At 61.5% G+C, this 57,671-nt stretch carries 41 protein-coding genes (1 of these 41 only partly in view); 22 read left to right on the forward strand and 19 right to left on the reverse strand.

Annotated elements, in window-relative coordinates; all coding sequences use genetic code 11:
- Window positions 1-436: the 3' portion of an NAD(P)H-binding protein gene (locus FTE24_RS08685; RefSeq protein ID WP_150232890.1), read on the forward strand. 479 nt of this gene lie to the left of the window's left edge; the window shows 436 of its 915 coding nt (coding positions 480-915); its start codon lies off the left edge, out of view; it ends in the stop codon at window positions 434-436.
- Between the two features lie 307 nt (window positions 437-743).
- Here FTE24_RS08685 and FTE24_RS08690 read toward each other — a convergent pair whose 3' ends face one another.
- Window positions 744-1,364 (reverse strand): TetR family transcriptional regulator C-terminal domain-containing protein, encoded by a 621-nt coding sequence (locus tag FTE24_RS08690; protein ID WP_150232892.1) that lies wholly within the window; start codon window positions 1,362-1,364, stop codon window positions 744-746.
- 252 nt (window positions 1,365-1,616) lie between these two features.
- On the opposite strand from FTE24_RS08690, the gene FTE24_RS08695 reads away from it, so the two are divergent.
- Complete coding sequence (locus FTE24_RS08695; protein WP_237401699.1) at window positions 1,617-3,575, forward strand: amidase family protein; 1,959 nt, start codon at window positions 1,617-1,619, stop codon at window positions 3,573-3,575.
- A 141-nt stretch (window positions 3,576-3,716) separates the two neighbouring features.
- A complete protein-coding gene (locus FTE24_RS08700; protein WP_150232894.1) occupies window positions 3,717-5,780 on the forward strand; it encodes a GNAT family N-acetyltransferase in 2,064 nt (687 codons plus the stop codon).
- A gap of 284 nt (window positions 5,781-6,064) precedes the next feature.
- Here FTE24_RS08700 and FTE24_RS08705 read toward each other — a convergent pair whose 3' ends face one another.
- Window positions 6,065-6,487, reverse strand: a complete 423-nt coding sequence (locus FTE24_RS08705) for an Rrf2 family transcriptional regulator (protein ID WP_141446950.1) — start codon at window positions 6,485-6,487, stop codon at window positions 6,065-6,067.
- Window positions 6,488-6,699: 212 nt separating this feature from the next.
- On the opposite strand from FTE24_RS08705, the gene FTE24_RS08710 reads away from it, so the two are divergent.
- Window positions 6,700-7,116, forward strand: coding sequence for a GNAT family N-acetyltransferase (locus FTE24_RS08710; protein ID WP_150232895.1), 417 nt, complete (start codon window positions 6,700-6,702; stop codon window positions 7,114-7,116).
- A 217-nt stretch (window positions 7,117-7,333) separates the two neighbouring features.
- On the opposite strand, the gene FTE24_RS08715 is transcribed toward FTE24_RS08710, so the two are convergent.
- The 4 genes from FTE24_RS08715 to FTE24_RS23465 all read right to left on the reverse strand — a co-directional run bounded on the left by FTE24_RS08715 (window position 7,334) and on the right by FTE24_RS23465 (window position 10,821).
- Complete coding sequence (locus tag FTE24_RS08715; RefSeq protein WP_150232896.1) at window positions 7,334-8,551, reverse strand: CynX/NimT family MFS transporter; 1,218 nt, start codon at window positions 8,549-8,551, stop codon at window positions 7,334-7,336.
- 82 nt (window positions 8,552-8,633) lie between these two features.
- Complete coding sequence (locus tag FTE24_RS08720; protein WP_150232897.1) at window positions 8,634-9,326, reverse strand: FadR/GntR family transcriptional regulator; 693 nt, start codon at window positions 9,324-9,326, stop codon at window positions 8,634-8,636.
- Window positions 9,327-9,600: 274 nt separating this feature from the next.
- Window positions 9,601-10,209 (reverse strand): lipoprotein BA_5634 family protein, encoded by a 609-nt coding sequence (locus FTE24_RS08725; protein WP_150232898.1) that lies wholly within the window; start codon window positions 10,207-10,209, stop codon window positions 9,601-9,603.
- A 486-nt stretch (window positions 10,210-10,695) separates the two neighbouring features.
- Window positions 10,696-10,821: a hypothetical protein gene (locus FTE24_RS23465; protein ID WP_272915068.1), complete on the reverse strand. Its 126-nt coding sequence runs from the start codon at window positions 10,819-10,821 to the stop codon at window positions 10,696-10,698.
- 318 nt (window positions 10,822-11,139) lie between these two features.
- Here FTE24_RS23465 and FTE24_RS08730 point away from each other — a divergent pair, with 318 nt between their 5' ends.
- Window positions 11,140-12,099, forward strand: a complete 960-nt coding sequence (locus tag FTE24_RS08730; protein WP_150232899.1) for a cation diffusion facilitator family transporter — start codon at window positions 11,140-11,142, stop codon at window positions 12,097-12,099.
- A 98-nt stretch (window positions 12,100-12,197) separates the two neighbouring features.
- On the opposite strand, the gene FTE24_RS08735 is transcribed toward FTE24_RS08730, so the two are convergent.
- Window positions 12,198-13,103, reverse strand: coding sequence for a DMT family transporter (locus tag FTE24_RS08735; protein ID WP_150232901.1), 906 nt, complete (start codon window positions 13,101-13,103; stop codon window positions 12,198-12,200).
- Between the two features lie 183 nt (window positions 13,104-13,286).
- Between FTE24_RS08735 and FTE24_RS08740 the strand changes: the two genes are divergently transcribed.
- A complete protein-coding gene (locus FTE24_RS08740) occupies window positions 13,287-14,651 on the forward strand; it encodes an aminotransferase-like domain-containing protein (RefSeq protein ID WP_150232903.1) in 1,365 nt (454 codons plus the stop codon).
- A 26-nt stretch (window positions 14,652-14,677) separates the two neighbouring features.
- Window positions 14,678-16,720, forward strand: coding sequence for a Na+/H+ antiporter (locus FTE24_RS08745; RefSeq protein ID WP_150232905.1), 2,043 nt, complete (start codon window positions 14,678-14,680; stop codon window positions 16,718-16,720).
- 206 nt (window positions 16,721-16,926) lie between these two features.
- Here the strand turns inward: FTE24_RS08745 and cydC are convergent, their stop codons facing one another.
- From cydC to FTE24_RS08770, 5 genes are all read right to left on the reverse strand, one after another.
- Window positions 16,927-18,717: a thiol reductant ABC exporter subunit CydC gene (gene cydC, locus FTE24_RS08750; protein WP_150232908.1), complete on the reverse strand. Its 1,791-nt coding sequence runs from the start codon at window positions 18,715-18,717 to the stop codon at window positions 16,927-16,929.
- Window positions 18,714-20,576 (reverse strand): thiol reductant ABC exporter subunit CydD, encoded by a 1,863-nt coding sequence (gene cydD / locus FTE24_RS08755; RefSeq protein WP_150232910.1) that lies wholly within the window; start codon window positions 20,574-20,576, stop codon window positions 18,714-18,716. The genes cydC and cydD overlap by 4 nt, the downstream gene beginning before the upstream one ends.
- Window positions 20,577-20,590: 14 nt before the next feature.
- The gene (locus tag FTE24_RS08760; RefSeq protein WP_202111808.1) at window positions 20,591-21,604 is read right to left on the reverse strand and encodes a cytochrome d ubiquinol oxidase subunit II; all 1,014 of its coding nucleotides are present in this window, start codon (window positions 21,602-21,604) and stop codon (window positions 20,591-20,593) included.
- On the reverse strand, window positions 21,601-22,983 hold the full coding sequence (locus FTE24_RS08765) for a cytochrome ubiquinol oxidase subunit I (RefSeq protein ID WP_150232914.1): 1,383 nt from the start codon (window positions 22,981-22,983) through the stop codon (window positions 21,601-21,603). Before FTE24_RS08765 ends, FTE24_RS08760 begins: the two co-directional genes overlap by 4 nt.
- A 379-nt stretch (window positions 22,984-23,362) precedes the next feature.
- The gene (locus FTE24_RS08770; protein WP_150232916.1) at window positions 23,363-25,495 is read right to left on the reverse strand and encodes a S9 family peptidase; all 2,133 of its coding nucleotides are present in this window, start codon (window positions 25,493-25,495) and stop codon (window positions 23,363-23,365) included.
- A 326-nt stretch (window positions 25,496-25,821) separates the two neighbouring features.
- On the opposite strand from FTE24_RS08770, the gene FTE24_RS08775 reads away from it, so the two are divergent.
- A complete protein-coding gene (locus tag FTE24_RS08775; protein WP_150232918.1) occupies window positions 25,822-26,562 on the forward strand; it encodes a hypothetical protein in 741 nt (246 codons plus the stop codon).
- 600 nt (window positions 26,563-27,162) lie between these two features.
- Here the strand turns inward: FTE24_RS08775 and FTE24_RS08780 are convergent.
- From FTE24_RS08780 to FTE24_RS08795, 4 genes are all read right to left on the reverse strand, one after another.
- Window positions 27,163-27,729: a GNAT family N-acetyltransferase gene (locus FTE24_RS08780; RefSeq protein WP_150232920.1), complete on the reverse strand. Its 567-nt coding sequence runs from the start codon at window positions 27,727-27,729 to the stop codon at window positions 27,163-27,165.
- Between the two features lie 96 nt (window positions 27,730-27,825).
- The gene (locus tag FTE24_RS08785) at window positions 27,826-28,578 is read right to left on the reverse strand and encodes a GNAT family N-acetyltransferase (protein WP_150232921.1); all 753 of its coding nucleotides are present in this window, start codon (window positions 28,576-28,578) and stop codon (window positions 27,826-27,828) included.
- A gap of 62 nt (window positions 28,579-28,640) precedes the next feature.
- Window positions 28,641-29,519 (reverse strand): phosphotransferase, encoded by an 879-nt coding sequence (locus FTE24_RS08790; protein ID WP_150232923.1) that lies wholly within the window; start codon window positions 29,517-29,519, stop codon window positions 28,641-28,643.
- 30 nt (window positions 29,520-29,549) lie between these two features.
- Window positions 29,550-30,533 carry a GNAT family N-acetyltransferase gene (locus FTE24_RS08795; RefSeq protein ID WP_160441701.1) on the reverse strand — a complete coding sequence of 328 codons (984 nt, stop codon included), beginning with the start codon at window positions 30,531-30,533 and terminating at the stop codon, window positions 29,550-29,552.
- A 267-nt stretch (window positions 30,534-30,800) separates the two neighbouring features.
- Here FTE24_RS08795 and FTE24_RS08800 point away from each other — a divergent pair, with 267 nt between their 5' ends.
- The 7 genes from FTE24_RS08800 to FTE24_RS08830 all read left to right on the forward strand — a co-directional run bounded on the left by FTE24_RS08800 (window position 30,801) and on the right by FTE24_RS08830 (window position 40,034).
- On the forward strand, window positions 30,801-31,958 hold the full coding sequence (locus FTE24_RS08800; RefSeq protein WP_150232927.1) for an AraC family transcriptional regulator: 1,158 nt from the start codon (window positions 30,801-30,803) through the stop codon (window positions 31,956-31,958).
- Between the two features lie 222 nt (window positions 31,959-32,180).
- Entirely contained in the window at window positions 32,181-32,624 is a 444-nt protein-coding gene (locus FTE24_RS08805; RefSeq protein ID WP_150232929.1) for a DUF6376 family protein, read from the forward strand.
- 355 nt (window positions 32,625-32,979) lie between these two features.
- The gene (locus FTE24_RS08810) at window positions 32,980-34,248 is read left to right on the forward strand and encodes an MFS transporter (RefSeq protein ID WP_150232931.1); all 1,269 of its coding nucleotides are present in this window, start codon (window positions 32,980-32,982) and stop codon (window positions 34,246-34,248) included.
- A 174-nt stretch (window positions 34,249-34,422) separates the two neighbouring features.
- Window positions 34,423-35,220 (forward strand): formate/nitrite transporter family protein, encoded by a 798-nt coding sequence (locus tag FTE24_RS08815; protein ID WP_150232933.1) that lies wholly within the window; start codon window positions 34,423-34,425, stop codon window positions 35,218-35,220.
- 122 nt (window positions 35,221-35,342) lie between these two features.
- Entirely contained in the window at window positions 35,343-36,824 is a 1,482-nt protein-coding gene (locus FTE24_RS08820; protein WP_150232935.1) for a sensor histidine kinase, read from the forward strand.
- A complete protein-coding gene (locus FTE24_RS08825) occupies window positions 36,802-37,494 on the forward strand; it encodes a response regulator transcription factor (protein WP_141446917.1) in 693 nt (230 codons plus the stop codon). The genes FTE24_RS08820 and FTE24_RS08825 overlap by 23 nt, the downstream gene beginning before the upstream one ends.
- A gap of 119 nt (window positions 37,495-37,613) precedes the next feature.
- Window positions 37,614-40,034 (forward strand): ABC transporter ATP-binding protein/permease, encoded by a 2,421-nt coding sequence (locus tag FTE24_RS08830; protein WP_150232938.1) that lies wholly within the window; start codon window positions 37,614-37,616, stop codon window positions 40,032-40,034.
- A 171-nt stretch (window positions 40,035-40,205) separates the two neighbouring features.
- Here FTE24_RS08830 and FTE24_RS08835 read toward each other — a convergent pair whose 3' ends face one another.
- Window positions 40,206-42,503, reverse strand: coding sequence for a S8 family serine peptidase (locus FTE24_RS08835; RefSeq protein WP_150232940.1), 2,298 nt, complete (start codon window positions 42,501-42,503; stop codon window positions 40,206-40,208).
- Window positions 42,504-42,795: 292 nt separating this feature from the next.
- Here FTE24_RS08835 and iolE point away from each other — a divergent pair, with 292 nt between their 5' ends.
- Window positions 42,796-43,716, forward strand: coding sequence for a myo-inosose-2 dehydratase (gene iolE / locus FTE24_RS08840; RefSeq protein WP_150232942.1), 921 nt, complete (start codon window positions 42,796-42,798; stop codon window positions 43,714-43,716).
- Window positions 43,713-44,744 (forward strand): Gfo/Idh/MocA family protein, encoded by a 1,032-nt coding sequence (locus FTE24_RS08845; protein WP_150232944.1) that lies wholly within the window; start codon window positions 43,713-43,715, stop codon window positions 44,742-44,744. The genes iolE and FTE24_RS08845 overlap by 4 nt, the downstream gene beginning before the upstream one ends.
- Before the next feature lie 73 nt (window positions 44,745-44,817).
- Here FTE24_RS08845 and FTE24_RS08850 read toward each other — a convergent pair whose 3' ends face one another.
- A complete protein-coding gene (locus FTE24_RS08850; RefSeq protein WP_150232946.1) occupies window positions 44,818-46,938 on the reverse strand; it encodes a bacterio-opsin activator in 2,121 nt (706 codons plus the stop codon).
- A gap of 165 nt (window positions 46,939-47,103) precedes the next feature.
- Here FTE24_RS08850 and FTE24_RS08855 point away from each other — a divergent pair, with 165 nt between their 5' ends.
- The gene (locus tag FTE24_RS08855; protein ID WP_160441702.1) at window positions 47,104-50,640 is read left to right on the forward strand and encodes an S-layer homology domain-containing protein; all 3,537 of its coding nucleotides are present in this window, start codon (window positions 47,104-47,106) and stop codon (window positions 50,638-50,640) included.
- 130 nt (window positions 50,641-50,770) lie between these two features.
- Here FTE24_RS08855 and FTE24_RS08860 read toward each other — a convergent pair whose 3' ends face one another.
- Window positions 50,771-51,520, reverse strand: coding sequence for a DeoR/GlpR family DNA-binding transcription regulator (locus tag FTE24_RS08860; RefSeq protein WP_150232951.1), 750 nt, complete (start codon window positions 51,518-51,520; stop codon window positions 50,771-50,773).
- 345 nt (window positions 51,521-51,865) lie between these two features.
- Here FTE24_RS08860 and iolA point away from each other — a divergent pair, with 345 nt between their 5' ends.
- From iolA to iolD, 4 genes are all read left to right on the forward strand, one after another.
- Complete coding sequence (gene iolA / locus FTE24_RS08865; protein WP_150232953.1) at window positions 51,866-53,341, forward strand: methylmalonate-semialdehyde dehydrogenase; 1,476 nt, start codon at window positions 51,866-51,868, stop codon at window positions 53,339-53,341.
- 55 nt (window positions 53,342-53,396) lie between these two features.
- Window positions 53,397-54,215 carry a 5-deoxy-glucuronate isomerase gene (iolB, locus tag FTE24_RS08870; protein WP_150232954.1) on the forward strand — a complete coding sequence of 273 codons (819 nt, stop codon included), beginning with the start codon at window positions 53,397-53,399 and terminating at the stop codon, window positions 54,213-54,215.
- A gap of 64 nt (window positions 54,216-54,279) precedes the next feature.
- A complete protein-coding gene (gene iolC, locus FTE24_RS08875) occupies window positions 54,280-55,266 on the forward strand; it encodes a 5-dehydro-2-deoxygluconokinase (RefSeq protein WP_150232956.1) in 987 nt (328 codons plus the stop codon).
- A gap of 218 nt (window positions 55,267-55,484) precedes the next feature.
- Complete coding sequence (gene iolD, locus FTE24_RS08880) at window positions 55,485-57,398, forward strand: 3D-(3,5/4)-trihydroxycyclohexane-1,2-dione acylhydrolase (decyclizing) (protein ID WP_150232958.1); 1,914 nt, start codon at window positions 55,485-55,487, stop codon at window positions 57,396-57,398.
- Window positions 57,399-57,671 lie beyond the last annotated feature (273 nt).

Raw genomic sequence — 57,671 nt, forward strand, 5'->3', positions numbered from 1 at the left:
TACCGCGGCCGGCTCCGGCAAAGTCGGGTTCGTCGACGCCGAAGACATTGCGGCGGTCGCTGCCGAAGCGCTGACGCGCCCGGAGCCGTTCAACGACGAACTCGTGATCACGGGCCCGGAAGCGTTGAGCTACGGCGAAGCGGCCGAGCGGATCGGCGAACTGACCGGCCTGCCGGTGCAGCATATCGCGATCACGGAAGACGAACTGAGACAGAACCTGATCGGGGTCGGCCTTCCGCGCGAATACGCGGCCTTTCTGGCCGGTCTGGACACGCGAATCCGCGTAGAGGGCAGCGAAGACCGCGTCACCGATACGGTGCGCCGCGTGACCGGACGCGAACCGCGTTCGCTGACGGATCATATACGGGCGAATCCGGCTTCGCTGCGTTTGGAGCCGGAGCCTGCGCGGGATCAAGCGGGGCGTGCCAAGCTGTAAAATCGGGCCGTAAAATAAAATCAGACCTCTAAAAAAGGAAGGCGCCGCGTTCGACGATCGGCCAAGCATCGCCGACGTGCTTCTTCACGAACTTTCGCTATACGAAAAGCCGCCTTTCAAATCGGGAATCCCGATTTGAAAGGCGGCTTTTCGGCGAACCGAATCGATCTGAACCTAACTGAATTGAACCGATCTGAACCGAATCGAATCGATCCGTTCCCCAAGGCGTGCGCCAAGCGGAAGCGCGACCCGTTCAACGCCGGCCCGGCCGGCCTTTTGCGCCTGCAACGAGCCGCCGTCCGCCGGCTTACTCCGCCCGATCCGCGCCCGATCCGGCCGCCCTGTGCCAGCGCAGCACGGACAAAGCCGTCTCCGCGACCGCTTCAAGCTTAGGCCGGTCGGCGCCCATTTTGCCGGTCAGCACCAGCGCGTTGCGCTCGTGGGCCAGAAAAAGGGACAGCCGTTCAAGATCGGCGTCGGCACGCAGTTCGCCGGCTGCTCGGCCCCGTTCGAGCAGATCGTAGAAAGCTTTTTCCACGTCAAGCTGGTTGGCCTGCATGTAGGCGTTCAGTTCTTCGTCATGCGGCATGTATTCGATCGCGCTGCTGATAATAAAGCAGTCCTGCCGCTGCTGCGGGTCCGACAAGGCCGATACGATCTCGCCGAAAGCCTGCCGGATCCGTTCTTCCGCGCCGCCCGGCTCCCGGAACAGCTCGACGATGTCGGCCTGTTTGCGGTTCATGTAGAATTGAACGGCAGCCAAAAAAAGTTCCCGTTTGGTGCCGTACGTATCGTACAGGCTTTGACGGGCGATACCCAACCCTTTTAACAGATCCGGCAGCGAAGTGCCTTCGTACCCCTGCGTTCCGAATATGCCAAGCGCCCGGCCCAACACTTCCTCGGGATCGAATGCTTTGGTTCTTGCCACGGTGCACCGCCTCCTTCCTGCTGTTAATCATAGGGGAACGGAAGGCGCGGTTCAATATGCGAACGGCATTCCGGCGAACCGAACCTGTTTTTCACACAGGATCGGGAAGGCTTTCATGTATAATGGAGGAAAAGCGCACACCGATCATCGGTCCCGTCCGCGGGTACAAAAGGAATAGGGAGCGATTCGCTTTGCCGCGGATCGGCTCGGTGCAATAGAGGAATCGACATTTTGACAAAAAGGATGAGGCTGATGCCCGAACACGAAAAGATCAACGAGTCCGGCCGGCGTGAAGCCGGGCTTCCGGTCGAACGCAAACAGCCCGATCCGCGGGGCATTCCCGTGGAGAACGAAATTGCCGTGCCGCCGGCCGAAGCCGGTCCCGCCAAAGGACTGGAAATCGCGGAGATTCTGGAAGCTTCGGTGTCGGCTTTTGTCACGTCGCAGGGAGAAGTCCGCAAAAAATCGAAAACGGATAAAGGGGCGGCGCCCGATTCGGGTTCCGATTCGGACGGGGTGGACGTTCGGCAGGGCGGCGTGTCCGGCCGCGCTTCCGATTCCGCGCAGCCGGATGCCGGTTCGGACCGCGGCGTCTCTGTCGATCGGGGATTCGTGCCTGCCGTGAATACGGGCGGCGATCGCTCCGCGATGAGCGGCCGCGCCGGTTCCACGGCCGCGCAAATCGAGCTGCGGCTGCCGATCTGGGAAAGCGAGGAAGTGCCGGCCGTGTCGCCGAACGCCGATCTCGACAAGCTCAGCTCGAACGCCGCGCACGATCGCGAAGAGATTACGGACGAAGACCTGATCGAGCTGACGATCGAACGCTTCAAGGAGAAGCTGCAAAGCGGCCGTTGGACGTGCCTGCAGCTGACGGAAGCTTATCTGGAGCGGATTGCCCGGCTCGACGGCAAGCTGAATGCGGTGCTGGAAGTGAACCCGGACGCCGCCGCGCTGGCCAAGCAGCTCGACGACAACTTCGACGAGCTGGGTTCGCTGCCGCTGTACGGCGTGCCGCTGCTGCTCAAAGACAATATCGATACGGCGGACCGGATGACGACGTCCGCGGGTTCGCTGGCGCTGGAAGGGCGCCGGGCGAAACGGGATGCTTTTGCCGTCGACAAACTGCGCGACGCGGGCGCGATCCTGCTCGGCAAAGTCAATATGACGGAATGGGCGAACTATATGTCCGACGACATGCCGTCCGGCTACAGTTCGCGCGGCGGACAGACGAACAATCCGTACGGAGCCTATCCGGTCGGCGGGTCCAGTACCGGCAGCGCGGCGGCCGTCTCGGCCAACTTCGCGCTCGGCACCGTCGGTTCGGAGACGTCCGGCTCGATCGTGAGCCCGGCGGCTGCGCATTCGGTCGTCGGGATCAAGCCGACGGTCGGCCTGATCAGCCGCAGCGGCGTCGTTCCGCTGTCGCTGACGCAGGACACGCTCGGTCCGATCGCCCGGACGGTGCTTGATGCGGCGCTGATTCTGGAAGCGATGGCGTTCGGCGACGAAGCGGACGCCTGCACGCTGCTGCCGCAGCGCCCGGTGTCGTTCCTGCCGGGCCGGATGGATTTGACCGGCCGGTTGAAGGTCGGCGTCGTCGAAGGATTCGCGCGGCGCCTCGACGCGGAGACGTCGGCCGTGTTCGAGCAGGCGCTCGACGGCCTGCAGGCTGCAGGCATCGAAGTGAAACGCGGCCTCGACCTGCCGGTTCCCGAAGAGGAAGGGGACGGCACGGTGCTGCGCCGCGAGTTCAAATCGGCGATCGACGCGTTCTTCGCCGCGCAGCCGCCCGGTCAGGGCCCGGCGGATCTGGCGGAGCTGATCGAAGCCAACCGCGCGAACCCGCAAAAGCGTCTGCGGTACGGGCAGAACCTGCTGGAAGAAGCGCAGCAGGCGGGCGGCAGCCTCGAAGACGACGTCTACCGCTCCAGCAAGGCAGGCGGCGTTCGAAGCGCCGGCGAAGAAGGGATCGACCGCGCGCTGGAGCAATACGGCGTGCACGCGCTGCTGTTCACCGATTACGAAGGCTCCGATCTTGCGGCGCGCGCCGGGTATCCGCTCGTGTCCGTGCCGGCCGGCTATACCGAATCGGGACGCCCGGTCGGTCTGCTGCTGTCGGGAACGGCCATGTCCGATCCGCTGCTGATCGAGATCGCCTACCGGTTCGAGCGGGCGACCCAAAAACGCAAAGCGCCCAAAGCTTTTCGTTAGGAACCGGCAGCCCGGGGCGTTCTTTCCGTAAGCGGTGCGCCTGCCGGGCAGGAAAACGCCGCCGGACGGCGAAGGTAGCGGGTATGGTCGGGCGTACAGCGGCACAAGCCCGGAATCCGGATTTACAGGGAGGGGAAGCGGATGGAGAAAGAAAAAGAAAAGGCTCCGGCAGAGACGGAGGACGTGCTGATTCGCACGCCGAACCTGCTCATTCGCAGATTCGGACAGGAAGAATGGCCCGAACTGCTCACTTATTTGCAGGACGACGGCGTGGCGGACGGATTCCCGGAAGGCATCTATACGGAAGAGAGGCTGCGCGACATGACGGCCGATCCGTATCTGTACGCGCTCGTGTCCCTGCAGGACGACCAGGTGATCGGCCACGTGTTTTCCCGTCCCGGCGTTCAGCCGATGACGGGGCTGCTCGGCTTCGGCGTGCGTTCGGATTACCGAAGGTGCGGATACGGCACCGAAGCGGCGCAGGCGCTGTTCCGCCACGCGTTCGAAGAGCTGGGGCTGCATCGGGTGACGGTATCGTGCCCGCCCGAAAATCTGGCGCTGCGCGCTCTGCTCGAAAAGTGCGGCATGCGCATGGAAGCTTTTTTTCGCCGGAATCTGCCGACGATCGACGGGGAATGGCGCGACGAATGCGTCTATGCGCTGCTGAGGGACGAATGGCTCGTCAACGCGAGCCTGCTGCATCTGCGGCAGGGCGGGGAATCGATCCGCCTGGAAGACTTTATCGCTTTGTCGTTGTCGGCGGAGCGCGAACAATCCGGGGCAGGCGAGCTTGTCGAAGCCGTGCCGGTGCTCGATACGGCGCTGGCGATCGAAGCCGAGCAACGGGCGGATCTGGAAGCGGAGCTGGAAGTCGAGCGTCAGGTCGATCTTGAGCGGGAACTGGAAGCCGCGTACCCGACCGAGCCGGAGCGGGAAGCGGAGTACCAAGCCGAACTTGAGCTGGAAGCCGCAGCCGGCTTCGAACGCGAAGAGGTCGCTTCCTACGAAGCGCCGGCGCAAACGTCGGCTCTGCCGGAAGCCGCGTCCGACGCCGCTGTCGAAGCGGCGCCGGTTCTGCCGGTTCAAGAGCCGGCGGCAGATGCGGCTGAAGAATCGGCCGCCGAGTCTGCCGCCGAACATCCGGCGGCGCCCGAGATTTACGGGCAGTTCGCCGCACCCGGCGAGCCGGAGATTCCGCAGGTGACGCTGCCGATGAGCGCCGGGGACAGCTCCGGCGCGGGGCCGTCCGCTCCGGTGCTGCCGGCGGCCGTGGCGGCCACCGTGATCGAACCGGCGGCCGTCGAGGGCACGGTCGTCGGCGTGCAGCGCGCGCCGGCTGCGCCGGACCCGATGTACGGGCTGATCGAACAGCGGGTCGACGGCGTGCCGGTCGTGCTGCGGCGGCTGCACGACTTCAACTGGCTGGCGCCGTTCGGACGCGTATTCCGCGTATGGGACCGCCAGGATTCCGGCAACCTGTCGTTCGGGCTGGAGATCGAAGACCAGCGCGTCTTTATCAAATACGCCGGCGCGGAGACGGCGGAATATGCCGGCCATCCGGCGGACGCCGTGCAGCGGCTGCGCGAAGCGGCGAACGCCTACGAAGCGCTGGACCATCCGGCGCTGGTGCGGATGCTGGACCATTTCGAGACGCCGGACGGATACGCGATCCTGTTCGAATGGGCGAAAGGGCAGTCGCTGCACCGAGGCGACGATAGCGGCGCAGACCCGCATCCTGTCCGATCCCGCTTCCGCGCCCTGCCGATCGAGCGGCGGCTCGAAGCGATGGAGACGATTCTCGACTTCCACGCCCACGTGGAAGAGAAAGGCTACGTCGCGATCGATTTTTACGACGGCAGTATGCTGTACGATTTCGAAGCCGGCCGGATGACGCTTTGCGATATCGACCTGTACCGGCCTGCTCCTTATATCAATGAAATGGGCCGCATGTGGGGCTCTTCGCGCTTCATGTCGGCGGAAGAATACGAGCTGGGCGCGGCGATCGATTCCCGGACGAACGTCTACACGATGGGCGCGACGGCGTTCTATATGCTCGGCGGCACGCGGGACCGTTCGCCCGGACTGTGGGAAGCCGGGGAAGAACTGTACCGCCTGGCGCTGCGCGCCGTGTCGCCCGAACGCTCCCATCGCCAGGCGTCGGTGCGCGAGCTGCTGGACGCCTGGACAAGCCTCGTCAGAGGCTGATCCGCCGGGAGAGTCGGCACCTGCCGGCCTCCTTGCGTCATCGCAAGTCTTCAAGCCCGATCCTTCCGTTCGCAGCTCCATTCGAAGCTCTATTCGAAGCACCATTCGCAAGCCCATAATCGGCAAAAATCCGGTTCTCCGCGCTTTTCGAACAGATGCCGCGCAGCGATAAGGGCTGCGGCCATCCGTCGGCAAGCGATCGGGGAACCGGATTTTGTGACAAACGTTCGGAACCGCTTTTTTGGCAAACTCTTATCCTGTGCGCGGCCGTCGGCGGCACCTCGTCAGTGGGCGTGCCCGACCGCATGTCCGGCTGCCGCCATCTCGTCCGCCACGCGGCCGATCGTCGTCGTACGCAGATGCTCGTCCATTTTGCGTTCGGATTCGCGCATGACCGCATCGATCAGGCAGCCGGGACCGTTGGAATCGCAGCCTTTGAACAGGGGCGTGCTGCCTTCGATCGCCTGAATGATATCGAGAAACGAAATATCGTGCTTGTCGCGCCGCAGGCAGTAGCCGCCTTGGGCGCCGGAATAGGAATCGACCAGACCGGCTTTGGCCAGCTTGGTAAGGATTTTGGACAGGTAGGTCGGGGATACGCCCTGCTTCGCGGCCAGGTCCTGCACGCCTACTTTGAGTCCGGGCGTACGTACTGCCAAATCGAGCATCGTATGCAGCGCGTAGTTCGTGCCTTTGGAATAATTCATCGTTTATCATCCTTAGTCATGGAATGGAAAGGCAAACGGAAAGTCCGGCTGGGGTCGCGCTTGGGATCTTCAAGGCTCTTGTCCATTGTCGCAAGCCTGGGATAGCGCGTCAATGTTCTTCTGCCGTGCGAACGCGCTCGAAGTTTGGGGACTATGTCATTGCGACCCGGAGTGGTATAATCTGGGGAAACCACGAATCAGGAGGCGTCTTTATGACTATTCAGTATCTCGACAGTCTGGAATCGATCAAGGAAGATTCGTTTGCCGACGGCTTTTTCGACGGTTGGCCCAACCGTCCCACCCCGGCCACGTTCGTTCGGATGCTGCAAGGATCGGCTTACGTGATGCTTGCGCAGGACGAAGAGACGGGCAAGATCGTAGGATTCGTGAATGCGCTCTCCGACGGTGTCCTCAGCGCGTACATTCCGCTGCTGGAAGTCGTGCCCGCTTATCAGGGCCAGGGCATCGGGCGCGAATTGGCGCGGCAGCTGCTGAAGCGGTTGGACGCTTATTACATGGTGGACCTGATGTGCGACCCGGAACTCGAAAGTTTCTATGCCCGCCAGGGCATGCGTCCGGCGAACGGTATGACGCGGCGCAATTACAAAAATCAAAAAGGCATCTCGTAACGCGGGCGAACCGCCTGCACGAATCGGCCCGAATAGAAGCTTGGCGTCGGATAGAAAGAAGTCCGATACACGACAAAGAAGCGGTTCTTCGCGCGTCCCCGGACGCAGCGGAGAACCGCTTCTTTTGCCGATCTGGCCGTTTTTTCAAAATCGTTCCGTTCGTCCGATGCCGTACGTTCCATCCGCGAAAATCGCCTGATTGTCGCGATTCATACGATCATTCGTGCACATACCGTCCGCCGCGTCCCGCGCCGAGGCCGGTCACCAGGTAGACGGCGACGATGCCGAACATGACGTAATACGGAATCTGCCAGCCGCCGGTCGCGTCGTGCAGCGTGCCGTACAGCAGCGGGCCGCAGCCGGCCAGCAGATAGCCGACGGACTGGGCCATACCCGACAGGTCGGCCGCTTCGGAAGCGTTTTTGGTCCGCAGCGAGAAGAACATCATGATCAGGCTGAACGAGAAGCCGCCCGACAGGCTGAAGAAGACGATCGCGGCGATGATGATCGGCAGCGAACCGTTGGCATACAGGAAGCCGAAGATGCCGACCACGTAGAACGCCGAGGTCATGACGATCAGCGGCCGCTGGTCTTTGACTTTGGACGCGATGATCGGAGCGATGAAGTTGATCGGAATCATCAGCATCTGGAACAGCGACAGCATGTAGCCTCCGATGACCGGGTCCAGATGCTGGGCGTGCATCATGTTCGGCATCCAGGCGACCATGATGTAATAGACGGAAGACTGCATGCCCATATTGACCGTGACCATCCAGGCCAGCGGCGACCGCCAGATGCTGCGCTTGGGCACGTCGGGCGCGCCGGTATTGGCGGCGCGCGTATTGCGGCGCAGCTGCGGCAGCCAGACGATCAGGCCGATCGCGGACAGGATCGTCCAGATCAGCAGCGAGCCGCGCCAGCCGATGCCGGTATTCGAGATCGGCACGCTGATCGCGGCCGCCGCCGAAGCGAAGATGCCCATCATGATCGAATACAAGCCGGTCATGACGCCGACTTTGAGCGGGAATTCCCGCTTGATAATGCTCGGCAGCAGCACGTTGAACACGGCGACCGCGAGGCCGATCAGGAACGTGCCCGCCATCAGCGGCACGATGCCGCCGAACGGGCGGAACAGGCTGCCGATCACGATGAGCACGAGCGAGACGAAGATCAGCCGTTCGGCGCCGTAGCGGCGCGCCCATTTCGCCACGAACGGCGACAGCAGTGCGAACGCCAGCAGCGGAAGCGTGGTCAGGAAGCCGGCCATCGTGTTCGACAGCGACAGCGCCCCGCGGATCGTGTCGATGATCGGGCTGAGGGAAGTGATATGCGTGCGCAGATTCGCCGCGACCAGCAGGATGCCGGCGAGCAGCAGATAATAGACGCTGCTCGGCGCGTCCTGGGTGCGCGGTATTTCGGTTTTTTTCGTCGTCATGGGTTCTAACTCCGTTCCGGCCGCCTTCTTCGGGCGGCATCCAGTGAATTCGTTGCGGGCGCAGCGGACCGCCCCCGCCCGGCTACGCCCCGCTGTGCTCCTGCTCGTGCGGCGCCTTGAAGCGGGCAATATAGTCGTCGACTGCCCGCGCCGCCCGCGCCGCGTCGCGTTCGCGAATCGCGGCGATCAGCTCGGGATGGCCGACCTCGTAGCGGCTGCCCGCGATGCCGCGGTTGACGGTGATCGAGATTTGCAGCTTCTCGAACAGGCTTTCGTACAGGTCGGCGAGCAGGACGTTGCCCGAAGCGGCGACGACGGCGCGGTGCAGATTCCAATCGGCCCGCTTGAACGCGTCGGGGTCTTCCGCTTCGCCGTTCATCGCTTCCCGGCACTGCGCGGCGAAGAGGTCCAGCCGTTCCAGGTCTTCGTCCGTGCGCCGCCGACAGGCGAGCGCGGCGGCTTCGCGGTCCAGCGCATGCTGGACTTCCAGCGCTTCCAGTACGGAGGAGCGTCTCATCCGCTTGTGCAGGATCGCGCTCAGCTCGCTGTTGGCCGTGACGAACGTTCCGTCGCCCTGACGCGTCTCCAGCAGTCCGACCTGCACAAGGCCGCGGATCGCTTCGCGCAGCGTGTTCCGGCTGACCCCGAGGCTCTCCATCAGATCGGCTTCGCGCGGAATACGGCTGCCGATATCCCATTCGCCGCCCGTAATGAGCGCTTCAAGCTGTGCGTAGACGCGCCCGGACAGCGTTTGTTTTTCCAATTTCTCGAACATGTGCGCCTCCTCACCAAAGGTAGGATGATTGGTTGTTTCGCTCGAATCAGTATAAAAGGTTTGCCGGAAGTTGTAAAGGAAAAGGAAGCGGAGACAGAAAAGGAAACGGAAAAGGAAACGGGAAAAGTAGAGGGTAAGCAAAAAGCCTTTGTCCGCATTCGGAAAAAGGCTTTGATCGAAGGCGTCCGTCTGTGTGCCGGAAGTCTCCGCCGTTATGAAGGTTGGTTTTTCGTTCGGTCCGGATACGGTCGGCACTTCGCCCTATCCCGGTGTATCAATGAATCTTGATCAGCCGGGCGCCCTGCTCGAAAGCGGCCATTTTTTCGCTGACATCGTCGAACGTGCCGTATTTGAGCAGGCTGAGCTGCGATTCGGACAGCGGGAGCGCCACATACGCTTTTTCCGGCAGAGCCACGATCGCGGATTCGGTCACGCGCAGATTGCCCAGGAAATAATCGCCGCCGTAACCGAGCCGCGTCGGAGTGCCGCCCAGCGGATAGGCGGAAGCTTGGGCTTCGTCCGGCTTGGCCGCAAACAGCAGTCCTTCCGAATCGGCAGGCCGGATCGGAAGCTCCCCGAGCGGCTGGCGCTTGTCCGAATTGTCGGGGTCTTTGCGCAGGATCAGCCCGCGTGCGGTCCAATCCCGGGCGGTGGCTTCGCTGACGATCAGCGTCTTGGCGTCCCATTTGACGGGATAATCCCATCTTTCTTCGGGAAGGGCGCGCGCTGCTTGAATTTCGGCCCGGATCTGCTGGGCACTTCCGGTCAGCAGGATCGCGTTGGCCCGGTCGTTGAGCAGCGGAAGCGCGACGAACACGAACGCCGCGGCGGCCGCCGCGCACACCAACAGACCCGCCAATGTTACAGCCCTACTTTTTTTCATAAAAACTCCCTCCTCGGTACGGGGCTTGCGCCGCCGTTAATAAGATTAGTGTAGGACGAGGAGAGAGGAGGCTCCATGGATCTGTCTTAACCGCACCTTACATTTGTGTTAAGCTTGGCTTGCCAACGAATCGTAGACACGCTATTAGGCGTTTCGGCGCGGCTTTACGATTGTTAACGAATCGTACGCACGCTATGGAGGCCAAAGTGCCGCAAAACGGCCTTATTCCGGCGAATAAGAATAGCAGGATTCGTTAGTTTGCCAAAAAATGCGGAATATCGGCAAATAGCGATCGGAGGGTTCGTTAGACGGTAGACAGTAGACGGCAGACGGCAGAGAGGGCACGAGCCGGATGCGACACGGCTCTGCGCAGCGGCCCTCCGCAGCAGCTCCACGCAAAAAAAGCCTCCCGAAGGAGGCTTTCCTGCGTTCGGCCGCCGCTTGGGTGCGGACCGTACGGCGGCCGGGCAGGTCGCGCTGCGAAGATTACTTCGCGCCGCGTTTGCCCATCGATTGCAGCTGCGACATCAATTTTGTGCGGGAGTCCTTGTTCCTGAGCAGATAAGCAGCTCCGAGTCCCATGGCAGCGGTCATCAAAGAAGATCTTTTCATGGTTAATTCCTCCTCTAAAGGTGTGTGTAACAGATGTTGATATTGTGCCTTGTTCAAAAATTACCCGCTCCTCCGGCGCTGAAACGTTTTTGTTTTCAAAAAACGAAAGGTGGGCTATAATAGAACGTCTTGACGGATTTCGCAGAGATTCACAATCCAAACGGTTCGGAGACGATCCCCATGAGCAGGCACGAACGAAAGATCTTTGTCGCACACGGAATCGCATACGGCGTTTTTTTGAAAAAGTTCACGGGTTCCCGGACCGGTCGGACTTTTTTTGTTTCCTTGGGGCAAGAAAAGTGACGGAGGGAAGAAGACATGGAAGAGGTCAAAAAGCAATCGATCTTCGCGGCGTGGATCAGTCTGATCAGCAACGTGCTGCTCACTATTTTGAAAGTCGCGGTCGGCCTGCTGTTCAACAGCCCGGTGCTGATCGCGGACGGCGTGCATAATGCGGGCGACGTGATCGCGTCCGCGGCGGCGCTCGGCTCGATGCGAATCTCCAGCCGGCCGCCGGACGAGGATCATCCGTACGGACACGGCAAAGCCGAAGTGATCGGTGCGAGCGTCGTAGCGACCATCCTGCTGCTCGCGGCGTTCTACGTCGGCTATCATTCGATCGTCGCGCTGTTCGAGCCGATGCCGGAAGCGCACGTGATCGCCCTGATCGCGGCCGTGCTGTCGCTGATCTGGAAGCTGGTGCTGTACGTGTACACGATCCGCATCGGGCGCCGCGCGAACAGCAAGGGTCTGATCGCGACGGCGCAGGATCATCTGGCGGACGTGTACGCGTCGGGCGCGGCGGTGATCGGGATCGGGCTCGGCTTGATCGGCCAAATGGCGAACATGCCGATTCTCGCCTACGGCGATCCGATCGCGGGGATCATCGTCGCGGTGCTCGTGCTGAAGCTGGCCGCCGATATGGCGCGCGAATCGATCGACATTTTGATGGAAAAAGCGATCGGGTCGCACGAGCTGGCCGCGCTGGAACAAATCGTCCGCGGCATCGAAGAGGTCAAGCGGATCGACCGTATCCGCGCGCGCGAGCACGGGCAGTACATCATTATCGACCTGCGCGTCGGCGTCGACGGGCAGATGACGATCCAGCAGGGACACGACGTCATCCGCAAGATCAAAAAAGCGATCCTGTCTTCCCACCCGAACGTCAGCGAAGTCATGATCCATCTCAATCCGTGGTATCCCGGCGCGCCCGAAGCGAGCGAAGCCGAGCCTTCCGTCAGTATCGGCGGCTCGGGCGGGGTGCGTGTGGAGGAATAAGCCGCGCAAGCGCCAGACGCCCAAAAAAAGCCTTACGTTCCCGCTGCCGCGGAAAACCGTAAGGCTTTTTTGGTAAGCGTATCCGGTTTGTTGGAGATTTATTTGCGGCGCGACAGCGCCGAACCGACGACGCCGGCCACGATCGCGGCCGCGCCGAGCAGCGCGTAGGCGCTTACCGTCTCGCCGAGCAGCAGCGCTCCGGCCGCCAGGGCGACGACCGCCGACAGGCTGCCGAACACGCTCATGCGGGAAGCTTCGATCCGCGACAGCGCATAGTTGGACAGGTACGACGTGGCCAGCGAAGACAGCACGCCGAGGTAGAGCATCGCCGCGAGAAAAGACGGCAAAGCAAGCGGCGCGGCCAGCTCCGGCAGCGTACCCGCGGAAGCATGGCGAATAAGCGCCAGCAGGCCGAACGTGACGAACCCGAGCAGGTTCATAAAATAGGTCAGTTCGCGCGGGGTGTACGAGCCGCTTAATTTGCGCGCCAGCACGTTATAGCCGGCCTGCGAGAACGCCGAGCACAGCAGCAGCAGGATGCCGACCAGGCTGGCGGAGAACGCGGCGCCTTCGCGCCCGGCGAACAGGCAGGCGACGCCGAGCACGGACAGCAGCGTGAAGATTTTCTGCGCGCGGCTCGACCGTTCGCCGAGCAGCAGCCCGGCCAGAATGAGCGTGAACACGGGCACGGCGCCCTGGATCATGCCGGCTTCGGCCGAAGACGCCTGCAGCAGGCCGAACGTCTGGAAGCTGAAGAACGCGACGGGATAGAAAATCGTGACGGGCAGGATGCGCAGGGCACCGCCGCCGATTTTGCGCAGGCCGGCGCGTCCCGGAAAAGCAAACAGGGAAGCGGCGGCGAAAGCGAACAGGAAGCGGTAAGCGAGAATGTCGAGCGGGTCGGCGGTTTGCAGCGCGATTTTGACGAACAGAAAAGAAAATCCGATAATGAGCGCGTTCAGGATCGCGGCCGCATAAGCCCGGTGCGCGGGGCGGATAGGCATGGCAGTCAACTCCGATACAGGGAATGGCCGAAGCTTCGAGAAACGGGGTTGCGTGGCGTTTTTCGAAGCCGGGGCAGGCAGTGCGGCCGCATCTGCACTTTTTATTCTAAAGATCGCTTGGCCATGCTACAATAGACATAATAACGATCTGTACCGGTACAGATCGGAGAGGAGAAGCCGCGGATGTACAAATATATGGAGCTGTTGAACGAATTGGAAGGATTGATTGCGGGTACGATGAAGGAAGGAGACAAAATTCCTTCGATCCGCACGCTGTCGGAACGGTATGTGTGCAGCAAAAGCACGGTCATCCGCGCGTTGTCCGAACTGGAGCGGGGACATCTGATCTATGCGTCGGCCAAAAGCGGATATTACGTCCTCGGCCGCGCGGCCCGGGAAGAACCGCTCAGCCGCGCGATCGATTTTGCCCATTCCGCGCCGGACCCGGACATTTTCCCGTACCTCGATTTTCAGCAGTGCCTCAACAAAGCGATCGACACGTACCGCAACGACCTGTTTATCTACGGCACCCCGGGCGGGCTGCCGTCGCTGGTCCGGGAAATGCAGCGGCATCTGGCGGGCTACCAGGTGTTCGCGGAGCCGGAGCGGATCTTTATTACTTCGGGCGCGCAGCAGGCGCTTACGCTGCTGGCCGGGATGCCTTTTCCGGGCGGGCGGCAGACGGTGCTCGTGGAGCAGCCGACGTATCCGCTGTTCGCGGCCTACCTCGAAGCGCACCGCATTCCGGCCGCCGGCATCCGCCGCGACGCGGACGGGATCGACATGGACGAGCTGGAGCGGATTTTTCGCGGCGGGGACATCAAGTTTTTCTACACGATTCCGCGTTTTCACAATCCGCTCGGCAGTTCGTACACACGCCGGCAAAAAGAGCAGATCGCGAAGCTTGCCGCCCGCTACGGCGTCTATCTCGTCGAAGACGATTACATGGCCGACCTGGAACAGGACGCCAAGTCCGATCCGCTGTACGCTTATGACCGGGAAGGGCGGACGATCTATCTGAAAAGCTATTCCAAAATCCTGTTCCCCGGCCTGCGCGTAGGCGCCGCGGTGCTGCCGTCCGAGCTTGCCGAATCGTTCGGCCGCTACAAGCAGCTGCAGGACATCGACAGTTCGATGCTATCGCAGGCCGCGCTTGAGCTGTATTTGAAAAGCGGCATGTTCGAGCGGCACCGCGAAAAAATCCGCGGCTGCTACAACCGGCGCTCCGAACTGCTGAGCCGCGCGATCGGGCTCGCCCGGGACACGCATCCCGGCGTGTTCGGCGGGCCGCTGCCTTCTCCGGGCGGCATCCACACGCATCTGCTGCCCGAAGCGTCCGCTCCGCTGACCGGCGTGATCGAGCGGCTGCGCCTCCGGGGCGTGCATGTCGAGAGCGCCGGCACGCATTACCTGAACGGCTTCCGGGCCGATGCCATGCTCAAGCTGAACGTGTCCGGCGTGCGCGAAGCGGACATTCCCGGCGGCGTCGCTGCTGTCGCCGAAGAGCTGGCGCGGGTCTCGCGCCGATTGCAGCCCCATACCCCCTAATCCAACCGAAAAGGAGCAACCGCCGAATGGAGCTTTTTATTAGTATTCTGTTCATGCTCGCGATCATCGGGATCTCGAACGTGGTCAACCGATTCCTGCCTTTTGTGCCCGTCCCGATTATCCAGATCGGCCTCGGCGTCGCCGCCGAGCTGCTCCCGCCGCATATCCATGTGCCGCTGGAGCCGGAACTGTTCCTCGTGCTCTTCATCGCACCGCTGCTGTTCAACGACGGACGGATCATTCCGCGCGGCGAGCTGTGGAACCTCCGGGCTCCGATTCTGCTGCTGGCGCTCGGGCTCGTCTTCGTCACCGTCGTCGTATTCGGCTATTTGATTCATTGGGTCATCCCGACCATTCCGCTGGCTGCGGCGTTCGCCCTGGCGGCGATTCTGTCGCCGACGGACGCCGTTGCGGTCGGTTCGATCGCCGGACGAATCAAGCTGCCGAAAGACATCATGCGCCTGCTCGAAGGCGAAGCGCTCGTTAACGACGCGTCGGGCCTCGTGGCGTTCAAGTTCGCCGTAGCCGCCGCCGTCACGGGCGCGTTCTCGATCTATCAGGCTTCGCTGAGCTTCCTGCTGATCGCGATCGGCGGTCTGCTCGTCGGCGCGCTGCTGTCGTTCGTCATTATCCGTATCCGCGTCTTCCTGCGCCGCCTCGGCATGGAAGACGAGACGCTGCACGTGCTGATCCAGCTCGTGACTCCGTTCGTGCTGTATCTGGTCGCCGAACATCTCGGCCTGTCCGGCATCCTCGCCGCCGTCTCGGGCGGCGTCGTCCACGCGATCGAACGCGATCGCGCCGAGTCGGTGCGGGTCAAGCTGCAGGTCGTCTCGAACAGCACGTGGTCGGTGTTCCTGTACGTGCTGAACGGTCTCGTGTTCGTCCTGCTCGGATTGCAGCTGCCGGAAGTACTCGGCACCGTGTTCGAAGATCCGGCTATCAGCAGCCTCGGCGCGCTGTGGCACGTAACGTGGATCTCGGTCGGCCTGATCGTGCTGCGCTTCCTGTGGATCTATGCGTACTGGTTCTTCACGAGCCGGGGCAGCAGAATCGGCCGCACCGGCAAGTCGCTGTTCCAGGCGGCGCTGCAAACGGCGCTGTCGGGCGTGCGCGGAGCGGTGACGCTCGCGGGTGCGTTCTCGATTCCGCTCGTGCTGAACGGGGGCCTCGCGTTCCCGGAACGCAACTTGATTCTGTTCCTCGCCGCCGGCGTTATCTTGTTCACGCTGCTTGCGGCCAGCGTCCTGCTGCCGCTGCTGTCGGGCAAGGAAGCGGCCGAAGCGCCGCAGGCCGAGCAGCCGCTCAAGCGCCGCATTCTGAGCGCGATCGCGCAGCGAATCGGCCAGGAAGAACTGGCCGAAGGCCGCTCCGGCGTCAATGCGACGGAAATTCATGACTTCACGAAATATTTGCAGCGCATGGAAGAAGCGACCAGCGCGTATTCGCTTGACCCCGAAGCGCCGCGCCGCGAAGCCGACCTGATGTACGCCGGTATTCGCGCGCAGCGCCGGGAACTGAGCAAGATGGTTCAGGACGGCGATCTCGGCCAAGAAGAAGCGACGCCGGTGTTCGAGCATCTGGCCCGGATCGAAGAGAGCATCCCGGGCCGGCTGGAAGCGCGCGTCACCGCTCCGGCGGCCGATATCGGCCGCTTCGCCGCCGCTTTGTTCGCCCGCGGCCGCCGCGGCGAACTGACGGACAAGCACGCGTTCTGCTCGCTGCAGACCGCCAAGACGCGTATGGCGCAGGCCGCGATCGAAGCGATCGACAAGCGCACGAACGACTCCAACCGGGCCGAAGCGAAGCGCCTGACCGACGGCTACAACCAGCTGATCGCAAGGCTTGCGAAGACGGACTTCGGCCTGCTCGGCGAAGAGACCGAGGAGGAGCGGGAAGAACGCGAGGAACGGATGCAGGAGCGTCTGTCCGCTATTCAGGAGCAGCGCGACCATGTGCAGCGTTTGTTCGAAAAAGGCGAAATTTCCCGCGAACTGGCCGGCCGCCTGCGGCAGTTCATCCGCTATTTGGAGACCGACGTACCGGAAGAAGAAAACTTCGGGCATTGAGTCCAAGCCAAAAAGCGCACCGTCCTCTATGGACGGTGCGCTCGGCGGGCCGGGGATCCGGCCTGTTGCCCCTATCGTTCGATTTCAGACTCCCGCCGCGGATCGCCTCCGCAGCGGGAGTTTTTTGGCGTGCGCGTAGATCGGCTTGCAGGCCTGCCTCCACGTCTGTGCGCGGCCTGATTGCGCTTCGGCTTCATCCGGCAAGTTCACCCGGCGAGGTCATCCGGCGAGCCGATCATCTGCCGTTCGATCTGTTTCATGGCGTAGAAATAACCCTCGCTGCGCATCAGTTCCGCATACGTGCCGCTTTCGACGACGGAGCCGCGGTCGACGACGACGATCCGGTCCACCCGCTCAAGACCCGCGAGGCGGTGGCAGACCATGATCAGCGTATCGCCTTCGGCCCGTTCCAGCAGCGCTTCGAGCACGCGGCGTTCGGTCACGTAATCGAGCGCGGAAGTCGGCTCGTCGAGCAGCCACAACCGGCCGTTTTTGAGCAGCGCGCGGGCGACGGCCAGCCGCTGCTTTTCGCCGTCGGACAAATTTTCGCCTTTTTCCAGTACGGGATCTTCGGGGCGTTTGTCCGTCAGGTCGACCTGCGCCAGCACGCGCCGCAGTTCATCGTCGCCGATAGATTCGTCCGCGAGCAGCAGGTTGTCGCGAATCGTGCCGCGGAAAAAGTGGCCCGATTGAAGCACGACGTTGGCTTCGCGCCAGAGGTCTTCCGCGTCCAGCTCGCGGAGCGGCACGCCGCTGAGCGAAATCCGGCCTTCCGTCGGCGCATGCAGCTTGAGGATCAGCTCCAGAATGCTCGTCTTGCCCGAACCGCTCGGGCCGACGATCGCCGTCTTCGACCCGGCTTCGAAGCGGAGCGTAACGCCGCTCAGCACGGGCCGCCAGTCTTCGGCGTACCGGAACCCGACGCCGTCCAGCTCGACGGCGACAGCCGCGCCGCGCTCCGGCTGCGCCGCCGCCGGAACGGCGCCCGAAGCACCTTCCGCGCTCAATTTGCCGCTCGCGTCCGCTCCCGCCACCCCGCGAGCTTCCCCGTCCGCGAACGTCTCGCCCAGCCGGCGGGCGGCGAAGGCGCTGTCCCGCTTGTACGCGGGCAGTGTCGCCATGGCGGCCGATTCGTCGAACACGGTCATCGACGCCATGATGAGCATGGCGAGGAACACGCCGGCCATCCGGCCGTCCGCGATCAGGAACGCGCCGAGCACCAGCACGCCCCAGGAGACGAAGAACGTGACGAAAGCGTGCAGCGATTGTCCGCGCAGCAGATGCAGCGCGTCCGATTGCTGGGCTTCGGTCAATTCGCCGGAAGCGGCGAGCAGATCTTGTTCGCGCTGCTTGAGCCGGCCGTACACTTTGAGGTCGACGAAGCCGCGGAGCAGCTCGGTCGTCTCCGCCGACAGGTCGGCGCGCCGGCGGCGTACCCGGCCGTCCGTGCGGCGCTGCCCGATCCGGACGAACGCCGGAACGGCGAAAGCCGTGAGCAGCATGCCGAGCACGAGCAGCAGCGCGATCCAGATCGAGAAGAACGACGCGAACAGCATCGTCGCGAGAAAGACCGATACGACGATGATCGGCGGATACGCGACGCGCAGGAAGTAGAACTGCAGGCTCTCGATATCGCCGACGATCCGCGCGAGCAGGTCGCCGCTGCGCGTGCGGGTCAGGATGCCGGGCGCAAGCGGCACCAGTCTGGCGAAGAAGTCTGTCCGCAGGCGGCTCAGCAGCGAGAAAGTGGCGCGGTGCGAGAACAGCCGCTCTCCGTAGCGGCTCGCGGCGCGGGCCAGGCCGAGCAGCTTGACCAGCGAAGTGAGCAGGATCAGCGTGTACAGCGGCGGCACGAACACCGTTTTGGCGATCAGGTATCCGCTGGCGGAGAAGAGGACGACGCCGGCGATTCCGGCGAGGAATCCGCCCACAATCGACAGCAGGATGTCTTTGCGCTCTTTGAGCATCGCCCGGGCAAACAGGGAACGTTCGGTCATGCCGTGACCCCCTTTCGCTGAATATCGATCATCTGCGCGTACGCCGGCAGCGTATGCAGCAGTTCGTCATGGCTGCCGCTGCCGATCAGCCGGCCCTGCTCCATGAACAAGATGCGGTCCGCCTGCCGGATCGTGTGCAGGCGGTGGGCGATCGTGATGACGGTCGCCTGCCGCGACAATTCGGCGATCGCCCGCATCAGCACCCGTTCGGTGTGCAGGTCGAGCCCGACCGTCGGTTCGTCGAACAGCAGCACGGACGGCCGCTTGAGAAAAGCCCGGGCCAGCGCCAGCCGCTGCTTCTCGCCGCCCGACAGGCCGCGGCCGCCGTCGCCGACGACCGTATCGTAGCCGTGCTCAAGCTCGGCTGCGAGAACCGACAAGCCCGCCGCTTCTCCTGCCTGAACGATCTCTTCGCGCGAGACGTCCCGGTCGGCGCCGATCGCGATATTGTCCGCAACCGTGCCGGCGAAAATGTACGGGTGCTGCGTAATGTAAGTGACGCGCGCGAACCAGTCGTCTTCGTTGGTTCGCGTCAGTTCGCGGCCCGCGATCCGGACTTCGCCCGACGAAGGCGGCAGCAGTCCGGCGATCAGATGCAGCAGCGTCGTTTTGCCGGAACCGCTTTTGCCTGCGATCGCGATCTGTATGCCCGGCTCGATCTCAAGCGAACCGGCGTGCAGCGAGAACGCGTCTTGCCCATAGTCGAACGAGAGTCCGCGCAGCTCGATCAGGGGCGGGTGAGCGCCGTGCTGACGTCCATGCGACGTTCCCGCCGCCGCATCCGCGTCGACGTTCATCTTCGCCGCGCCGGGCATGGATGGATCAAGCGCCGCCACGCCGCTCCCGCCGCGTGCGCCGGTCGGGGCAGCGCCGGTGCCGTTTGCCGCCAAAGCGACTTCGATATTGCGGATCGCACCGAGGCTGGTGCGTCCGCCGTGGAAAGCCGTGCCCATATTTTTGAGCAGATTATAAAATTCCGGCACGAGCAGCAGCACGAGAAAAGCGGCATGGAACTGCATCGTTTGGAACACGACGAGCTGCAGGGCAAGATCCAATGCCACGATGCCGATGCCGAGCATGACGATCGTCTCCAGCGCGAACGTGTTGGTGAACGCGACCCGCAAAATGTCCATCGTCGCGTCGCGGTAAGACAGGCTGCTGCGCTCGATTTCCTGCTGCTGCCGCTTGGCCCGCCCGAACAGTTTCAGCGTCACCAGCCCCTGCAGCGAATCGAGGAACGTGCCGGAGAAAGCGGCGAGCTGCTCGAACTTTTCTTCCGATTTGTGCTTGGTTTGAATGCCGATCAGCGCCATAAACAGCGGAATGAACGGAGCCGTGAACAGCAGGATCAAGCCCGACGGCACGTGCACGACAAAAACGGCGATCAGGATCAGCAGCGGAATGATCGAAGCTTCGATCATTTTCGGCGTGTATTGGCTAAAATAACCGTCCGCTTCGTCTACCGCGTCGAGCGCGAGACTGACTTTGCCGCCTGTCTGTCCCTGCCGCGCCGCGAGCAGCGGATTGGCGGCCAACGTCCGCAGCAGCCGCGCCCGCAGTTCTTTTTTGGCGTCCGCCGCGATCCGCAGTCCGATCTGTCCGTTGGTGTGAGCCAGCAGCGTGCGCATGGCCATGACGACGAGCAGCGCCGCGAACGTGAACAAGAGCGCGGCCGGGGCCGCTTTTTCCACGAACACGCGCTGCACCGCTTCGGCCAGCAGCACGGCCTGCCCGATCGTCGCGGCGCCGAGCGCAAGCGAGACCAGCCGGATCAGCAGCGTCCGCTTGCGATGCGCCGCCATCAATTCGGGCAGAAGTCCGCTTTTTGCGCGTCCGCGTCGGGGTTTGCTTGTTTTCATGGCCGATCGCCTCCTTATTTTTTCCCTTTGACGTAATCCGCATCGAACAGGAACAGCCGGAACACGAGTGCAAGCGACGGGATGAGCAGCAGCAGCCCGGCGACGAAGACGACCACGAGCGCGATGCCCATCGCTTCCTGCGTCGCCCCGCCCTGAATCGTGATGTACGGATCGAGGATGTACGGATAATGTCCGATCCCGTATGCGAAAAACGCGCACAGAAACTGGAGCATCAGTCCGATAAACGCCCAGCCGTAAGCACGGCCTTTGAACAGCAGCCACAGCACGATGAGGAAAAAGACGACAGACAGCCCGAGCAGCCACCACAGATCCATCATGTTCTGGAAATGCCGTTCGTTATGCTGGCTCAGATACAGCACCGACGTGAACGCGGCGATGATCGTCGGCGTGCTCCAGAACAGGGCGTAGCCGCGCATCAGCTCAAGCGCCGGCTTGTCGTCCGCCCGCGACGCGTAGAACGCGAGGAACGATGCGCTGATGAACAGGACCGACGTGAGCGCCAGACCGACGATGCTCCACGCCAGCGGGCTCGTGAACAGCGCCAGATAGTCCAGCGTCACAATTCCGTTGTTTTCGGTAATAAAGCCGCCTTCGGACAGCACGAGCGCCACGGACAGCGAAGCCGGAATAAGCAGGCCGGTCGCGCCATAGAGAAACAGGAAGACGATATTTTTCTTCGAGCCGTAGTTCTCGAACGCATAGAACGAACCGCGGATCGCGAGCAGGATAATGGCGATGCTGCCCGGCACGAGCAGGGCCGAACCGTAATAATGCGCCGCGTCCGGGAAAAATCCGATCAGACCGACGAAGAAGAAGACGAAGAACACGTTCGTGATTTCCCATACCGGCGACAGATAACGCGAGATCAACCGGTTGATCAGATGATCGTTGCCTGTCAGGCGCGCATAGAAGGCGAAGAACCCGGCGCCGAAATCGATCGAAGCGACGATCAGATAGCCGTACAGAAAGATCCACAAGACGGAAATGCCGACAATTTCGTAGCTCATGATACAGGATCACCCGCTTTCTTCGCCTGTTCGTCTTGCAGCGCCTGCTGCTTGGCGTGCGCCGCTTTCTCCAATTCGACTTCGGCCGGATTGTCGCGGAACAGCCGGCGCAGGACGACGGCGCACATCGTGCCGAGCAGGATGTACAGCGTCAGGAACACGAAGAACAGCGCCACGATGCTCGGAGAAGTCGTCGCGGCCTCTTCGACCCGCATATAGCCGCGGATCATCCACGGCTGCCGCCCGATCTCGGCGTAGAACCAGCCCAGCTCCACGCCGAGGAACGCAAGCGGCCCGCCGAACACGATCACGCGCAGCATCCAGCGGTTGAGCTCGCCGCTCTTTTTGCGCAGCCGAAGCAGGAGGAATACGGCCGAGACGGCCAGCAGGGTGAAGCCGACGCCGACCATGGCGTCGAACAGGTAATGCACGAGCAGCGGAGGCTGTTCGTCGAGCGGGAACTCGTCGAGTCCCGTCACTTCCGCGTTGAAGTCGCTGAACGCGAGGAAGCTGAGCGCATTCGGAATATGCAGCGCACCCATAATCTCGCGTTCGGCGTTCAGCCAGCCGAGGAAGATCAGGTCGGCGCCTTGCTCCGTCTTAAAATGCCATTCCGCGGCCGCCAGCTTCTCCGGCTGATGCTCCGCGAGGTACTTGGCCGATACGTCGCCCGCAAGCGCCGTCAGGAAGCTGAACAGCAGCAGCACGCCCATCATGAGCTTGAGCCCTTTTTTGGCATAGTCCGTCGCGCCTTTTCGCAGGATCGAAAACGCCGCGACGGCGGCCAGCAGCGCAGCTCCGGTCATGTAGGCCGACGCCAGCACGTGGAACACTTTGGACGGCGTCGCTTCGTTGAACATCGCCTGCAGCGGATGCACCGCCGTGAACTGTCCCGCTTCGTACAGGAACCCGGCGGGCTGGTTCATGAAGCCGTTAACCGACGTGATGAAGAACGCCGACATGGCCGCTCCCAGCACGACAGGCACCGTCAGCAGCCAGTGCAGGTACGGATTGCGGAAGCGATCCCAGGTGTACAAATAAATGCCGAGAAAGATCGCTTCGAAAAAGAACGCGAACACTTCCATGAACAGCGGCAGCGCGATGACGTTGCCCGCCATCTGCATAAAGTTCGGCCAGACGAGCGCCAGCTGCAGCGCGATCGCGGTGCCCGTAACGACCCCGACCGCGACGGAGATCACAAAGCCCCGTGTCCAGCGTTTGGCCATAAGCGTGTAATGATTGTCTTTTTTGCGGATACCCACGAATTCGGCGATGGAGACCATCAGCGGAATCGCGACTCCGATCGTAGCGAAAATGACGTGGAACGACAGCGTTAACCCCGTAACGAGCCGGCTCCACAGCACCGTATCGACCATCATGCGACATCTCCCCTTTCCCGATTTGGCTTCTTTCATTTTTGCGCCAATGAATTGAGTTCAGTATATCGGGACGATCCGCGCGAGCGGAGGGATCGGCGAACGGTTTCAAGAAAGGGTCAAAGCTTTGCGTCGATTCCGTGAAAAAGAGCACAATGACCCGTTCGAGTCATTGTTTGCGGGAGGGAGGTGTGGTATTCGTAACTTTTTAGCATAATCGTACTGGGATGCGCTGGCTATGAGATTGATCACGGGAAGGGGGGCTTTTGAGCCCGTGACCACGCCAAAAAACCCGACCCGCCATTAGGCGGATCGGGTCTCTCTACATGCCCAGCTTGAAGATAACCTTGCCCTCCAGCCGGACTCTTATTCTCCTCAAAACCTACACCAAATGATCGTCCATCCACCCCGCGATATGCGACAGCCTCGCTACCCGCAGCGAAGGATGGCCGCCGCGGGACAGGTCGTGGCTGGCGCCCGGGAAGCGGACCAGGCGCGTTTTGCGGCCGAGGCGCTTGAGCGCGATGAACAGCTGCTCGCCCTGCTCGATCGGGCAGCGCAGATCCTGCTCGCCGTGCAGGATGAGCAGCGGCGTGCGCATCTGCTGCACATAGGCGAGCGGCGAATGTTTCCACAGCAGCTCGGTATCCTGCCACGGATCGCCGCCGATCTGGTCTTCGGTAAAGTACGGCCCGATATCGCTCACGCCGTAGAACGAAATCCAGTTCGAGATCGAGCGCTGCGTCACGGCGGACTTGAAGCGGTCCGTGTGGCCGATGATCCAGTTGGTCATGAAGCCGCCGTAGCTGCCGCCGGTCACGCCGAGACGCTTCTCGTCGATATAGGCGTAGTTCGCCAGCGCATAATCGACGGTCTCCATGAGGTCGCGGTAGTCGCCGCCGCCGTAATCGCCGCGGCAGGCGTCGACGAATTCCTGGCCGTAGCCGTGGCCGCCGCGCGGATTCGCGAAGATGACGGCATAGCCTTTGGCGGCGAGCAGCTGGAATTCGTGCATGAACGTATGGCCGTACATCATATGCGGGCCGCCGTGGATCTCCAGAATCGTCGGCACTTTCGGCGTTCCGGCCGAAGCGGCAGCCGCCGCGTCGAAGCCGACCGGCTGCATGATCCAGCCCTGCACGTTCCAGCCGTCTTCGGTCTGCACCCAGAACGATTCCGGCGCGCTCAGCTCGCGTTCGCCCAGCCATTCGCCGTTGGCGTCGGTCAGGCGCGTCTCCTGCTTCGTGCCCGGCGAGAACCGGTACAGGTCGCCCGGATTCAGCGCATCGGCGATCGCGACGACGAAGCCGCCTTCATGGTCCGGCGCCAGCTGATACACGTCGCGGTCGCCGACGATGACCTCTTCGTGGCCGGAGCCGTCCGCCGCGAAGCGGGCCAGCCCCGCGCTGGCGTGACGGGTGAACAGCGCGTAGACGGAGCTGCCGTCTTCGGAGAACAGCGGCGCCGGCGAAGGCAGCATCGAGCGCATATCGCCCACGACGAGGTTGCCGACAAGCAGGTCGCGGTCGTCGGTCAGGCAGAGAATGTCGCCGCCTTCGGCCGGGATGCTGTACAGCCGGTTCAGCGTCGCGTTGTGGTACGAACGGTCGCTCGCGAAGAACGCGATCTTCGAGCCGTCCGGCGACCAGGCCGGCTGGCCGATGCTCCAGTTCGAATCGGTCAGCTTGCGGCGGCTGCCGCCGTAAGCGTCCGCGACGTACAGGTCGCTGACCAGCAGCAGGTCCGGATCGGTCTCGTCTTCGCTGTCTGCCGGAATGTAGGCGGTGAAGGCGATCGTCGTACCGTCCGGCGACCAGGCGAAGCTGCCGACGTCGAACTCGCCCGACGTGACGGCCTGCGCCTCGCCGTCTGCCGCGTCGACGACAAACAGATGGCTCCGCTTGCCGTTCCACAGGCCCGAGCCGTCGCCTCTGTAGCGGATCCGGTCGACGACGAGTTCTTTGAGCGGCTTGTCTTTGGAAGGTGCGCCTCCCTCGCCGGTCTTCGCTTGGCCGGCGTTTTCTTGGCCGACCTTCGTTTCGCCGTCGATGCCCTTCTTGCGTTCGCCGCCCGGTTCACGGCCGTCTTCGTCCGAACCGTCTTCGCTATGGCCGCTGTCGTCCGGGTCGACTTGCGACGAGACGAGCAGCTTCGATCCGTCCGGGGACCAGGCAAAAGCGCCGGCGCCTTCGCTCAGATGCGTCAGCACGCGCGCTTCGCCGCCGGATGATGGCAGCAGCCAGATCTGGCGCTTGTCGCCATGTTTGCGGGCAAAAGCCAGGCGGGTGCCGTCGGGCGACCACGCCGGAGAAGCGTCCTGTTCGCCCGACGTGAACAGAATGTCCTGCGCGCCGTCGGCCGACAAAGCCCGAATACGGGTCATATAGCCGTCTTTGGCTTCGTTGACGGTCCGTTCCGTGTACGCGATGCGTCCATCCGCTTTGGATACGTCGGGTGCGCCCACCCAGACGAAGCGGTACAGATCTTCCGCGGTCAATCCGCGTTGTTCGCTCATTGCTTACGCCTCCTGTGTCGTGACTGCTTGGGTTGCTGGCTTGAAGCTTTCTTTTACGATTCCATGATACGGCAAGCGTTCCCGATCGGCAAACCGGACACGCAAAAGCAGCCTCTTTTGGCGAAAGGGGGGCTTTTTATTGAGAGAAAGCGTATTCTGCGACCAGCGATTCATTGGCTAGTGGTTAAATATACCGTAGAATCTATAGTAATCGGCGCTAGAGACGCGGAATGCTACGCTTTCGGAGGACGAACGGCCGAGATCGGCGATCCGAAAGGGAAGGGTGAATCAAAACGCAAATGAGGGCGATGGGGAAAATTTTGCAAGTGTGGCGACGATTCGACGAATTTCCGATGGAAACGATCACGAAAGCCTGGCTGCACGCCAGAGGCGAACGATTCGCGCCGAGAAGCGTCGATCTGATGCGCGAACAGCGCGAACGGTACGGAACGTCCGGCAACTGTTTCGATCTGGCGATGTGGCTGATGGACGAGCTGCGCGGCGAAGGGATCGAGTGTTACCCGGTCGGCCATAAGCTGGGCACCGAAGACGCGCACTGCGCCGTGATCGCGATCGGGGAAGACGGCAGCCGCTATTTGTGCGATCTGGGCGACCAGTGGATTCAGCCGGTTCTGATCGATCCGCGGGCGGAAGGGTATACGGAGCAGCCGCTGCCCGGCTTTTTCCCGGGTGCGCGCATCGCCGTACATTCGGATGCGGCGCAGGCGAGCATTCGCTACATGCGGCCCGGCGGCAAAGAAAGCTGTTCCGTGTACGATCTCAACGCGGTCGACGAAGCGGAGTTTGTGCACGCGGCGGCACATTCGCAGAGCATGCTGTCGATCCCGCTCGTTGAGCGGCGCCTGCGCACCTGCACCGACGGCAGCATCGTGCATTGGGAATATGAGAGCGGGCAGTCGCAGATCAGCAGCGATCGCGGCCTGTTCCACGAGAGCGATCCGTTCGGCGAGGACACCTGGGCCCGGCGCATCTCGCGCCGCTCCGGGATCGACGAACAGGTCGTGCAGGCCGCGCTGGATCTGTATGCGGCGGAAGGTCTGCTGTAGGCGGACAGGCACGATCGGTTTTTGGGAAAAAGAAAAGACGGAACGCGGCGCCGAGCCGCGTGTCCGTCTTTTTTTGCGTGGGGAGCCGAGCGGCCTTCGCCGCGTCTGACCGGGTGATCGTAGGCAGCCGGCTGACGACCGGCAGCTGCCGGCCAACGGTGAACCGTGAACTGCCAAAGTTCAACAGCCAACAGCCAATAGCCAAAGTTCAACAGCCAACAGCCAATAGCCAAAGTTCAATAGGCAGCCTCAACCGCCAACCCCTGGCCGCTAACGAATCGTCGTAACGCTAATTGTGCGTTTTCGACGCTTTTGACAATCTAACGAACCGAGGTAACGCTATTCGCCGAATTCGGAGCTTTTTAGCCGCTTTTCAGCCCATTAGCGTGCTGACGATTCGTTAGAAATCGAAAACGGCTCAAAAAGCCCGAATAGCGTGCTGACGATTCGTTACCCTCGCCGCTGAGCCCGCCCGCACCTCCGCCCGGCGCTTGTGCCTCCGCGTCTGTCCGCGCTTCCATGTCCGCCTGCGCCTCTGCGCCTGCGTCTCCGCGTCCGCCTGCGCTTTCCGAGCCCGCACGAAATCACTGTTTTCCCGGATTACAACTTCCGTACCAGATGAATATCCAGCGGCTCGCGGGCGAACAGTTCCGGATCGGGTTCCGCCGCGATTTCGCTGCCGAAACTGCGGTAGAAGCCGACCGCCGAAAGGCTCTCGGTCGACGAAATATACAGCGCCTTCGCGCCGCGCAGAGAAGCTTCCCGGCTCAACAGTTCCATCAGCCGCCGGCCGATGCCGCGTCTGCGATAAGGGCGGCCGACGTACATCAGGTCAACCTGCAGCATATCCCCTTCGGAGCCGAGCGGCCGATGACCCAGCACGCCGAACCCCGCAAGCGTATGGCCGGCATAAGCGCCGATCGCCGTACCGCCGCGCTCCAACTCCCCGATATAGCGGAGCCGAAGTTCGGCCAGCTGCGCTTCGTTCCAGGTTGGACACTCGTGTCCGGCGGGCGTCCAGATTTCTTGTCCGTTTTCGATGCGGCAGATCTGTTCGATCTTCTCGGAACGGTCGAGCTGTCCGAGATGGTCGGCATCGTCGGGATTCATTTTGCGAAAAACGAAGGCCGGGCATTTGGGCCGGCCTTCGTTTCTTTTGAGTATCATATGGGGTCCTCCGTATCGTTGCAGTCGTCTGGCGGTAGTCAAAGCTTCCGCTTCCGCCTATGCGCCAAGTGCGCCAAGCCGCGCGTAGACTCGCGTCTATTCCGCTTCGTCGTCCGCAATCACGTCCCAGGCCGCGAACAGCGACAGTCCCGCCGCAGCCGCAAGGGCGTTGGATGGTGCGTTATCCGGTTGGCAGCGGTACTGCGGTTCGTACCCGAGAGCCAGCGCATGGGCGCAGGCCGCCCGAACGGTCTGCCTGCCATAGCCGCGGCCGCGGAACTCCGGCAGCGTCAAAATGCCGAGATCGGCAAACTTCGTGCCGCTCCACGGGATCAGGCTGGCCGCGGCCGCAAGCCGTCCGTCGACGAAGCAGCCGAAGACGAGCCAATGGTCGAGCTCGACAAACGCTTCGTCGAGGTCGTCGGCCGGCGCCTGCGCGGCAAAATCGGCAAATAGGTCGGCGTCTTCCGCCGTGAGCTGCCGAACCGAATCGGGCTCCGGTTGTTCGCGAAGCGCCGTTTGGCCGGGGATCGCGAAATAAAACAGATGATCCGCGCCGTTCAGTCCGATCCCGGCCTGCCGCAGCGCGGCGTCCAGTTCGGGTGCGCCGATCTCGGACGTATCCGCCAAGCCCAACAGCCGGGCCTGCTCCGGCGACAGCGACAGCCGGCCGCCCGTATCGGGGAAATCGAGCCGCATGACGCTTCGGGAGAGAGGCAGTTCGGCATCCACGACGATCGCGTAGCGGCCCGGCGTAGAGACGCTTCGCGGCTGTTCTTCCGCCCGGCCCAGCCAGTATCCGGTCACCAACGGGGAGAAGAGAGGCAAGGGTTCTTTGCGTGCCGTCATGGGGATCGCTCCTTTTTTAGAAATAAAACTATCAGAAATCTAACTATTAGAAGTGTGAATTTTTAGAGAGACAACGCATTCCAATAGTTCCACGCCTCCAGATAACCGGGCAGGTCGTGCGGATGATGCTTGACGCTGAGCCCGATCCGGCAGTAGAGCTGAATCCGTGTTTCTTCGATCAATCTCGACCGTTCGACCTGAACACGTTCCAGCAGATCGAAGGCGGCGAGCAGCGTCTCAAGATTCAGGTCGTCGGGCGAGGAGCAGAATGCGTACAGAAAATCGTACAGGATCGGCCCTGCCATCGGCGACGGGTCGATCACGCCGACCAGCGCCTCTTCGCGGTACACGAAATTGTGGACGCCGGTGTCTCCGTGCAGCCAGTATTTTTCGGTCGGCTCCGCCCCGGATCGTACCGCATGGGGAGCGAAGAGGCGCTCGGCCGTTTGCTTGACGCAGCGGTAATCGTCGTCCGTCAGCACGCTGCCGAGATTGCCGCGCGCTTCTTCGATCCCGATCTCGTTGAAGTGCTGCCAGCTTGCTCTCGGATATTCGGGCCGCCCCCAGTAATCGGCGTCTTCGCAGCGTACGTACCGGTTGAGCAGCTCCTGCGTCAGCCGGCGCATCCAGTCTTTTTTGTCGCCGCGGTTGAAATGGGTCGTGCCTTCGATGAACGCGTACGCCAGATAAGAATCGTCCGCGGCCGCCAGCAGCACGCCGGGCAGCAGCGGGGAATCCGCGTAGGTTTCAAGCAGCTGCCGGGCGGGCCCAAGCGAAGCGGGGTCATCGAATTTTAACAGATAGGCGTTCGATTCCCGGGATTCTACCTTCAGCGCAAGCCCTTCGGTCGTACCGGACAAGGTGTGCATATGCACGATTTCTTCGTGAACGCCGTGCGACTTGAACAGCGCGTTCACGTGAAGCAGGGTCGATTCGAACATGGTGAACGGGACTCCTTTTTGGCGGCGTTTCTACAATTCCACCGCGTAACGCTGTTCTTCGGTCTCGATCTCGAAGCCTGCCGCCCGGTAGACGCGCAGCGCGTCTTCGTTGAGCGCTTCGACGTCCAGCTCCGCATCGGCGCAGCCGCGCGAGCGAATCTCGTACAGCGCCCGGTTCAGCAGCGCCGAAGCGAGGCCGCGTCTGCGATGCTTGGAGAGCGTCAGCACTTCTTCGATCTCGCCCGTCTCACCGTCCGATACCCAGTACATGAGGCTTGCGGCCGCCTTGCCGTCCGCGTGAATCTGCAGCATCCGCCAGCCGCTGCGCGACGCCAGATCGGCCAGTCGATCGGCTCCGATCGGCGTTTCCGGCCAGATCTCCATATCCAGCGCCAGATAATCGTCGGCCTGTTCGCCGCTCAACGCGTCGAATTCGCGCCAGGCGTAACCGTCCGGCAGAGGGAAAGCCGATGCAGCCGCCTCATTTTCAACAGGTTCGACGGATTCGACGGCGTCCGGCGAGTGCCGATCCGCGAACGTATGGCACATCCGGTACTGCCGCTTCAGCGGCGAGAACTCCGGACGCGCGGTGAAATAGCCGGTATTGGCCGCTTCTTCCGCATAGTTGCCGAAACCCAGCAGCGTGCCGTGCGTATTGGGAAGAAGAGCTTTGAGCTCCAGTGCACGGGCATGAAGAACGTCGTACATTGCGCCGAGCAGCTCCGTGTCGGTTTCGCGTTCGGGCAGCGTTTTTAAATTGAAAAAGATACGGTGTTGGCTCGACGGTTTCGCCGTAGGCGGCATCGTGCTGAAGACGTCGACCTGGCCTTTGGCGATCATCTTGCCGTCTTCGAACGCGCAGTAGACATTCGTCCAGTTGTCCGGTTCGCCGACCCACCAGAAGGTGACGCGCCGTCCTTCGGCCGCTTGAGTGTAGAAGGCACCGAGTGCCGGGAAGTCGCTTTCTTGAAAAGGTCGGATCGAATATACGGAAGTATGGGGTTGCATAGGCATTACGTCCTCCTTGAGAATATCGGAATTTGCAGAATGATGGGGCATAAAAATAAAACCCTCCTTTCCGGCGGGCAGCCCGCCTGCTTCCAGTATGCTTCAGCATCGCGGAGAGAAATGAACCGTTCTTGCGCAGATGCGGTCAAACGGAGAGAAAAAACGTCTACACGCCCAAATGTCGAAGCTGACGCCTGCGGCATTTTTTGTTAGGATGGAAACCGTAAGGGAGCCCGGCATGCAGCGGGACAGCAACGGAAAAGAGAACCGGACATGAACAAGAAATCGCAGCGCCGCGAACCCGGCGAACTGAATAAGAAGCCGGAGCACCGACCGGAGTACCTGCCGGACAATCGACCGCCTGCAGAGGCGGCTTCCGGGCAGCCGGGTGACCCGGATCGTTCGGGCGGCCCGACACTGGCCGGCGTGCCTGCGGCGCCCGTTCCGCCTAGCCCGCCCGGGTCTGCGGCGCCTGAGCCGCCCGTTCCGCCTAGCCGGCCCGCGTCGCCGCCAAGCCGCGAGAACTTCGGCCGGCCCGAGACGCTGGGCACGATCGAACGGGTACTGGACGAAGTGGAGCGCCGCCTGACGGACAAGGTTGTTCTCGACGAGCTGGCGGAACACGCCTATCTGTCGAAGTTCCATCTGCACCGGCTGATGCGGGCGGCGACGGGCCTGCCGCTGATGGAATACATCCGTGCCCGCAAGCTGTCGGCCAGCGCGCACGCCCTGCTGGATACGAGAAGTTCGGGCACCGTGCTCGGTACGGCGCTTGCGTTCGGCTTCGAGCACGAGCAGTCGTATATCCGCGCGTTCAAGCGGCAGTTCGGCGTGACGCCGGCGCAGTTTCGCCGGGGCACCGCACAGATCCGGCTGGTTGAGCGCTACGACACGTCGGCGCTCAAGGAAATCCGCCGCGGCGTCGTGTTCGAGCCGACGTTCGTGATCAAGCCGCGCAGTTTGTACGCCGGACGCCGGGCCACCATTCCGCTCGCCGAAAATTTCGAACGCCATACGGCGAACGCGCAGGGAGTGTCTTTTTTCTATGGAGAGCATGCCCGAATTCCGCGCAAGCTGAAGCCGAGCGTGTATATCGGGCTGACGCTGTATCCGCCGGAGCACGGAGCGGAAGCGACGGATTACCTGACCTCGGCCGAAGTGTCTTCGCTGGAAGGGCTGGAAGCGCAGTGGGACACGGCGGAACTTCCGGCCGGCAAGTACGCGGTGTTCACCTATATCGGACGCTTCCACCCGGAACATCTGACGATTCATGAGCTCAACGATATCTGGAATTACATGGACGAATGGCTGCTGAGATCGCCGTACGAGCAGGCGCACGGCCACCATTTCGAATATATCGATGCCGCGTTGGCGCGGGAAGATTACTGCGAAGCGGATTTGTACATCCCGATCCGGGATCTGCGAACGTAAGCGATAGCGCCGCGCACCCTGCCGGTCTTCGGCGGTCCGTACGCTTGAGTCTGCTCTGTCGGAGCGGCTTCGCCGGTCTTCTCATCAATTTCTAATGTGCCGAACCGAAACCTCACCCATCCGTGCGGAGTATGTAACGCAAACAGACGCGATCGTCCCGGCGAAGTGCCTCGCGCACGCGCGGCCCGGAGACGTTTGCGCTACGAGGAGAGTGCATGTTCCATGAAGAAGATCATTTTGGCTCTGACCCTGTTCGCCCTTCCGCTCGCCGGCTGCTCGGCTGTCGAGGAAGTGAACCGTTCCGTCGGCTACACGAGCGATGCGGTGTCTTATATCAACGACGCTTCGCAGTGGGCGGAGCAGCTGCCGCAGCTGGCGCAGGACGCGGCGAACGATCCGCAGGCGCAGGAGAAGCTGTCGCAGGAGCTGGATCGGGTGCAGCAGAGCATCGCCGAATTCGGCCAGGCGGAAGTGCCGGGGTTCGCCCAGGGGCTGCACAGCCAGCTGACCGGCTACAACGAAAGCCTGAACGCCCAGGTCGACCAGCTTCAGCAGCGAATCGAAGCGGGCGAATTCACGCCGGAGCTGCTCCAGAACTCCGAAGTGATGCAGTCGATCCAGAATATCCGCGGATTGATGGACCAGTTCCAGCAGTTGGGGCAGTAAAGCCGGCGAGGCTGCTCAAGCGCAGAGACAGCATCCACAAAGGTCGTTCCGCAATAAGCGGGACGGCCTTTTTTACGTGCAAAAAGGAACCTTTTTCTTCAAAAAATGCCTTATTCAGAAAAAACCAAACTTTTTTGAACGGTTTTCTTGAAAACCTCTGTACCGTTCATGAATTTTCGGTATAATCTTTCATGAGAAGCGGCCGCTCCGGAGATCTCCGAGTCGGCCGCTTCGGCATACGGAAGCTAGGATCCGTTCATTCGGCAGTATCTGCTGCGTTGAATATAAACCGTTTTCGGCCAAAGGGTGGGGTAACCCCGGTGTCTACAAAAACCGAAGGAGGACTGAATACCGTTTGAAAAAGCTCGTCTGGATGGGCAGTCTGTTCTATCTGCTCATGGGATTTATCAAAGTTACCGTCGCTTCGATCATTACCGTGCTGCTGCCGCTGTACGACCGCGTCTATACGGACGCGGGCGCGCTGATCTTTATCGAGTTCGGCGCCTCGATCTTCGGCATGCTGATCCAGCCGTGGCTGGCGAACCGCATGTCCAAAAAGACGATGCTGCATATCGGCGCGTGGGGCGTGGCCGCTTCGTATCTGCTGATCGCGTTCCTGCCGCCGTGGCCGCTGCTGCTGGCCGGGTTCGCGCTCGCCGGATTCCTCGGCGGCATTATCGAATCGGTCATCGCCGCCGTCATTCTTGACGGCCTGCAGTCCAACGCCGCAATCGCCATGAGCCGGCTCGAAGTCGCGTTCGGCGTCGGCTCGCTGATCCTGCCGCTCACGATCGGCATGCTGATCGTAAGCGGGCTGTGGAACTACGCCCTGTTCGGCATCGCCGCCTACTGCGTGTTCCTGTCGCTGTTCGTACGCTTTACCCGCTTCGGCGACGCGGAGCCGCTGTTCGTTCCGGCGCACCGGGCCGAAGTGCCAAGCGCCGTTCCGGCGGGCGCCGCTTCGTCCGGCCCGGTCGGGGCGGTCGTGGCCGCCGCCGCGACGCATCACCCTTCGGCGGGGAAAAAGCGACTGCTGCGCACGTCCGGCGCGCTCATGCTGCCGGCGTTTATCCTGCTGTTCTTTTTCTACGGCGCGACGGATATCGGCCTGGTCAACTACCTGCCTTCGCTGATGCTGGAGACCGGCATGGCCGATGCCGCTACCGCCCCGATCAGCGTCACCGTGTTCTGGGCCGCGATGATCGCGGGACGGATGTTCGCGGGCTACGAAGCCGAGAAACTGGGCTACCGCAAATACCTGTTCATCCATTGGGGCGGCATGATCGTGCTGCTGTCGCTGTTCGCGCTTAACCGCAGCGCCGCGATCGGCTACGTCCTGATCGTGCTGCTCGGCCTGACGCTGTCCGGCCTGTACGTCGTCACGCTCGTCTATGCCAAGACGCTGATGCCGCGCAACGTGGCGCGCAACACCAGCATTCTGATGGCGGGCTGCGCCGTCGGCGGCGGATTGTTCTCTGTCACGGCGGGCCGCATGCTCGATGCGCTGCCGCCTTCCTACGTACAGTGGACGATGGCCGGCATCGCGCTGCTGAGCCTGCTCACTTACGTCGTCTACGCCAAGGAACAGCGTGCGGAGCGGGCGTCGGACATGGTACGGGCTTAAAAGTTAAATAAAATTTGGGATATTTCGTACTTTCCGTAGGCGCCGACTCCGCACTCCGGTACAATGGGGAAATGATTCAAAGGCAAACGGGCGTGTTAAGCATACAACAATTGCATCGGTGGAAAATTTTCCCGGTCCGTACCTACAAAATTCTGGGCGATAGCGGAGGTCGACATGGAAACGGAAGCTCTCAAAAACGTAGAATTACTGGCACTCAAAAAGCACAAGATTTTCAAGCAAAGCGTCGTCCGCTACATGCTGCGTTCCATTCTGGCCAGCATGTTTATCGGCTTCGGCGTCATCGTGGCTTTCCGCGCGGGCAGCTTTTTCTACCTGGTGGATTCGCCGATGGCCTATCCGATGGCAGCGATTACGTTCGGCGCGGCGATCATCCTGATCTCTTACGGCGGCGGCGACCTGTTTACGGGCAACACGTTCTATTACACGTACGCGGCGCTGCGCAAAAAAATGCGCTGGCCGGAAGTGTTCAAGCTGTGGATCACGAGCTACGGGGGCAACATGATCGGAGCGGCGCTGTTCGCGGGATTTATTTTCCTGACCGGCCTGTTCGCTTCCCCGGACATCAACGCCTTCCTGCTCAACGTGGTCCAGCATAAGATGGAAGCGCCGACGGGCCAACTGTTTTTCCGGGCGATTTTGTGTAACTGGCTCGTCTGCATGGCGTTTTTCGTCCCGATGTTCATGAAGGAAAACGGAGCCAAAATGTTCGCGATGATGTTGTTCGTATTCTGCTTCTTCATCTCGGGCTACGAGCACAGCATCGCCAACATGTGCACGTTCGCGATCGCGCTGGTCGTCGAGCATCCGGCCGAGATCTCCATGGCGGGCGTCGTGCACAATCTGGTGCCGGTCACGCTCGGCAATCTGGTCGGCGGCGCAGGACTGATGGGCTTTATGTACTATTTCGTCAACAAGCCTTTTCTGAACGAAGAAGACGCGGGCAAGCACTGATCCGGCGGCAAAAGAAAACCGAATACCCAGCAGCAAGACAGGCGGACCGGGCTGACCGGTTCGTCTTTTTGATGTGCCTGGTATACACTCTAACGTAACGAACCGGAAAGGAAACGATAACGATGAGCGTAAAACGCCGGCTGTACCTTTCGAATATTTTGATGCTCGTGCTGCCGATCGTGTTGGTGATCGCGACGAGCGCCTGCCTGCTGCTCATCTATCAGGGAGTGACGGGCGTGCGCGGGCAGCCGCAGCCTCCGATGAACAACGGGGAGATGATTCCGGCGCGTCTCGACCTGGCGCGGCAGCTGTCCGCCGACCTGGCCGGAGCGGAAAGAGACGAGAGCCGGTTCTCGCGGCTGGACGACTTCAACGGCGAATACGCGGAGTCCGGCCTTCGGGCTTTTTGGTACCAGGGCGATCGGCGGATCTATCCCGCGCAGCTCCCGGAGCCGGTACCGGACGGGATTGATATGCCCGGCGAAGGCTCGTCCGCCCTGCTGACCGAGAGCTACGCGATCTACCGGGTTCCGGCCGGCGAAGGGATGCTGGCCCTGATCGACACCGAGTCGAAGCTCGATCCGGGCGGGCGTTCGCGGCAGCAGCTCTATACGGGCCTGTTCCTTCTGGCGGTCTTGATCCTGATCGTCGTCGCGACGAACCGCCTGCTGACCCGATTCGTGTTCCGCAGCATCGTGAATCCGATCGAGATGCTCGCCGAAGGCGTCCACCAGCTGCGCGACGGCAATCTCACTTACCGGATTCGTTACGTCAAGCAGGACGAGTTCGCCGAAGTGTGCCGCGATTTCAACCAAATGGCGGAGCAGCTGTCCGACATGGTGGAAGAGCGCAGCCGCAACGAGCGCAGCCGCCGCGAACTGATCGCGGGCATCTCGCACGACCTGCGCACCCCGCTGACTTCGATCAAGGCTTATCTGGAAGGATTGGAAAAAGGGGTGGCGTCCACGCCCCGGATGCAGGCCAAATATTTCGCCACGATCAAAAGCAAAGTGGAACATCTGGAGCATGTCATCAGCCAGCTGTTTCTTTTTTCCAAGCTGGATGTCGGCGAATTTCCGCTGTATCTGGAACGCGTCGAACTGGGCGCCGAGCTGAAGCGGATGTCGGAAGCTTTTGCCGCCGAATACAAGCCCAAAGGTCTCGACCTGCGGCTCGAAGGAACGCTGCCGACCGCGATCGCGGTCGTCGATCCGGTCCAGTTCCGCAACGTGATCCAGAACGTGCTGGAGAACAGTCTCCGGTATACGGACCAAGACCGGGCGGAAGTCGTGCTCGAAGCAAGCGAGACAGACCGGACGGTCGAGATTCTGCTTGCGGATAACGGGCCGGGAGTCCGGGCAGACGAGCTGGCGCGGCTGTTCGACGTCTTCTATCGAAGCGACGACTCGCGCAAGCGGACAGAGCTCGGCAGCGGGCTGGGCCTGGCGATTTCGTCCAAAGTGATCGAGAGGCTCGGCGGCCGCATTGCGGCGGAACTCGTTCCTTCGGGCGGCCTGGCCATCCGGATCGTCCTGCCCACAGCCAAATCGACGGAGGGCCTGCCCTCCAAAGGAGCCGAATATGAAAAAGATACTGATTATTGAAGACGATCTGTCGATCGCCGAGATCGAACGGGATTTTCTGGAGATCGAAGGGTTTGCCGCGGATATCGCTTCCGACGGGATCGAAGGGCTGCGCCTGGCGCGTACAGGCGGCTACGACATGATCCTGCTGGACCTGATGCTGCCGGGCATGAACGGATACGAACTATGCCGGGCCGTGCGGGAAAAGACGGACATTCCGATTCTGATGGTGACGGCGCGGGCCGAAGTGGCGGACAAAGTGCGCGGTCTCGGCCTTGGGGCAGACGATTATATCGCCAAGCCGTTTTCGCCGACGGAACTGATCGCCCGGGTCAAATCGAATCTCGCCCAGTACGGGCGGCTGACGCGAAGCAGCGAATCCGGCGGCGACCGGGAAGTGGAAGCGGGACCGATCCGTATCAATCCACGCTCTCGCCGGGCGTTCGTGCGGGAAGCCGAAACGGAATTCAAGAACAAGGAGTTCGAACTGCTGCTGCTGCTCGTATCGAATCCGTACATCGTGTTCAGCAAAGAGCAAATTTACGAGCAGATCTGGGGCATGGACGCGATCGGCGATCTGAAGACGGTCGCGGTACATATCAACCGGCTGCGCGAGAAAGTCGAGACCGATCCGCAGAACCCCGATTATATCCAGACCGTCTGGGGGGCGGGCTACCGATTCCGGCTGTAGCGCTGCTGCGCATTGTTTACCCCCGGTTTACCTTTTGTTTACCTGCGGGTTCCTTGCCGTTTACCTCTTCTTGTTAAGCTGAACGCAGAAGCTTTTAGCAGGAAAGGGGAGGAAGACCGTTGTCGAAGTTGAAGTTGACGGATATCAGGAAATCGTATCACAGCGGCGAAGTCGTCCATGCGTTAAAAGGGGTGTCGCTGGAGTTCAGGGAGAGCGAGTTCGTCTCGATCCTCGGCCCGTCCGGCTGCGGCAAAACGACGCTGCTCAATATCGTGGGGGGCCTGGACCGGTACGACGAAGGGGATCTGAGCCTGGGCGACCAATCGACCCGGCATTTCAAGGACAAAGACTGGGACGCGTACCGCAACCGTTCGATCGGGTTCGTGTTCCAGAACTATAACCTGATCGGCCACCAGACCATTTTGCAGAATGTCGAGATTGCCATGACGCTGTCGGGGATCTCCGTGAACGAACGCCGGGCCAAAGCCAAGTCGGCGCTGCAATCGGTCGGACTCGGCGATAAGCTGAACAAGCGGCCGAACCAGCTGTCCGGCGGACAGATGCAGCGGGTGGCGATCGCCCGGGCGATCGTGACCGATCCCGACATCATTTTGGCCGACGAGCCGACCGGAGCGCTCGACAGCCAGACGAGCTTGCAGGTCATGGAGATTCTCAAAGACATTTCCAAGACGAAGCTTGTCATCATGGTGACGCATAACGCCGATCTGGCCGAAGAATACAGCAGCCGGATCATCCATCTGCGCGACGGCGAAGTGCTGTCGGACAGCCGCCCGATCCTGCAGGATGCGCAGGAAGCGGAACATGCCGAACGTCCGCCTTCGAAGCCGCAGTCCGCGGGCGCCAGACTGGACGTAGGCAAAACGTCCATGTCGCCCGCGACGGCCGCCGCGCTGTCGTTCCGCAATCTGCTCACCAAAAAAGGACGCACGCTTATTACCGCGTTCGCCGGCAGTATCGGCATTATCGGCGTCGCGCTCGTGCTGGCGCTGTCGAACGGCTTGTCCAATTACATCGGGAACCTGCAGGCGGAGACGCTGTCCGGCTTACCGCTGACCGTGTCGGAGAACGCGCAGCAGGTGCAGGCGCCTTCCGGACCGCCGGATGCCCTGACGGGCGGAAGCGGCGGCGGGGCCGGCGAATTCCCGACCGGCGACGTCCTGAACGTGACCGAAGATCCCGCGCAAACGGAGCAGCATGTGAACGTGCTGACGCCGGCCTATTTCGACTATGTGGACAAGCTGCCGGTCGAACTGCCCGATGCCGTCAATGCGATCTCGTATGCCAACGGTATCGAGATGAACGTGCTGGCCAAAGGCGGAGAAGACGTCGTCAAATTCGGCACTTCGGAGACGGCCGCCGGAGGAGGAGCCGCCCTGCCTGCGGGCATGGGCAGCGCCGCGCCGAGCTATTGGTCCGAGCTGCCGGGCGACGAAGACTACGTACGGTCGATGTACGACCTGATCGGCGAAGGCAGCCGGTATCCTTCCGGCGCCGGCGAAGTGGCGATCGTCGTTAATTCGTATAACGAAGTCGACAAAGCCTTTTTGGACAAGCTCGGCCTGAACGGCGCGGACGGCGAGCGGAAGCTGACCGATTTTATCGACCGGCCGCTGCTCAAAGTCGTTCCGAACGACGCCTATTACGCCGAAAGCGCCGGCGGGCTGTTCGCTCCGGCCGGGGCGGACCGCTACGCCGACTTGTATAGCGGCAGCGAAGGCACGACCCTGACGGTCGCCGGCATTCTGCGGCTCAAAGACACCGGCTCTTCGTCGAGCGGCTTCCTGACGCCGGGTCTGGTCTATACGCCGGAGCTGACGCAGGCCGTCACCGACGACGCTTCCGGCTCGGCGATTGCCGCGGCGCAGCGGTCTTCGGACCGCGACGTGGTCTCCGGCGCTCCGTTTGCCGAAGAGACGCTCAAGGAAGCGCGCCTGCAGGCGCTGGGCGCGAAGACCGAACCGACGAGCCTCAACATCTACCCGACAGACTTCGCGGGCAAGGAAGAAGTCAAAGCTTATCTGGATGCCTACAACGAAGGCAAACCGGAGGCGGAGCGGATCTTGTATACCGATCTATCGGACGTCATCGGCTCGGTCGTGCAGACGATGATCGATACGGTCTCGTACGTCCTGACAGGCTTCGCCGCGATCTCGCTCGTCGTGTCCACGATCATGATCGGGATCATCACGTACGTGTCCGTGCTGGAGCGGACCAAAGAGATCGGCATTCTGCGCAGTATCGGCGCGCGCAAAAAAGACATTTCCCGCCTGTTCAACGCCGAGACGCTGATCGTCGGATTCACGGCGGGCGCTCTCGGGATCGGGATCGCGTATCTGCTGACGTTTGCGATCAACGCCGTGCTGAATAACGTGCTCGACCTGCGCAATCTGGCTGAGCTGTCGCCGATCCAGGCGCTGATCCTCGTGCTGGGCAGCATGCTGCTGACGCTGGTCGCCGGCTTGATCCCGGCCCGGGCGGCCACGCAAAAAGATCCGGTGACCGCGCTGCGCTCGGAATGAGTGCGCTCCGATAAGCGGGACCGTGGCGCTAAGTCTTAGGTATCCAGAGATCGACCTTATATACGGTACGGAGATCGAACACACAAAAAGGCGAACCGATAAGTATCGGTTCGCCTTTTTGGGCTGTGCGCAAGAGCGGCAAGCGCCGGAAGCGGAGATCCGCTTTAAGCGTTATTTCAGGCTGCCGCCGCCTTTTTCCGTCAGGTTCTTGATGAATTGCAGCGCTTCAGCCCGCGTCAGCGTGCCGCTGCCTTTGAACGAAGCGACCGTTTTTTGCGTTTTGCTGCTGCCGCTGGCGATGCCGGAAGAGAGCACGTAACGGATCGCGTCGTTGCCGGTACGCTCCGCGCCGTTGGCGGAAGAGAGCAGTTCGGCGACTTGAACGCGCGTCAGCTTCTGGGCGCGCGCCGTTTTGGACGCGTAGCCTTTGAGCGGCAGGTTCAGCTGCTTGGCGCGTACGTAATACGTGTTCGACCACGTGCCGGAGACAGCGTTTTTCACCTGCGGTTCGAAAGCGCGGATCAGCATGGCCAGGAATTCGGATTCGGTCACCGTGCTGCCGGGTTTGAACTGTCCGTCGGCATAGCCTTTGACCAGGCCGCGTTCAAAGCCCCAAATAATCGTCTCGCGGCCCCAGAACGTCGGCTTGATGTCCGGGAAAGGCAGTACGAATGTAGTTGGGACCGGTTCGGAGACGGTCGGCGCGGAGACGGTCGGTGCCGGCGTTACTGCGACCGGCGTCGTCGGAGTCACGGCCGGTTTGGCCGGCACGACGACAGCAGGAGCTGCGGGAGCTGGAGCGGCCGGTGCGGGAGCCGCAGGAGCCGGAGCGGCTCCGCCGCCACCGCCGCCGCCAAATCCACCGCCACCACCACCGCCGGAAGGAATCTGCGCGCTGCCGCCGGAAGGCGCAGGCGTAGGCACGACCGGCAGGTTCACGACGTCGGGAGCTGTCTGCGTCGGAGTTGGCGTAACAACCGGGCTGCCGGCATTGTTCGAAGCGGACAGCGTACGGCCGTTCACTTGGACGCCCGCCGATTCGTTACCGGCGGTGTCGACCGTCGTGAGGCGGAATGGGTAATCCGTGTCGGCCGTCAGGTTCGAAGCTGTATAGACGTTCTGCGTCACCGTCGTGAACGAAGTGTCGGTGCCGCCGTAGACGCGGACTTCCTTGAAGTCGGAATCGGCCGGAGCGTTCCAGCCGAGCGTCAGGCTGTCGACCGTAGCCTGGGTCACGGCTGCACCGTTCACTTCGCCCGGTGCGGCGAGATCCTGCTTCGACTTGAACGTTACGAAGCCGTCGCCGTACAGATTGTCGCGTCCCGGCGTTCCCAGATCAACGGCGTAGCTTTTGAGCAGCGCGCGTAGGGTAGAGGCAGAAGCGGACGGATTTTTCTCCTTGAGCAGAGCGAGTTCGCCCGCGATATGCGGAGCGGCCTGGGACGTGCCGTCCATGCCCGCGTACGAAGGATTGCCGTTGCTGTTGGGCAGGTTGCTCGGGTACGTCGAGACGATCGACACGCCCGGAGCGGAGAAGTCCACTTTCGGACCGGCGGAGGAGAAGACCGCATGCTGACGGTTCTCGTCGACCGCGGCTACCGAGATGACGCTTGCGTATTTCGCCGGATAATTGACCGTGTCGGTGTTCACGTTGTTGACCGTTCCGCTGTTGCCGGCGGAAGCGACCACGATAATGCCCTGCTCGTATGCTTTGTCGACCATGTCGTGCAGCGCCTGGGAATCGTCTTCGCTGCCGAGTGACAGATTGATGATGTCCATCTTGTTCTGGATCGCCCAGTCCAGCCCTTCCAGCACGTCCTGCAGCGAACCTTTGCCGTTCGCTCCGAGCGATTTGATCCCGTAGAGCGAGACGTTCGGCGCGACGCCGGTCACCTGCGCGCTGCCGGTGTCGGCGGCGATGATGCCGGCGACGTGGGTACCGTGGCCGTTATCGTCCGCGAAATTGTTCGTCATGTCCGGACCTACCGTGGACACGCCGCCCGCGATTTTCAGTTCGGGGTGAGCCGAAATACCGGAATCGATAACCGCGACTTTGACGCCCTGGCCGGTAAAGCCCTGGTTCCACATCGTGTCGGGCGATACGGCCTGGAAGTTCCATCTGTTTTTCTCCGCCGTATTGGGTTTGGGCGTCGAGCTGTAGCCTTCGACGTCCGCGTCCGTAATGCCGAACGAGATGTTGCGTTCGACGTAAGCGATATCCGGGTTGTTGACGAGGTCGCGCAGTTCCGTCGGGCTGACCGCAGCCGATACGGCCGGCACCGTCTCGAATTCGTGCCGGACTTCCGTCGTTTGTTGAAGCGCGGCTTCTTTGCCGTCTTCGTTTTTGTAGACGATTACGACTTCCTGGTCCGCGCCTTCGGCCGTCGCGAAATTCGCGGGCCCGGCCTGGGCGAGCAGGGGCAGAACGAGCAGAGAAGACAGGGCGACGGACAAATGCTTTTTATTCATGAATGGATTTCCTCCCGTAGTCTTGGATGCGGACGCTGTGACAGTGTTAATTACTTCTATGTATCGGCGTAGGGAAACAAGGAATTAAGAGAGTATTCTAATTTTGCGCAAAAATATTTTGGAAAATGTAAATTAAGGGAGTCCACCGTTTTTATGTTTTTACGCAAGATATTTATAGAAAGAAGTTGACTGAAAGCGCTTTTAACCTTAATGTAGAATCACATATGATCAAAAGTTAATCAATACATTACAGTAAAGAGCACATACTCTAGCAGCGCAAAGGAGAAAGACCATGAGCGGACCACACATCGCCTGGGGCATCGCGCCTATCGGCTGGCGCAACGACGACATGCCGGAGATCGGGGCGGGCAACACGCTTCAGCATCTGCTGAGCGATATCGTCGTCGCCGGCTTCGAAGGAACGGAAGTCGGCGGCTTTTTCCCGGAAGCTTCCGTATTGAACAAGGAATTGGAGCTGCGCCGTCTGCGGATCGCGGGCCAATGGTTCAGCAGCTACCTGATCCGGGACGGCCTGCCGGGCGTAATCGATTCGTTTCGCGCCCAGTGCGAGTACCTGCGTCAGGTGAAGGCCGACGTCATCGTCGTGTCCGAGCAGACGCGAAGCATCCAGGGCACCGACCGCGACGTGTTTGCGGAGAAGCCTTATTTTGACGACGCCGAATGGGACACGCTGTGCCGGGGATTGAACGAGCTTGGTACAGTCGCCGTGGAGTACGGGCTGCGCCTCGTCTACCATCACCATATGGGCACGGGCGTGCAGACGGCGGAAGAGATCGACCGGCTCATGGCCGGCACCGACGCTTCCAGAGTATCGCTGCTGTACGATACCGGCCATATTTTCGTGTCGGACGGCGGCTGCCTGCCGCTGCTGCGCAAGCATATCGGGCGGATCGGCCACGTGCACTTCAAGGACGCGCGCCGGACGGTGCTCGACGACTGCCGCCGGGAGGGCCGGTCGTTTATGCAGTCGTTCCTGAGCGGCATGTTTACCGTGCCCGGCGACGGCTGCATCGACTTCAGGGACGTGTACGCCGAGCTGATCGGGAGCGGATACCGCGGCTGGATCGTGATCGAAGCGGAGCAGGATCCCGACGTGGCGCATCCGCTGGAATACGCGCTGATCGCGCGGCGCTATATCGACGAACATCTGCTGGGCGGAGCACAGACGAATACGAGGAGGACACAGGCATGACATTGAACATCGGGGTGATTGGCACGGGCGCGATCGGCAAAGACCATATTCGGCGCATCTCTTCCAACTTGTCCGGCGCGCGGATCACGGCCGTCACGGACGTCAATCAGGAAGCGGCGCAGGTCGTCGTGGAGCAGTACGGCTTGGACGCGGTCGTCTATCCGGACGACAAGGCGCTGCTGGCGCAGGCGGATATCGACGCGGTGCTGGTCACCAGTTGGGGACCGGCGCACGAGCAGAGCGTGCTCGCCGCGATCGAAGCGGGCAAATACGTCTTCTGCGAGAAGCCGCTGGCCACGACGGCCGAAGGCTGCCGCCGCATCGTCGACGCGGAGATCCGCCACGGCAAGCGGCTCGTGCAGGTCGGCTTCATGCGCCGTTACGACAGCGGCTACGTGCAGCTCAAGCAGGCGATCGACGAGCGCCTGATCGGCGAGCCGCTGATGATTCGCTGCGCCCACCGCAACCCGGAATCCGGTCCGAACTACACGTCGGACATGGCGATCACCGATACGCTTATTCACGAGATCGACGTGCTGCGCTGGCTGATCGACGACGATTACAAGTCCGTGCAGGTGACGTATCCGCGCAAGACGCGGCACGCGCTCAGCCATATGCGCGATCCGCAGGTCGTCATGATCGAGACGCGGGGCGGCGTGCTGATCACGGCCGAGATCTTCGTTAACTGCCGTTACGGCTACGATATCCAGTGCGAAGTGATCGGGGAAGACGGTATCGCGAAGCTGCCCGAGCCGTCTTCGATTTCGCTGCGCAAAGAAGGGATGTACGGCACGCGCATCCTGATGGACTGGAAAGACCGCTTCATCGAAGCGTACGACCGCGAGATCCAGGACTTTATCGATTCCGTCAAGCGGGGCGACGTGCAGGGTCCGACCGCGTGGGACGGCTACGTGGCGGCGGTCACGGCGGACGCCTGCGTCAAAGCGCAGGAAAGCGGACAGTGGGAAGACATCTCGCTGGACGAAAAGCCGGATCTGTACGAGAGCCGTACGCTCAGCGAGGCTTAGGCTCGGGATTTACGAACAGATTGGCATAACCCAAAACGCGAGCGTCACCGGAGCGATTCCGGTGACGCTCGCGTTATTTGTGTGACGCCTTCCCTTTGTCGTTCGGCCTTCTTCCCCATGTCTGCGCAAAAGCATATCCCAGATGCTCGAAAGCCCGCTGCAAATGCCGATAAAAAGTCGCCCGGCTCATATGCAGCGATTCGGCCAGTTCGGACTTTCGATAGCTGCGGCGCACGTAACTTTCCCGCAGGATATGCTGCTCCGCATCCGTAAGGGGCGAAGGGGCGGAACCCTCTTCGAGAAAATGCAGCACCCATTCGCGCGCTTTCGCGCCTGTACAGCCTATTTTTTGCAAAGAAGCCAGTTCTTCAAGCGCCGCGTCTTCGTATAAATGCTCAAGCAGATGCCGGGTCTCTTCCCTTGACAACGCGGGAAAGCCCGGCCGGTCGGGAGCGCCCGAAGTCCGGGTATTCTGCCGAAGAATGCGCCGGATCCACACTTCGAAGGTCGCCTGTCTGAAGTCCAGTTCCCAGAGATGAAGCCCCGCCCGGTCATTCGATGACGGGGCGATCGGAATTTCTTCGAACCCCATGCCCGGCAGCAGCGCATTCAGTTGCAAATCCGCGGTGGGCACGAGCATGCGAAGCCCGTTCATCGCTTCCAGCGCCAAAGAACGAAACAATATCCCGCCCAGCTCCTCCGGGCCGTACAGAGATTGTTCCACGTCCACGGCCGCCAACAGGATGCACAGCGTGTCCGCCGCTTCCGGCGGAAGATCGCGCGAAGCGGAGAAGGCCGTGTCCAGCAGCGCCGCATCTTCGGAAGCGTGTGGGTCCAACAGGGACAGCGTTTGACGATGCAGTCGAAGACCGGCGCAAAAAGCTAACGGCCGCCCGTCTTCTTGCCGGATTACGCGTATGCTTTCGGGCGCCTCTCCGGCAATGTCGTTCAACAACAAAGCATGTCTTCCGCTTGCCACCAGCTCGGACTGCCAGTCCGAACGAGCCAGCGATACGGCCAGAAGCCGCTGCAATTCCGGCAGGTCTTCGGAGCGGTAGACCGTCTCCCGTTCGGGTTCCCGCTGCCTCAGGCTCGAAAAATCCGCATAAGGATGAGCGGCAGGGAGCTGCTCGCGGTACAACTCCAATGTGTGGGCCGCAATCCGCATTTGCAGCAGCCGGTTCGCCGAAGGATAGCGTTCGGCAAGCCGTTCCAGCACTTCGGACCGCATGCTGTGATACCGGCCCGGATCGCGCTTCTTGTAGTCTTCCCTCAATATCCCGGCAGCTAACCCATGTAGAGCAAGGCCGTCCGCTTCGGAGCGAACGCACGACAACGCCGCGAGCGCCATATAATCCGCCACGCTCAGCGGAGGGTCGAGCAGCTCATTCAACAGAGTCTGATCCGCGGCGGGCAGCAGCGACAGAAGCTGCAAAGCTTCGTACAGGCGAGGGGCGGAAGCCTCCTTGAGCATTTCCGCGCTCAGAATGCGGGGGAGTCGGTGCGCTTGCTGTTCGCGTTCTTGTCCGCGGCGCCGCATCATGTCCACCGTCAGCGCCAACAGCAGCGGGTGACCTTCCGTTTTGCGCACAATCTCCTGCTGAACGAGAGGCGGCAGTCCGGTTGACCGGACATACCGCTGCACGTCCCGGCGCGAGAGCAGCTTCAACGGAAAAGAAGCGATTCGGCTTCCCCATGCGGGATCGGTATGCCAATGCAGCGGCAGTCCCGTGCGGGAAGCGACGATGAGCAGCAATTCGCCGGCCGCAAGTCGCGGAAGCAGGCTTGATAACAGCCAGCTGCCGAGCTGATCGATACGTTCGACGTTATCGATCAGGACGACGGTCCGCTGCCGCGCGAGTTCCGAGACGACATGGGCAAGAGGCGGAAGATTCGCCGCGTTTGTCCGTCCGTATTCCGTTTCCAGACTCATTTGCAGATGGGACAGGAACGCGCGGGGATGGTGCAGCCCGATCTGCCCGTCCATCCATAGGGTGACCGCCGCGCGACGTTTCGCTTCCGCGGCCATGGCTGTAAGCAGCGTCGTCTTGCCGATGCCCCCGATGCCCGAGATCGAAAAGATCCGCGCAGGGGAGCAAGGCAAATCGAGCCATTCGGACAAAGCGGCCAACTCGCGGTCGAAACCGACTATACAAGGCGCGTGGGACAGAGATTCGGCGGATTTGTGGGACATGATGCACCCTGCTTTCTGTTCGGATGTGAAACAAAAACGAGACACTTCTTCTTCTGCCAATATACTAAAATGTTCAGTACGGGGCATAGGCCGGGCGGACCTTGAACGTGTCCGTCGATCGACTTATTTTTCATTATGGCAAACCAAAGGGGAAGTGAACAGAAAGTGAAGAAACATCGATCCATCCTGAAAATACTGCTTGCCGTTCTTCTCGTGTCGGGACAGTGGGGCATGCTGCCGGCCGAAGCGGCGGACGAACGGCAAACGGCCCAAACGGCCCCGCCTGTCGAGAACGGCTGGGTTGTGGTGTCCAATCGGGAACAGTTGGCGTATATCGATCGCAATCAGGAGCTTTATTTGACGCAAAATATTCGCCTCACCGCCGATATCGATCTGTCGGGCCTGGACTGGGTTCCGCTCGGCGGCAATGGCCGTGCTCCGTTCAGTGGGACGTTCGACGGTCGGGGATATTGGATTACCGGGCTGCTGCTTCATAACGATACCCGGAAACATAACGGATTTTTGGGCGAGAGCAAAGGGCGGATTCAGTCCCTCAACCTGAGGGCGGACGTACAGGGCGGTTCCGCGGCGGGCGCGCTTGCAGGCTCCCAGAATGGAGGCAGCGTCGACCGCGTCCATACGGAAGGCCGTGTATACGGCGGATACATAGACCCGGGAGTCTCCGTTGTTGGGGGAATCGTCGGAGCTCTCCACAATGCGACATTGTCCCGCTCTTCTTCCGCAGCCTCCGTGACGGTAAGCGAGTCGGATAATTTGCATGGAGGCGGGCTTGTAGGGAATATGCATATCGGAGACATAAGCGACTCTTACTTTACGGGCAGGATCGATAACGAACCGATTAAAAATCGTCCTGTCGCTTTCGGAGCTATCGCAGGCATTGTAGGCTATCAGATGAATTTTAACTTTATCAACAAGTTAAATGGTGTAAGAAACGCTTATTCGACCGGGGCCGTTTCGATGCGAAATCCGACAACCTCCGGTTACAAGGGAGCGATCGCCGCCTATGTGAACCGAAGCCGCATGAAAGGCTTATACTACGACTTCGTGGCGGCGGGTACGATCCTTGGCGCATCCGATACGTATGAGAGCGAAGTTGAAATTTACGGCAAAACGACGGCAGAGATGAAGCGGCAGTCAACTTACACGGGCTGGGATTTTGCGCATACGTGGACCATTCACCCCGCGGTCAATGGCGGGTACCCGTATCTGCGCCCGGAAGTGCTGACGACCGAACTTCCCCGCGGCGCTGAACATGAATCGTATAGCGCGATGCTGGACGCCTACGACGGAGCGCGCGGAACAAAGGTCTGGACCGCTTCCGGACTTCCCGAAGGTCTGACGCTGACGCCTTCCGGGGAACTGAAAGGTACGCCCGCAAAAGCCGGTACATACGCCGTGACGGTCTCGGTGTCGGATGCCGGTTCCGCCGTTGCACAACGTACGCTGCAGCTCGTGGTGGACACGCCGGCCCCGCGCCTTGCCGATGCGGCGGTAGAGCCCGGAACGCAGCACGGCAGCACCCGGGCTGCCGTGCCTACGCAGCCGGGGCATACTTTTGCTTATGCGTGGGAAGACCCGGCTGCCGCGGCTTCCCGGCCGCCGTTCGTGGGAGATCCGCTGCCGCAGGGAGCGGTCGCGTACGTCATCGGCACCGATATTGCCGATGCGGCGCCGGGGCGCATTCTGCGGCTGTTTGAAGTGAACGACCCGGAGCGTACAGGGAATTACCGGATTCAGGCTTGGCAGCGGTTCGTTCTGGAAGCGCGAGATATTCGCCGGATCGTCCCCGTAAGTGCGGTCCGTCTGGAACCGAACACGCTTGCGCTGGTCCCGGACGGGCCATCGGCCTTATTGACCGTCGTGGTCGAGCCTGAAGGCGCGGTCATGCCGACGCTGCGCTGGAGCTCCAGCGACGAATCGGTAGCGGTCGTCGATCCGCGCGGAGAGGTTCGTCCGCGCGCCGCAGGCACGGCCGTCATTACGGCCGTGTCCGCAGACGGTGTACATACGGCAGAAGCGGCCGTTACGGTATCCGCGCAATCCGGTACGGTGATCGGCGCGGTGTATGGCAGCGATAGAAAGCCGCTTGAAGGGGCGGCCGTTTCGCTGGACGGCGGCCCTGACGGCACGACGGACAGTGAGGGCCGGTTCAAGCTGGAGAGGATCGCTGTCGGCATCCAACAGCTGCTTATACGCGCGGAAGGGTACGAAGAGGCGCGGCAAAGCGCGGAGGTCGCGGCGGATCAGGAGACGGACGTCGGCCGGATTGCGTTAAAGCCGATTGCGGTGCCGCAGCCGGAACCTAAGCCAGAACCTTTGCCTCAGCCGAAGCCTGAACCAGAGCCGCAACCCCAACCGGAACCGCTACCCCGGCCGGAACCGCAGCCGGACGTCGTGCCGGAAACTTCGCCCGCTCCGACATGGGAACCGGATGTTCCGGAGCCCATCGTGCGACCGACGGTGTTGACGCTGGACATTAACGGTCAGCCGCTTCAAGTGCGCACGTCGAAGGAGGTCGACTCCGACGGTCGGGCGACGGTCCGGCTCAAGCCTGACGCCGCCGCGCTGGAGCAGGCGTTTGCCGACGTAGGCCCGGACATCCGCCTTTCCGTTCAAACGGACCTTCCGGTCGTTTTGCTCGATTTGCCGAGCGAATCTCTGGACATCAAGCGCAAACGGCAGCCCGATACCGTAATCACATTGGAAGTGGGCGGCACAGGTTATGAACTGCCGCTTGCTTCGCTGCCTGTGCTGGACCATATCCAGGTCGCGACGATCGGCATTCGCCAAGCGTCTTCGGACGTTGTCGACAGTTGGACAGCGGCAGCGGCGAAGCGCGGAGCCGCGCTGATCGGGGCGCCCGTGCATTTCTGTTTGTCGCTTGACGGCCAACCGGTCGAAAAGATCGAGGGCGCTTCCGGGAAAAAAATCATCGTCCTACCCGCGCCGCTCGATCCCGCAGCTTCGACGGTCATCTCGATCGGTGCGGATGGGCGGATGCGCTTTGTGCCTTCGCTGTTTGTGCGGGACGCTTCGCGGACACGGTTCGTCGCCACGACGCGCAGCGATGAAGACTGGCTTGCGGTCGTGTCTTCCAAACATACATTTGCGGATATGGCAAATCACTGGGGCAGATTTTACGTCGAGACGCTTGCCGACAAATTGATCGTCGAAGGCGTAAGCGACGATCAATTTGCGCCGGAACGTGCGCTGACCCGTGCCGAATTCGCGGCCTGGCTCGTCCGCGGCCTGGGTCTGTCCGAGAACCGGCCGGCATCGGGATTTGTCGATCTGGAGAAGGAACATCCGTACGGCGGAGCGGTCGAAGCCGCCAAACAAGCCGGATTAATGAACGGCGATGCGGACGGCTTCTTCAGGCCGGACGAGGCGCTGACGCGCGAACAAATGGCTTCCGCGCTTTTCCGCGCCGTGGTTTTTGAGGACGGTGCTGCGGGCCTGGCGTCGCAGGCAGGCACCGGCGCCGCGAAGGCGTTGGCCGACCAGGCGGAGCTGTCCCCATGGGCTTACGAACCGGTATCCGCGTTGATGGAAGCCGGATTGATGCAGGGCAAGCCGGATGGCCGATTCGCGCCCAAAGACTCGGCGACCCGGGCGGAAGGAGCGGCCGCCTTGAACCGCATGCTGGCCCGGATGAAAGTGATCGACGCTCCGGCGAAATGAACGGGCTGGAACGCGGCATGCCGCACAGCGTGCAGACCTACAAAAAAGACGAAGCGGAAAGATTACGCCGCTTCGTCTTTTTTTTGCAAATATTCGACTGCCCGGAAGCCGTCTCCGAACGCGTCAACCGTCAAGCCCGCCGCAGAGCGATGCCGTGGCTGCGGCACGCTTCGGCGTATTCGTCCGGCAGGCCTTCGGACGTGACGAGCACGTCGAGATCCGAGAACGCGGCGTAGGTCAGCAGCGTCGAGCGGCCGAATTTGCTCGGATCGGCCAGCAGGATGCGCTGCTGGGCGCGGCTTGCGATCGACTTTTTGATCTCGTGTTCCAGCAGGTCGGAATTGGTCAGGCCGTGGGCGAGACTGACGCCGGTCGCGGACAGGAACGCTTTGTTCACGTTGTATTTGGCGAGCGTCCGCGCGTCGTCCACGCCGACGAACGAGCGGGTCTTGCGCTTGTACGTGCTGCCGAGCACGAGCAAATCGACGTTCGGCATGCCGGCGGCTCCGTTGATGACGTCGAGACTGTTCGTCAGAATCGTGAGCGGCTTGTCGGGATCGAGAAATTCGATCATCGTGCACGTCGTCGTGCCCGAGTCGATAAAGATCAGGTCGTGATCTTCGACGTAGGCGGCGGCGAGGCGTCCGATGTCCGCTTTCTGGTCGCGGTATTCGACGTTGCGGTTCTCGAACGGAATCAGTTCCGTGACCGATACGACGCCGCCGTACACTTTTTCGATCGAGCCGCTTTGCAGAATCTGGTTGATGTCGCGCCGAATGGTGTTTTTGGACACGTCGAAGATCAGGCACAGTTCGTCCAGCGTGACATTTTTGCGGGTATGGATATAGTGTTCGATTTCTTGAAGCCGTCGAACTTTCATAGGCATTCTCCTGTTGGGTTGATACGCCGAATTATAAATAATGTCCAAAACATAATCAATAGTTAATTAAAAAAGGTCCAAACGTAATCTTTTCAACGAGAGAAAATGGCTGCGGATTTGTATTGGAAACGGATACAAGTTAAAATCGAGACACAAGAAGCCGCTTCTATTCTTTTCGTAATCGCAGTCTTTCTGCCGGAATTGCGCTCTCCGAGCCGTTATTTGCTCTTGACGGGCAAGTTCGGTTTATATATCATACAAATATAATCAAAACATGATCAAAAGTGACAGCGGTTTTGGCGAACAGCGTTGCGCGCCGGACACGACTGCGAGAGGAGCCACACCATGTCCACCACCCCGACTGCCCCGAGAAAGCTCAAGAACTATATTGGCGGCCAATGGATCGAGAGCCGGACGACCGAATATGAAGACGTTTACAATCCGGCTACCAAAGAAGTGATCTGCCGGGTTCCCCTATCTACCAAAGAGGATACGGATCATGCAGCGGAAGTCGCGCAGGCGGCTTTTGAGAAATGGAAAAAAGTGCCGGTCCCCCGGCGCGCCCGCATCCTGTTCAATTACCAGCAGCTCCTGAGCACGCACAAAGACGAACTGGCCCGGCTGATCACGCTCGAGAACGGCAAAAGCCTGAGCGAAGCGAGCGGCGAAGTGCAGCGCGGCATCGAGAACGTCGAATTCGCGGCCGGCACGCCTTCGCTCATGATGGGCGATTCGCTCGCGACGATCGCGACGGACGTCGAAGCGGCGAACTACCGTTATCCGCTCGGCGTGGTCGGCGGGATCGCCCCGTTCAACTTCCCGATGATGGTGCCGTGCTGGATGTTCCCGATGGCGATCTCGCTCGGCAACGCTTTTATCCTCAAGCCGTCCGAGCGCACGCCGCTGCTGACGGAGAGACTGGCCGAGCTGTTTACCGAAGCGGGCCTGCCGGACGGCGTGTTCAATATCGTGTACGGCGCGCATGACGTGGTCAACGGCATTCTGGAGCATCCGGAGATCAAGGCGATCTCGTTCGTCGGGTCCAAGCCGGTCGGCGAATACGTGTTCAAAAAAGGCAGCGAGAACCTCAAGCGCGTGCAGGCGCTCACCGGAGCGAAGAACCATACGATCGTGCTGAACGATGCCCATATCGAAGACACGATCACGAACGTCGTCTCCGCGGCGTTCGGCTCGGCGGGCGAACGCTGCATGGCGTGCGCGGTGCTGACCGTCGAAGAAGGCATCGCAGACGAATTCATCGCCCGGCTCAAAGAGAAGACGCTCGGCGTCACGATGGGCAACGGACTGGACGACGGCGTGTTCCTCGGCCCGGTTATCCGCGAAGAGAACAAGACGCGCACCCTGTCCTATATCGAAAAAGGACTCGAAGAAGGCGCGACGCTGCTGACCGACGGACGAGAGCGGATGTCGGACGACGGCTATTTTATCGGACCGACGATCTTCGAAGGCGTGACGCCGGACATGACGATCTGGAAAGACGAGATTTTCGCGCCGGTCCTGTCCGTCATCCGCGTCAAAAATCTCAAGGAAGCCGTGCAGATCGCCAACAAATCGGAATTCGCCAACGGCGCCTGCCTGTTTACCGGCAACGCGCACGCGATCCGTTACTTCCGCGAAAACATCGACGCCGGCATGCTCGGGATCAATCTCGGCGTCCCCGCCCCGATGGCATTCTTCCCGTTCTCGGGCTGGAAATCGTCGTTCTACGGCACGCTGCACGCCAACGGCAAAGACAGCGTCGACTTCTATACCCGCAAAAAAGTCGTAACGGCGCGTTACACGGAACCGACTTTCGATTAAGCAGCATACAAACCGTTCAATCCGCAGAGAGATCGCGGGAAAAGGAGGCCTGTACGTGGTCAGTCATCTACAGCGCAAACCGCTTAACGAACAGCGCGGGGAAGCGAAGATCGTTCAGGAAGTGATGAAACAGGATTCCGGCCTAGCGTACGTCGGGTTCCGGCTGATCGGGCTGGAACCGGGCGCGGCGTACGAAGAGACGCTCGCCGGCGACGAATGCTGCATCGTGGCGCTGACCGGCCGGATTACGGTAACCGAAGGGGAACATGTTTTTGCCGGGATCGGCACCCGGGAGAGCGTGTTCGAACGCAAAGCGACCGACAGCGTATTCGTGTCCGGGGGCAAGACGATTCGCGTGGAAAGCGTAACGGCGGCGCAGGTGGCGCTGTGCTACTCGCCGTCGCTGCATCCGCTGCCGACGAAGCTTATCGCGGCGCGGGACGTCGGGAGCGAGCAGCGCGGCAAATACCAGAACCGGCGCACGGTGCACAATATTTTGCCGGATTCCGATCCTTCGGCCAGCAGCCTGCTCGTCGTCGAGGTGTACACGGACAGCGGCAACTTCTCCAGCTATCCGCCGCACAAGCACGACCGCGACAACCTGCCGGACGAATCGTTTCTGGAAGAAACGTATTACCACGAACTCGATCCGAAGCAGGGCTTCGTGTTCCAGCGCGTGTACACGGACGACCGCAGCCTGGACGAGACGATGGCGGTGGAACACGGCGACGTCGTGATCGTGCCGGCCGGCTACCATCCGGTGGGCGTGCCCGACGGGTATGCGTCCTACTACCTGAATGTAATGGCCGGACCGACGCGGGTATGGAAATTCCACAACGACCCGGACCATGCCTGGATTCTGGACCGCGACTGACACTGCGCACGCCGGACCATGCCGGACAAGGAAATAAGCGATAAGCCAAAGGGGCTGTGAACCAATGACCAGTGAAGCAAGCGGCGGCAAGTTCGACCTGATCGCGATCGGGCGGGCGTGCATCGACCTGAACGCGACCGAATACAACCGCCCGATGGAAGAGACGATGACGTTTACGAAATACGTCGGCGGCTCGCCCGCGAATATCGCGATCGGCTCGGCCAAGCTCGGACTCCGGGCCGGCTTCGTCGGCAAGATCGCGGACGACCAGCACGGACGCTTTATCCGCGGCTATATGGAGCGGGCGGGCATCGACGTGTCGGGCCTGACCGTCGATACCGAAGGACACAAGACGGGGCTTGCTTTTACCGAGATTAAAAGTCCCGACGAATGCAGCATTCTCATGTACCGCGACGACGTGGCCGATCTGTACCTGAGACCGGACGAAGTGGACGAAGACTATATCCGGCGCGCCGGCATGCTGGTCGTGTCCGGCACGGCGCTGGCGCAGAGTCCGTCGCGCGAAGCGGTGCTCACCGCGGTGCAGGCGGCCAAAAAGTACGGCGTGAAGATCGTGTTCGAGCTCGATTACCGGCCGTACACGTGGAAGACGCCGGAAGAGACGGCCGTCTATTATTCGCTCGTCGCCGAGCAGGCCCATATCGTGATCGGCACGCGCGACGAATACGACATTATGGAGAACGCCGTCGGTGGCGCCAACGAAGCCACGACGGCGAATCTGTTCAGGCACGCGCCGGAGATCGTCGTGATCAAGCACGGCGTCGAAGGTTCGTACGCGTATACGCGCGAAGGCGGCACATTCCGGGCGCACGCCTACCGGACGCAGGTGCTCAAGACGTTCGGTGCGGGCGATTCGTACGCTTCGGCGTTCCTGTACGCGCTGATCCGCGGCAAAGACCTGGAGACGGCGCTCCGCTACGGCAGCGCTTCGGCTTCGATCGTCGTCAGCCGGCACAGCTCGTCGGACGCGATGCCTGCCGTGGGCGAGATCGAAGCGCTGATCGCCGGACAACCCATGCCGCACGCCTGAGTCGCGCTGAGTCGGCACAAGTCGGTATGAATCGGCATGAGCTGCGCGGCCGGCTTTCTTTTCCGGCATAAGACGATTACAAGACCGTTACGTCAAGACCGCCGATACCATCAAGACCGTTAAAACCTTTCGCCCCGCACACGTTCCGACAGGCGGCTCCTTCTCTGAGCGGAAGGCGCCGCCTGTTTCCAATCCAAGAAGCAAAGGTGGATATCCCTATGGGCCAGACCGTTCGATTGACGACAGCGCAGGCGCTGATCAAATTTCTGAACCAGCAGTACATTTCCTTCGACGGGGAAGAGACGCCGTTCGTCGAAGGCGTCTTTACCGTGTTCGGGCACGGCAACGTGCTCGGGATCGGCCAGGCGCTGGAGCAGGACCCCGGCCATCTGAAAGTGTTTCAGGGCAAAAACGAGCAGGGCATGGCGCATTCCGCGATCGCCTACGCCAAAGAAAAGCTGCGCCGCAGCATCTACGCCGTGACCGCGTCTTCCGGCCCCGGTTCGGCCAACCTGGTCACGGCGGCCGCGACGGCGCTCGCCAACAATCTGCCCGTGCTGCTGCTGCCGGCGGACACGTTCGCTTCGCGCCAGCCCGATCCGGTGCTGCAGCAGTTCGAGCAGGAATACAGCTTCGCCGTCACGACCAACGACGCGCTGAAGCCGGTATCCCGCTACTGGGACCGGATCACGCGTCCCGAGCAGCTGATGAGCAGCCTGCTGCGGGCGTTCGAAGTGCTGACCGATCCGGCCCGCAGCGGTCCGGCGACGATCTGCATCTGCCAGGACACCGAAGGGGAAGCGTTCGATTACGACGAAGGCTTTTTCCGCAAAAGAGTGCATTACATGGACCGCCTCCAGCCGAGCGAACGCGAACTGGACGCGGCGGCGCAGTTGATCCGGGCCAGCCGCAAGCCGCTGCTGCTCGTCGGCGGCGGCGCGAAATATTCCGGCGCCCGCGAAGAACTGATCGCGTTCTCGCAGGCGTACAACATTCCGCTCGTCGAGACGCATGCCGGCAAATCGACGGTCGAGTACACGTTCGCCAACCATCTCGGCGGCACGGGCGTGCTCGGGACGTCGGCCGCCAACGCCGCGGCGCGCGAAGCGGATCTCGTGATCGGCATCGGCACCCGGTACACCGACTTTACGACTTCGTCCAAAACGGCGTTCGACTTCGACAAGACGTCGTTCCTGAACATCAACGTCAGCCGAATGCAGACGTACAAGCTGGAAGGGCTGTCCGTCGTCGCGGACGCCAAAGCATCGATCGCGGCGCTGCACGAACGGCTCGGCGGCTACGAGAGCGAGTTCGGCACGCGCATCGCGGAACTGAAGGCCGCATGGGACGCCGAACGGAATCGCCTGGGCGGCATCTCGTTCGAGCGCGAAGGCTTCGATCCGGAGATCAAAGGCCATTTCGCCCAGGAGACGCTGAACGAATACGCCGACGCGCTCGGCACGGAACTTGCGCAGACGACCGCGCTGATCGCGATCAACGAAGCGGTGAGTCCGGACAGCATCGTCATCTCATCGGCCGGCTCGCTGCCGGGCGACCTGCAGCGGCTGTGGAATGTGAAGGTGCCGAATACGTACCATCTGGAATACGGGTATTCGTGCATGGGCTACGAAGTGGCCGGCGCGCTCGGCGCGCGTCTGGCCAAGCCGGACCGCGAAGTGTACGCGATCGTCGGCGACGGCAGCTTCCTGATGCTGCATTCCGAGCTGGTGACGGCGCTTCAGACCGGCAACAAGATCAATATTATGCTGTTCGACAACTCCGGCTTCGGCTGCATCAACAACTTGCAGATGGGCAACGGCGGCGGCAGCTTCCAGTGCGAATTCCGCGACCACCGGGGCGCGATCATGAATATCGATTACGCCAAAATCGCCGAAGGCTATGGAGCCAAAGTCTACCGCGCGAACACGGCCGAAGAAGTGCAAGCCGCGATCGAAGACGCCAAACGTCAAGACGTCTCAACGCTGATCGAGATGAAAGTGCTGCCCAAGACGATGAGCGAAGGCTACGACAACTGGTGGAACGTCGGCGTCGCCGAAGTATCGGGCAGCGAAGCCGTCCAGGCCGCGTACGCGCGCCGGGCGGAGATGCTCAAGACGGCGAAGCAGTATTGATGGGGTGAAGTGAGGCACTCCAGGCGAAATGTTGACTTTTCGACCACATTTCAGGCGGAAAAAGACTGAATCGGCGGAAATGTGAGCGAAATGAACACATTTTCGCCGTTTTTGCCGTGATGAGGCCTTTTTTAAGCAAAAAAGTGATCATATAGGCAGCATTTTCGGCAGCAGAGCCGTTTTGACGTGAAAATGTGAGCGAAATGAACACATTTAGCTCGGCCTAGCTCGGTCTAGCTCGATCTAGCTGGGCCTATGCCGCACTCGCTCGCA

It is taken from the genome of Saccharibacillus sp. WB 17, from assembly GCF_008634075.2.
Lineage (GTDB): Bacteria > Bacillota > Bacilli > Paenibacillales > Paenibacillaceae > Saccharibacillus > Saccharibacillus brassicae.

Coding starts and splice junctions, on each gene's coding strand:
- FTE24_RS08720 (WP_150232897.1), bottom strand. CDS start 9,326: ATGTTCGAGAAATTGGAAAAACAAACGCTGTCCGGGCGCGTCTACGCA.
- FTE24_RS08765 (WP_150232914.1), bottom strand. CDS start 22,983: ATGATGGTCGATACGGTGCTGTGGAGCCGGCTCGTTACGGGGTTAACG.
- FTE24_RS08860 (WP_150232951.1), bottom strand. CDS start 51,520: ATGAAAGTTCGACGGCTTCAAGAAATCGAACACTATATCCATACCCGC.
- FTE24_RS08795 (WP_160441701.1), bottom strand. CDS start 30,533: ATGCCTATGCAACCCCATACTTCCGTATATTCGATCCGACCTTTTCAA.
- FTE24_RS08705 (WP_141446950.1), bottom strand. CDS start 6,487: ATGAATTATTCCAAAGGCACGAACTACGCGCTGCATACGATGCTCGAT.
- FTE24_RS08800 (WP_150232927.1), top strand. CDS start 30,801: ATGAACAAGAAATCGCAGCGCCGCGAACCCGGCGAACTGAATAAGAAG.
- cydC (WP_150232908.1), bottom strand. CDS start 18,717: ATGACCGAACGTTCCCTGTTTGCCCGGGCGATGCTCAAAGAGCGCAAA.
- FTE24_RS08710 (WP_150232895.1), top strand. CDS start 6,700: ATGACTATTCAGTATCTCGACAGTCTGGAATCGATCAAGGAAGATTCG.
- FTE24_RS08825 (WP_141446917.1), top strand. CDS start 36,802: ATGAAAAAGATACTGATTATTGAAGACGATCTGTCGATCGCCGAGATC.
- FTE24_RS08850 (WP_150232946.1), bottom strand. CDS start 46,938: ATGTCCCACAAATCCGCCGAATCTCTGTCCCACGCGCCTTGTATAGTC.
- FTE24_RS08785 (WP_150232921.1), bottom strand. CDS start 28,578: ATGACGGCACGCAAAGAACCCTTGCCTCTCTTCTCCCCGTTGGTGACC.
- FTE24_RS08730 (WP_150232899.1), top strand. CDS start 11,140: ATGGAAGAGGTCAAAAAGCAATCGATCTTCGCGGCGTGGATCAGTCTG.
- FTE24_RS08760 (WP_202111808.1), bottom strand. CDS start 21,604: ATGAGCTACGAAATTGTCGGCATTTCCGTCTTGTGGATCTTTCTGTAC.
- FTE24_RS08805 (WP_150232929.1), top strand. CDS start 32,181: ATGAAGAAGATCATTTTGGCTCTGACCCTGTTCGCCCTTCCGCTCGCC.
- FTE24_RS08770 (WP_150232916.1), bottom strand. CDS start 25,495: ATGAGCGAACAACGCGGATTGACCGCGGAAGATCTGTACCGCTTCGTC.
- iolD (WP_150232958.1), top strand. CDS start 55,485: ATGGGCCAGACCGTTCGATTGACGACAGCGCAGGCGCTGATCAAATTT.
- FTE24_RS08835 (WP_150232940.1), bottom strand. CDS start 42,503: ATGAATAAAAAGCATTTGTCCGTCGCCCTGTCTTCTCTGCTCGTTCTG.
- iolC (WP_150232956.1), top strand. CDS start 54,280: ATGACCAGTGAAGCAAGCGGCGGCAAGTTCGACCTGATCGCGATCGGG.
- FTE24_RS08695 (WP_237401699.1), top strand. CDS start 1,617: ATGCCCGAACACGAAAAGATCAACGAGTCCGGCCGGCGTGAAGCCGGG.
- FTE24_RS08780 (WP_150232920.1), bottom strand. CDS start 27,729: ATGATACTCAAAAGAAACGAAGGCCGGCCCAAATGCCCGGCCTTCGTT.
- FTE24_RS08700 (WP_150232894.1), top strand. CDS start 3,717: ATGGAGAAAGAAAAAGAAAAGGCTCCGGCAGAGACGGAGGACGTGCTG.
- FTE24_RS08715 (WP_150232896.1), bottom strand. CDS start 8,551: ATGACGACGAAAAAAACCGAAATACCGCGCACCCAGGACGCGCCGAGC.
- FTE24_RS08790 (WP_150232923.1), bottom strand. CDS start 29,519: ATGTTCGAATCGACCCTGCTTCACGTGAACGCGCTGTTCAAGTCGCAC.
- FTE24_RS08815 (WP_150232933.1), top strand. CDS start 34,423: ATGGAAACGGAAGCTCTCAAAAACGTAGAATTACTGGCACTCAAAAAG.
- iolE (WP_150232942.1), top strand. CDS start 42,796: ATGAGCGGACCACACATCGCCTGGGGCATCGCGCCTATCGGCTGGCGC.
- FTE24_RS08820 (WP_150232935.1), top strand. CDS start 35,343: ATGAGCGTAAAACGCCGGCTGTACCTTTCGAATATTTTGATGCTCGTG.
- FTE24_RS08845 (WP_150232944.1), top strand. CDS start 43,713: ATGACATTGAACATCGGGGTGATTGGCACGGGCGCGATCGGCAAAGAC.
- iolA (WP_150232953.1), top strand. CDS start 51,866: ATGTCCACCACCCCGACTGCCCCGAGAAAGCTCAAGAACTATATTGGC.
- FTE24_RS08745 (WP_150232905.1), top strand. CDS start 14,678: ATGGAGCTTTTTATTAGTATTCTGTTCATGCTCGCGATCATCGGGATC.
- FTE24_RS23465 (WP_272915068.1), bottom strand. CDS start 10,821: ATGAAAAGATCTTCTTTGATGACCGCTGCCATGGGACTCGGAGCTGCT.
- FTE24_RS08735 (WP_150232901.1), bottom strand. CDS start 13,103: ATGCCTATCCGCCCCGCGCACCGGGCTTATGCGGCCGCGATCCTGAAC.
- FTE24_RS08740 (WP_150232903.1), top strand. CDS start 13,287: ATGTACAAATATATGGAGCTGTTGAACGAATTGGAAGGATTGATTGCG.
- cydD (WP_150232910.1), bottom strand. CDS start 20,576: ATGAAAACAAGCAAACCCCGACGCGGACGCGCAAAAAGCGGACTTCTG.
- FTE24_RS08725 (WP_150232898.1), bottom strand. CDS start 10,209: ATGAAAAAAAGTAGGGCTGTAACATTGGCGGGTCTGTTGGTGTGCGCG.